The sequence below is a fragment of the Vibrio sp. KUL78 genome (genome assembly GCF_059725505.1).
This window is the reverse complement of record NZ_AP045837.1, coordinates 3,224,293-3,281,963: the sequence shown is the minus strand read 5'-3', so window position 1 is coordinate 3,281,963 and position 57,671 is coordinate 3,224,293. Positions and strand designations below refer to the sequence as shown.

The 57,671-nt window shown below is 48.3% G+C and carries 50 protein-coding genes, 1 tRNA gene and 3 pseudogenes (2 of these 54 only partly in view); 39 read left to right on the top strand and 15 right to left on the bottom strand.

Annotated features, from left to right (window positions below):
- On the top strand, window positions 1-507 hold the 3' portion of the coding sequence (gene metF / locus AC6I8Y_RS15260) for a methylenetetrahydrofolate reductase (RefSeq protein WP_042477154.1). Its footprint begins 384 nt before the window's first position; only the last 507 of its 891 coding nucleotides appear in the window; the start codon falls outside the window, past its left edge; it ends in the stop codon at window positions 505-507.
- A gap of 77 nt (window positions 508-584) precedes the next feature.
- Here metF and AC6I8Y_RS15255 read toward each other — a convergent pair whose 3' ends face one another.
- The 3 genes from AC6I8Y_RS15255 to argE all read right to left on the bottom strand — a co-directional run bounded on the left by AC6I8Y_RS15255 (window position 585) and on the right by argE (window position 5,558).
- Entirely contained in the window at window positions 585-1,124 is a 540-nt protein-coding gene (locus AC6I8Y_RS15255) for a PadR family transcriptional regulator (protein WP_042477158.1), read from the bottom strand.
- A 478-nt stretch (window positions 1,125-1,602) separates the two neighbouring features.
- Complete coding sequence (gene ppc, locus AC6I8Y_RS15250) at window positions 1,603-4,236, bottom strand: phosphoenolpyruvate carboxylase (RefSeq protein WP_446568970.1); 2,634 nt, start codon at window positions 4,234-4,236, stop codon at window positions 1,603-1,605.
- A 182-nt stretch (window positions 4,237-4,418) separates the two neighbouring features.
- Complete coding sequence (argE, locus tag AC6I8Y_RS15245; RefSeq protein ID WP_498020453.1) at window positions 4,419-5,558, bottom strand: acetylornithine deacetylase; 1,140 nt, start codon at window positions 5,556-5,558, stop codon at window positions 4,419-4,421.
- Window positions 5,559-5,726: 168 nt separating this feature from the next.
- On the opposite strand from argE, the gene argC reads away from it, so the two are divergent.
- From argC to AC6I8Y_RS15220, 5 genes and pseudogenes are all read left to right on the top strand, one after another.
- Window positions 5,727-6,731 carry an N-acetyl-gamma-glutamyl-phosphate reductase gene (gene argC, locus AC6I8Y_RS15240; RefSeq protein WP_498020452.1) on the top strand — a complete coding sequence of 335 codons (1,005 nt, stop codon included), beginning with the start codon at window positions 5,727-5,729 and terminating at the stop codon, window positions 6,729-6,731.
- 14 nt (window positions 6,732-6,745) lie between these two features.
- Entirely contained in the window at window positions 6,746-7,534 is a 789-nt protein-coding gene (gene argB, locus AC6I8Y_RS15235; protein WP_498020451.1) for an acetylglutamate kinase, read from the top strand.
- Window positions 7,535-7,631: 97 nt separating this feature from the next.
- On the top strand, window positions 7,632-8,849 hold the full coding sequence (locus tag AC6I8Y_RS15230) for an argininosuccinate synthase (RefSeq protein WP_042477170.1): 1,218 nt from the start codon (window positions 7,632-7,634) through the stop codon (window positions 8,847-8,849).
- A 289-nt stretch (window positions 8,850-9,138) separates the two neighbouring features.
- A pseudogene (gene argH, locus AC6I8Y_RS15225) lies at window positions 9,139-11,014 on the top strand (argininosuccinate lyase).
- A gap of 375 nt (window positions 11,015-11,389) precedes the next feature.
- Window positions 11,390-11,743: a RidA family protein gene (locus AC6I8Y_RS15220; protein ID WP_042477174.1), complete on the top strand. Its 354-nt coding sequence runs from the start codon at window positions 11,390-11,392 to the stop codon at window positions 11,741-11,743.
- A 65-nt stretch (window positions 11,744-11,808) separates the two neighbouring features.
- Here AC6I8Y_RS15220 and AC6I8Y_RS15215 read toward each other — a convergent pair whose 3' ends face one another.
- On the bottom strand, window positions 11,809-12,537 hold the full coding sequence (locus AC6I8Y_RS15215) for a redoxin family protein (RefSeq protein WP_498020450.1): 729 nt from the start codon (window positions 12,535-12,537) through the stop codon (window positions 11,809-11,811).
- Window positions 12,538-12,700: 163 nt separating this feature from the next.
- Here AC6I8Y_RS15215 and oxyR point away from each other — a divergent pair, with 163 nt between their 5' ends.
- Window positions 12,701-13,588 carry a DNA-binding transcriptional regulator OxyR gene (gene oxyR, locus AC6I8Y_RS15210; RefSeq protein WP_252012676.1) on the top strand — a complete coding sequence of 296 codons (888 nt, stop codon included), beginning with the start codon at window positions 12,701-12,703 and terminating at the stop codon, window positions 13,586-13,588.
- Between the two features lie 60 nt (window positions 13,589-13,648).
- Here the strand turns inward: oxyR and AC6I8Y_RS15205 are convergent, their stop codons facing one another.
- Window positions 13,649-16,297 carry a penicillin-binding protein 1A gene (locus AC6I8Y_RS15205; RefSeq protein WP_498020449.1) on the bottom strand — a complete coding sequence of 883 codons (2,649 nt, stop codon included), beginning with the start codon at window positions 16,295-16,297 and terminating at the stop codon, window positions 13,649-13,651.
- A gap of 146 nt (window positions 16,298-16,443) precedes the next feature.
- Between AC6I8Y_RS15205 and pilM the strand changes: the two genes are divergently transcribed.
- The 18 genes and pseudogenes from pilM (at window position 16,444) to AC6I8Y_RS15115 (ending at window position 36,597) form a co-directional block, all read left to right on the top strand.
- Window positions 16,444-17,421, top strand: coding sequence for a pilus assembly protein PilM (pilM, locus tag AC6I8Y_RS15200; RefSeq protein ID WP_498020448.1), 978 nt, complete (start codon window positions 16,444-16,446; stop codon window positions 17,419-17,421).
- Window position 17,422: 1 nt separating this feature from the next.
- Entirely contained in the window at window positions 17,423-18,064 is a 642-nt protein-coding gene (locus tag AC6I8Y_RS15195) for a PilN domain-containing protein (RefSeq protein ID WP_394153297.1), read from the top strand.
- The gene (locus AC6I8Y_RS15190; protein WP_234495067.1) at window positions 18,064-18,642 is read left to right on the top strand and encodes a type IV pilus inner membrane component PilO; all 579 of its coding nucleotides are present in this window, start codon (window positions 18,064-18,066) and stop codon (window positions 18,640-18,642) included. Before AC6I8Y_RS15195 ends, AC6I8Y_RS15190 begins: the two co-directional genes overlap by 1 nt.
- On the top strand, window positions 18,639-19,148 hold the full coding sequence (locus tag AC6I8Y_RS15185; protein ID WP_498020447.1) for a pilus assembly protein PilP: 510 nt from the start codon (window positions 18,639-18,641) through the stop codon (window positions 19,146-19,148). The genes AC6I8Y_RS15190 and AC6I8Y_RS15185 overlap by 4 nt, the downstream gene beginning before the upstream one ends.
- An 89-nt stretch (window positions 19,149-19,237) precedes the next feature.
- Window positions 19,238-20,887: a type IV pilus secretin PilQ gene (locus AC6I8Y_RS15180; protein ID WP_498021526.1), complete on the top strand. Its 1,650-nt coding sequence runs from the start codon at window positions 19,238-19,240 to the stop codon at window positions 20,885-20,887.
- A 185-nt stretch (window positions 20,888-21,072) separates the two neighbouring features.
- On the top strand, window positions 21,073-21,591 hold the full coding sequence (gene aroK / locus AC6I8Y_RS15175) for a shikimate kinase AroK (protein ID WP_042477283.1): 519 nt from the start codon (window positions 21,073-21,075) through the stop codon (window positions 21,589-21,591).
- A gap of 29 nt (window positions 21,592-21,620) precedes the next feature.
- Window positions 21,621-22,706, top strand: a complete 1,086-nt coding sequence (gene aroB, locus AC6I8Y_RS15170) for a 3-dehydroquinate synthase (RefSeq protein ID WP_042477191.1) — start codon at window positions 21,621-21,623, stop codon at window positions 22,704-22,706.
- Window positions 22,707-22,806: 100 nt separating this feature from the next.
- On the top strand, window positions 22,807-24,306 hold the full coding sequence (locus AC6I8Y_RS15165) for an SPOR domain-containing protein (protein ID WP_498020446.1): 1,500 nt from the start codon (window positions 22,807-22,809) through the stop codon (window positions 24,304-24,306).
- 158 nt (window positions 24,307-24,464) lie between these two features.
- A complete protein-coding gene (locus AC6I8Y_RS15160; RefSeq protein ID WP_234495071.1) occupies window positions 24,465-25,289 on the top strand; it encodes a Dam family site-specific DNA-(adenine-N6)-methyltransferase in 825 nt (274 codons plus the stop codon).
- Window positions 25,290-25,369: 80 nt separating this feature from the next.
- The gene (gene rpe / locus AC6I8Y_RS15155; protein WP_252012666.1) at window positions 25,370-26,047 is read left to right on the top strand and encodes a ribulose-phosphate 3-epimerase; all 678 of its coding nucleotides are present in this window, start codon (window positions 25,370-25,372) and stop codon (window positions 26,045-26,047) included.
- Window positions 26,048-26,059: 12 nt separating this feature from the next.
- The gene (locus AC6I8Y_RS15150; protein WP_394153347.1) at window positions 26,060-26,740 is read left to right on the top strand and encodes a phosphoglycolate phosphatase; all 681 of its coding nucleotides are present in this window, start codon (window positions 26,060-26,062) and stop codon (window positions 26,738-26,740) included.
- A gap of 158 nt (window positions 26,741-26,898) precedes the next feature.
- A complete protein-coding gene (trpS, locus tag AC6I8Y_RS15145) occupies window positions 26,899-27,915 on the top strand; it encodes a tryptophan--tRNA ligase (RefSeq protein ID WP_498020445.1) in 1,017 nt (338 codons plus the stop codon).
- Between the two features lie 274 nt (window positions 27,916-28,189).
- On the top strand, window positions 28,190-30,808 hold the full coding sequence (locus AC6I8Y_RS15140; RefSeq protein ID WP_498021525.1) for an ExeM/NucH family extracellular endonuclease: 2,619 nt from the start codon (window positions 28,190-28,192) through the stop codon (window positions 30,806-30,808).
- 141 nt (window positions 30,809-30,949) lie between these two features.
- Window positions 30,950-31,531, top strand: a complete 582-nt coding sequence (locus tag AC6I8Y_RS15135) for an aminodeoxychorismate/anthranilate synthase component II (RefSeq protein WP_394153349.1) — start codon at window positions 30,950-30,952, stop codon at window positions 31,529-31,531.
- A 380-nt stretch (window positions 31,532-31,911) separates the two neighbouring features.
- Window positions 31,912-33,124: pseudogene (locus AC6I8Y_RS15130) on the top strand (aspartate aminotransferase family protein).
- 81 nt (window positions 33,125-33,205) lie between these two features.
- A complete protein-coding gene (gene astA / locus AC6I8Y_RS15125; protein ID WP_394153311.1) occupies window positions 33,206-34,225 on the top strand; it encodes an arginine N-succinyltransferase in 1,020 nt (339 codons plus the stop codon).
- A gap of 102 nt (window positions 34,226-34,327) precedes the next feature.
- Window positions 34,328-35,795, top strand: a pseudogene (gene astD, locus AC6I8Y_RS15120) (succinylglutamate-semialdehyde dehydrogenase).
- Between the two features lie 10 nt (window positions 35,796-35,805).
- Window positions 35,806-36,597 (top strand): DUF1338 domain-containing protein, encoded by a 792-nt coding sequence (locus AC6I8Y_RS15115; protein WP_498020444.1) that lies wholly within the window; start codon window positions 35,806-35,808, stop codon window positions 36,595-36,597.
- A 73-nt stretch (window positions 36,598-36,670) separates the two neighbouring features.
- On the opposite strand, the gene crp is transcribed toward AC6I8Y_RS15115, so the two are convergent.
- The 5 genes from crp to AC6I8Y_RS15090 all read right to left on the bottom strand — a co-directional run bounded on the left by crp (window position 36,671) and on the right by AC6I8Y_RS15090 (window position 41,192).
- A complete protein-coding gene (gene crp / locus AC6I8Y_RS15110; RefSeq protein WP_004410522.1) occupies window positions 36,671-37,303 on the bottom strand; it encodes a cAMP-activated global transcriptional regulator CRP in 633 nt (210 codons plus the stop codon).
- Between the two features lie 243 nt (window positions 37,304-37,546).
- A complete protein-coding gene (locus tag AC6I8Y_RS15105; protein WP_252012661.1) occupies window positions 37,547-38,416 on the bottom strand; it encodes a phosphoribulokinase in 870 nt (289 codons plus the stop codon).
- 127 nt (window positions 38,417-38,543) lie between these two features.
- Complete coding sequence (locus AC6I8Y_RS15100; RefSeq protein ID WP_394153315.1) at window positions 38,544-38,756, bottom strand: YheU family protein; 213 nt, start codon at window positions 38,754-38,756, stop codon at window positions 38,544-38,546.
- Between the two features lie 73 nt (window positions 38,757-38,829).
- A complete protein-coding gene (locus AC6I8Y_RS15095; protein ID WP_498020443.1) occupies window positions 38,830-39,807 on the bottom strand; it encodes a hydrolase in 978 nt (325 codons plus the stop codon).
- A complete protein-coding gene (locus AC6I8Y_RS15090) occupies window positions 39,804-41,192 on the bottom strand; it encodes an aminotransferase-like domain-containing protein (protein ID WP_394153319.1) in 1,389 nt (462 codons plus the stop codon). Before AC6I8Y_RS15090 ends, AC6I8Y_RS15095 begins: the two co-directional genes overlap by 4 nt.
- 127 nt (window positions 41,193-41,319) lie before the next feature.
- On the opposite strand from AC6I8Y_RS15090, the gene AC6I8Y_RS15085 reads away from it, so the two are divergent.
- A complete protein-coding gene (locus AC6I8Y_RS15085) occupies window positions 41,320-41,916 on the top strand; it encodes a LysE family translocator (RefSeq protein ID WP_394153321.1) in 597 nt (198 codons plus the stop codon).
- Here the strand turns inward: AC6I8Y_RS15085 and AC6I8Y_RS15080 are convergent.
- A complete protein-coding gene (locus AC6I8Y_RS15080; RefSeq protein WP_394153323.1) occupies window positions 41,906-42,385 on the bottom strand; it encodes a TIGR02444 family protein in 480 nt (159 codons plus the stop codon). The genes AC6I8Y_RS15085 and AC6I8Y_RS15080 overlap by 11 nt on opposite strands.
- Window positions 42,382-44,304, bottom strand: a complete 1,923-nt coding sequence (locus AC6I8Y_RS15075) for an ABC transporter ATP-binding protein (RefSeq protein WP_234495082.1) — start codon at window positions 44,302-44,304, stop codon at window positions 42,382-42,384. The genes AC6I8Y_RS15080 and AC6I8Y_RS15075 overlap by 4 nt, the downstream gene beginning before the upstream one ends.
- Window positions 44,305-44,604: 300 nt before the next feature.
- On the opposite strand from AC6I8Y_RS15075, the gene kefG reads away from it, so the two are divergent.
- The 8 genes from kefG (at window position 44,605) to rplI (ending at window position 50,335) form a co-directional block, all read left to right on the top strand.
- Window positions 44,605-45,219 carry a glutathione-regulated potassium-efflux system ancillary protein KefG gene (kefG, locus tag AC6I8Y_RS15070; protein WP_252012653.1) on the top strand — a complete coding sequence of 205 codons (615 nt, stop codon included), beginning with the start codon at window positions 44,605-44,607 and terminating at the stop codon, window positions 45,217-45,219.
- The gene (gene kefB, locus AC6I8Y_RS15065) at window positions 45,203-46,999 is read left to right on the top strand and encodes a glutathione-regulated potassium-efflux system protein KefB (protein ID WP_252012651.1); all 1,797 of its coding nucleotides are present in this window, start codon (window positions 45,203-45,205) and stop codon (window positions 46,997-46,999) included. The genes kefG and kefB overlap by 17 nt, the downstream gene beginning before the upstream one ends.
- A gap of 33 nt (window positions 47,000-47,032) precedes the next feature.
- A complete protein-coding gene (locus tag AC6I8Y_RS15060) occupies window positions 47,033-47,236 on the top strand; it encodes a YheV family putative zinc ribbon protein (protein WP_042477233.1) in 204 nt (67 codons plus the stop codon).
- 118 nt (window positions 47,237-47,354) lie between these two features.
- Window positions 47,355-47,942 carry a peptidylprolyl isomerase gene (gene slyD, locus AC6I8Y_RS15055; protein WP_042477236.1) on the top strand — a complete coding sequence of 196 codons (588 nt, stop codon included), beginning with the start codon at window positions 47,355-47,357 and terminating at the stop codon, window positions 47,940-47,942.
- An 85-nt stretch (window positions 47,943-48,027) separates the two neighbouring features.
- Window positions 48,028-48,969 carry an isoaspartyl peptidase/L-asparaginase family protein gene (locus AC6I8Y_RS15050; RefSeq protein ID WP_394153328.1) on the top strand — a complete coding sequence of 314 codons (942 nt, stop codon included), beginning with the start codon at window positions 48,028-48,030 and terminating at the stop codon, window positions 48,967-48,969.
- Between the two features lie 188 nt (window positions 48,970-49,157).
- Complete coding sequence (gene rpsF, locus AC6I8Y_RS15045; protein WP_498020442.1) at window positions 49,158-49,547, top strand: 30S ribosomal protein S6; 390 nt, start codon at window positions 49,158-49,160, stop codon at window positions 49,545-49,547.
- Window positions 49,548-49,624: 77 nt separating this feature from the next.
- Window positions 49,625-49,852, top strand: coding sequence for a 30S ribosomal protein S18 (gene rpsR, locus AC6I8Y_RS15040; protein ID WP_000090472.1), 228 nt, complete (start codon window positions 49,625-49,627; stop codon window positions 49,850-49,852).
- 30 nt (window positions 49,853-49,882) lie between these two features.
- Window positions 49,883-50,335: a 50S ribosomal protein L9 gene (gene rplI / locus AC6I8Y_RS15035; protein ID WP_042477246.1), complete on the top strand. Its 453-nt coding sequence runs from the start codon at window positions 49,883-49,885 to the stop codon at window positions 50,333-50,335.
- Window positions 50,336-50,440: 105 nt separating this feature from the next.
- Here the strand turns inward: rplI and AC6I8Y_RS15030 are convergent, their stop codons facing one another.
- Window positions 50,441-51,211, bottom strand: a complete 771-nt coding sequence (locus tag AC6I8Y_RS15030) for a DUF481 domain-containing protein (protein ID WP_234495086.1) — start codon at window positions 51,209-51,211, stop codon at window positions 50,441-50,443.
- A gap of 178 nt (window positions 51,212-51,389) precedes the next feature.
- Here AC6I8Y_RS15030 and AC6I8Y_RS15025 point away from each other — a divergent pair, with 178 nt between their 5' ends.
- Together AC6I8Y_RS15025 and alr are read left to right on the top strand one after the other, a co-directional pair.
- Window positions 51,390-52,784 carry a replicative DNA helicase gene (locus AC6I8Y_RS15025; protein WP_156111084.1) on the top strand — a complete coding sequence of 465 codons (1,395 nt, stop codon included), beginning with the start codon at window positions 51,390-51,392 and terminating at the stop codon, window positions 52,782-52,784.
- Window positions 52,785-52,796: 12 nt separating this feature from the next.
- Window positions 52,797-53,888 carry an alanine racemase gene (gene alr, locus AC6I8Y_RS15020; protein ID WP_498020441.1) on the top strand — a complete coding sequence of 364 codons (1,092 nt, stop codon included), beginning with the start codon at window positions 52,797-52,799 and terminating at the stop codon, window positions 53,886-53,888.
- A 117-nt stretch (window positions 53,889-54,005) separates the two neighbouring features.
- On the opposite strand, the gene AC6I8Y_RS15015 is transcribed toward alr, so the two are convergent.
- Entirely contained in the window at window positions 54,006-54,428 is a 423-nt protein-coding gene (locus AC6I8Y_RS15015) for a secondary thiamine-phosphate synthase enzyme YjbQ (RefSeq protein WP_498020440.1), read from the bottom strand.
- Window positions 54,429-54,731: 303 nt separating this feature from the next.
- On the opposite strand from AC6I8Y_RS15015, the gene pgi reads away from it, so the two are divergent.
- A complete protein-coding gene (gene pgi / locus AC6I8Y_RS15010; protein ID WP_394153333.1) occupies window positions 54,732-56,384 on the top strand; it encodes a glucose-6-phosphate isomerase in 1,653 nt (550 codons plus the stop codon).
- Between the two features lie 81 nt (window positions 56,385-56,465).
- On the opposite strand, the gene AC6I8Y_RS15005 is transcribed toward pgi, so the two are convergent.
- The gene (locus AC6I8Y_RS15005) at window positions 56,466-56,939 is read right to left on the bottom strand and encodes an RDD family protein (protein ID WP_394153335.1); all 474 of its coding nucleotides are present in this window, start codon (window positions 56,937-56,939) and stop codon (window positions 56,466-56,468) included.
- Between the two features lie 192 nt (window positions 56,940-57,131).
- Between AC6I8Y_RS15005 and AC6I8Y_RS15000 the strand changes: the two genes are divergently transcribed.
- Window positions 57,132-57,216: transfer RNA gene (locus AC6I8Y_RS15000), tRNA-Leu, on the top strand.
- Window positions 57,217-57,387: 171 nt separating this feature from the next.
- A protein-coding gene (locus tag AC6I8Y_RS14995; RefSeq protein ID WP_234495089.1) for a hypothetical protein crosses the window boundary here: on the top strand, window positions 57,388-57,671 show its 5' portion. The gene runs 655 nt beyond the window's last position; only the first 284 of its 939 coding nucleotides appear in the window; the start codon lies at window positions 57,388-57,390; its stop codon lies off the right edge, out of view.

The following is a 57,671-nucleotide window of genomic DNA, read 5'->3' as shown; positions in this document are numbered from 1 at the left end:
GACATGTATGCATCTGACCTAGTTGAACTGCTAAAATCTCGCCACGACTTTGATATTTCGGTTGCCGCGTTCCCTGAGGTTCACCCAGAAGCGAAGAGTGCACAAGCGGATCTTCTTAACCTAAAGCGTAAAGTGGATGCGGGTGCGAATCGTGCGATCACTCAGTTCTTCTTTGATGTAGAGAGCTACTTGCGCTTTCGTGACCGCTGTGTGGCGGCTGGCATCGATGTAGAGATTGTTCCGGGTATTTTGCCTGTGACCAACTTTAAGCAAGCGTCACGCTTTGCCGCAATGAACAAGGTGAAAGTACCAGGTTGGATGCAAAAACAGTTTGAAGGTCTCGATGATGACCTAATGACTCGCCAATTGGTGGGCGCGAGCCAAGCAATCGACATGGTGCGTGTGCTTAGCCGTGAAGGTGTGAAAGATTTCCACTTCTATACCCTAAACCGCGCAGAAATGACTTACGCACTGTGTCACACACTTGGCGTTCGCCCTGAAGCATAACCGAGAGTTTCAGTCCCAAACAAAAAACGCCAGTCTTTGCAGACTGGCGTTTTGCTATGCGTTGAATCAGTGGTTGATTACGCGAGTGCTTCTAGCTCAGCAAGCGCTTCTTCTGCCCAGTCTAACCATGCTTGACGTGCAAGTAGGTTGCGACGAAGAGTTAGACGCTCAAGGCGTGCGTGCTTCTCTAGCGTGCTTGGTGTTGCGTAGTAGGCCGCTTCAATCTCACGGTAGTGTGCAACCAGCTTTTTAGACTCTTCGATAAGCTCTTCGAGCTGGATGCGGAACGCCGCTGAAGGCTGAACTGCACAAGCCGCTAGCTTCGCTGAGAACTCATCACGAACGGTTGGGTGTACGGTTGGTTGCTCAAACCACTCGCCAAGCGCCCCGCGGCCAGCGTCAGTGATTGAGTAAACCTTACGGTCTGGTTTGCCTTCTTGAGGCTCAAGTTTACAGGTAACGAGGGCTTTATCAGCCATCTTGTTTAGCTCACGGTAAACCTGCTGGTGGCTTGCCTTCCAGAAGTAACCGATGCTAGCAGAAAATTCCTTAGTAATGTCGTAGCCAGTCGCGTCACGAGTGCTTAGGACAGTAAGGATAACGTGTGGTAGTGACATGTCTTAAATCCAAATGGTCAAAATCTTAGTAATAGTTATATTGTTCTTATAAGTGCGTTTGCGGTTAAACGTGTGAGCACCGAGCAAGCGCCCTGGAATCTGCCGTGATTCCGGGAAACTCGCGCGAAGCGCTACTTGTCTCGCAAAGAGCTATGCGTGTTACAAAGAGCTGTGCATCTAACAAAGCACTGTGTATCGCACAAAAGAACAGCGCACCGCACAAATGTGGGCACTAATAACCGTGTTTAAAGCCTTTGTCACCTAGACAGCCACATGAACATGTGACCCGCGCTGCTGACGTCGTGTTTTTTTATTTATCGAACAGCGAAATGTAATTATATCTGAATTATATAAGCAAAAAGTGGAATAGAATGCGATACCACTTCAAAAAACTAACAAAACTCTCAGTAAGTATGCCAGTAAAAAGAAAAGGCCGCAATGTGCGACCTTTTGTCTCTTTTGTAAAATAATATATCGTTTAGCCAGTATTTCGCATACCAGCCGCGATGCCAGCGATGGTCACCATCAGTGCTTCTTCTAGCTCTGATTCGGTTTCTTCGCTTTGGCGAGTGCGATATAGCAGCTCTGCTTGCAGCATGTTGAGAGGCTCAACATAGATGTTACGCAGGCGAATAGATTCTTGACCCCATGGGTCGCTTTGCATCAGGTGGTTGTGGTTTTCTACGTTCAGTACCGCAACGATATCTTTCTGCAATTGACCACGCAGCTTGTCACCAAGAGGCAACAATTCTGGATCCGCCAGGCGCTTGTCGTAGTAGCGAGAGATTTCCATATTACACTTGGTGTAAACCATCTCTAGCATGCCTAGACGCGTTGAGAAGAATGGCCATTCGCGACACATCTCTTCAAGCAGTGCTTGGTGACCCTTGTCGATAGAGTATTGAATCGCTTCACCAGCACCAAGCCATGCAGGGAGTACCAGACGGTTTTGGCTCCATGAGAAGATCCATGGAATCGCACGCAGGCTTTCTACGCCGCCATTCGGGTTACGTTTCGCAGGGCGAGAGCCAAGAGGCAGTTTACCAAGCTCCAGCTCTGGCGTTGCTTGGCGGAAGTAAGGAACAAAGTCCGGCTCGCCGCGAACCACTTTACGATACGCATCGCATGATACTTCAGAGAGCACTTCCATTAGGTCGCGCCAATCTTGTTTCGGCTCTGGTGGCGGCATTAGGTTCGCCTCCAGAATTGCACTTGCGTATAGGTTGAAGCTGTTGACCGCAATTTCTGGTAGACCCAGCTTAAAGCGGATCATCTCGCCTTGCTCAGTCACACGTAGGCCGCCTTTTAGGCTCTTCGGTGGCTGAGATAGCAGTGCCGCGTGTGCTGGCGCACCGCCACGGCCAATTGTGCCGCCACGGCCGTGGAATAGGGTGATGTCGATACCCGCTTCTTCACCAACTTCAACCAGTTTTTCCATCGCGCTGTACTGAGCCCAGCCCGCAGCCATCACGCCGGCGTCTTTCGCTGAATCAGAGTAGCCAATCATGACCATTTGATGGTTTTGGATGTAGCCACGATACCAGTCGATATCGAACAGCTGCTTCATTACCGCTTCTGAGTTGTTCAGGTCATCAAGGGTTTCAAACAGTGGGCAAACGTCCATGCGGAACTTACAGCCACACTCTTGAAGAATAAGGTGTACAGCTAGCACGTCAGAAGCCGTGCGAGCCATAGAGATAACATAAGCACCAAACGCTTCACGTGATTGTGATGCAATCACTCGGCACGTATCGAGAACTTCTTGAACTGGCTCTGAAGGTTCCCAATCGCGTGGTAGCAATGGGCGCTTCGAGCTTAGCTCGTTGATTAGGAAAGAAACCTTGTCTTGTTCACTCCACTGATCGTAGTCGCCTAGGCCAAGGTGGCGCGTTAGCTCAGAGATAACATCTGAGTGACGTGTGCTTTCTTGACGGATATCGAGGCGTACTAGGTGAACACCGAATGCTTTTACGCGGCGAAGCGTGTCGAGCAGTGAGCCGTCGGCGATGATGGCCATACCACTCTCACGAAGTGACTTGTAGCAAGCCATGAGCGGCTCCCAAAGCTGGGAGATGTCTTCAAGGATTGGCTTGTTCGGTACGTCTTGTTGATTGATCTGTGCTTCTAGCACTTCCAATGTATCAATCAATAGCTTACGAACTGGTTTCAAAATGGCGCGGTACGGTTCGTGTTCGTCACCTGCAAGGTCGCGAACCTGATCGTTACACTTAACCATAGAAAGCTCAGTGATAAGCTCTTGGAAATCTTTTAGATAAAGCTCAGCCGCTTTCCAGCGAGACAGTAGCATCACTTCACGAGTGATTTTATGCGTCACGAACGGGTTACCATCGCGGTCACCGCCCATCCAAGATGAGAAGTGTACTGGGCGTGCATCAATTGGCAGCCCTTCGCCTAGGTAGCCTTTTAGGCGCTCGTCAAATTCACGTAAGAACTCAGGAACCGCATCCCATAGTGAGTTCTCAACTACGGCAAAGCCCCATTTTGCTTCATCGAGCGGCGTTGGGCGCTGCTGACGGATTACATCTGAGTGCCAGCTTTGTGAAATGAGCTGCTCGAGACGGCGCTCGGTTTTTTTGCGCTCTTTATCAGACAGCTCGTTAAGCTCGAGCTTAGAAAGACACTCGTTGATTTTGACCAGCTTGTTGATCATGGTACGGCGAGTGATTTCTGTTGGGTGAGCGGTCAGTACAAGCTCGATGTTGAGGTCGCGAACGGCCTGAACGGTGTCAAACTTGCTGACATCTTGCTGGCTAAGCTTAGAAAATAGGGTGTAGATTGGGTCTGGTTCACAGACATCGGCTTCGCAGCTGCGCGAGATCGTATGGTATTGATCGGCGATGTTGGTGAGGTTTAGGAACTGGTTAAATGCGCGAGCGACTGGGGTCAGTTGCTCATTTGGCAGGTTTTTAATCTCTTCAATGAGAATGTCACGATCGGCTTCATTGCCTGCGCGTACTACGGATTTAGAAAGCTTACGAATCTTCTCCACTTTCTCTAGGATCTCGTCTCCATGCGCTTCCCTGATGGTGTTACCCAACAGGTGCCCTAGCATCCTAACATTGCTCTTCAATGGGGCATATTTTTCGTTCATAGTCGTCCTGCCTTGTAATTTAACTACATCCGTTATTCCTTATCAGCCTCACAATCTAGCGAAAAATGTTAGTGCGAGTCAAATAAAGTAAACCAAGTTTGCATTTATCGTGCTGGCACGAAAAACGCACACTTGGTCGAGTTAAAAGGTTGAATTGTTGAAAATTTATTACAGAATATCGATCACTCGAAGCAATATTGGCGCATTGCCTTGGCTAAGATATCTATGGTCGGGTCAATAAAATCAAAGCTTAAGAACTCATCTGGCTGGTGAGCTTGGTCTATTGAGCCAGGGCCGAGCACCAAGGTTGGGCACAGCTGCTGCAAAAATGGTGCTTCAGTACAATAGTTAACCGTTTCTGATGGGGTTTCACACAATGTTTCCATTCCACCAACAAATGGGTGTTTATGGTCGCACTCATAACCAGGAATGGGCTCGTGAAGCGCGGTAATGGTTAAGCGCCCAGGCCATTTCGCTTCCACTTCTTTGAGTGCATCACGCAGTAGGTTATCCAAACCATCCAAGCTGATCCCCGGCAGCGGTCTGACATCGTAATGCAGCTCACAGCAGCCACAAATGCGGTTAGCGCTGTCGCCGCCATGAATATGACCAAGGTTAAGGGTAGGGCTAGGGATGGCGAAGCCAGGGTGGTGATACTCTTTCACTAGCTTGTCACGCAGTTTCATCATTGCGTACAACACCTCATGCATGATTTCGATGGCGTTAACGCCCAATGCCGGGTCTGAAGAGTGACCAGATTTACCCGTTACTCGTATCGCATTGGCCACATGACCTTTATGGCCACGAATAGGCACTAGGCTAGTGGGCTCGCCAATAATGCAGTAATCCGGCTTGAACGGCGCATTGTCGGTAAAGTGTCTTGCGCCCAGCATAGTGGTTTCTTCATCACAGGTTGCCAACACGTAAAGTGGTTTGGTTTGTTTGCTCCAGTCGATTTTCTTGACAGCTTCGTAGATAAACGCGAAGAAGCCTTTCATATCTGCAGTGCCCAAGCCGTAGAAGCGGTTGTTAGCTTCGGTCAGATCATGCGGGTTGAAACTCCAGCGACCTTCATCAAATGGCACGGTATCACTGTGACCTGCCAATAGTAGACCGCCTTCGCCTTGTCCCTTCTTGGCAATCATATTGAACTTGTTGGGTTCAACCTCGATAACCTCAACCTCAAAACCTAGGTCTTTCATCCATGTCGCCAGCTTCTCAATAACTTTCTCATTGCCATGATCCCAGCTTGGGTCCGTGGAGCTAATCGAAGGTGTGCTGATAAGGCCTTTGTAGACCTCTAAAAAACTAGGTAATTGCATATTATCTTCGCTTCTACTGTTGACAGATTAATCTTAAGACTGTAAAACACATATTAAATCATAATTAATGAATAAAAAATCAATTAATGGCATTTTTTCTATATTTATAATCATTAATTGCAAGTTTCACTAACAACGTTAAATCGACTTACTTACGGAATCAGAGTCATGCTAAATACCACTATTATTGGCGCATCAGGATACACAGGAGCAGAGCTGGCTCTCATGGTGACCAAACACCCAGAGCTCACGCTATCAGGTTTGTACGTGTCCGCCAATAGTGTCGATGCAGGCAAACCGATTTCTCAGTTGCACGGTAAGTTGGCAGGCTTAGTTGAAATGCCCGTGCAGCCGCTGGTCGATGTGCAAAAAGCAGCAAGCGAGTGTGACATTGTATTTTTGGCAACAGCCCACGAGGTGAGCCACGATTTGGCGCCGGTGTTTTTGGCGCAAGGTTGCCAAGTGTTTGACCTATCAGGCGCTTACCGCGTGAAAGCCGATGACTTTTATACCACCTTCTACGGCTTTGAGCATCAGCACGAAAACTGGTTGGACAAGGCGGTGTATGGTCTTGCCGAGTGGAACGCACAAGAGATTGAAAGCGCGCAGCTCGTGGCAGTACCAGGTTGTTACCCAACCGCTTCGCAGTTGGCGATTAAACCGCTACTTGAAGCTGGTCTTGTCGATAGCACTATGTGGCCAGTGATCAACGCAACCAGTGGTGTCTCTGGCGCAGGACGTAAAGCGTCGATGACCAACAGCTTTTGCGAGGTCAGCCTTCAGCCTTATGGCATTTTTAATCACAGGCACCAACCAGAGATTGCGACGCATTTGGGTTGTGATGTGATTTTTACTCCGCACCTAGGCAACTTTAAGCGCGGCATCTTGGCGACCATCACTATGAAGCTTAACGATGGCGTGACTGAGGAGCAAGTCGCATCAGCATTTGCATCGGCTTACGAAGGCAAGCCAGGTGTGCGTGTTAAAGGGGACACTATCCCAAGAATTCAAGATGTTGAGAACACGCCGTTCTGCGATATCGGTTATAAGGTTCAAGGCCAACACATCATCGTGGTGTCGGCGATTGATAACCTGCTAAAAGGCGCATCGAGTCAAGCGATGCAGTGTTTGAATATCAAAAATCAGTTTGCACAGCTAACCGCGTTGGTTTAGTCGAGGAGAGCAGCATGAGTCAGCAAAATACACCACTAGTGATCAAGTTAGGCGGCGCGGCACTGTCGTGCTCAGATACGCTTGGACAACTATTTAAGGCTATCTCTGATTACAGTCAGCAAGCGCAGCGAAGCATCGTCATTGTTCACGGTGGCGGTTATCTGGTAGATGACCTAATGAAGAAGCTCGACCTTCCAACCGTTAAGAAGCAAGGTTTACGCGTGACACCTTATGATCAAATCCCTTTGATTGCGGGTGCGCTAGCGGGTACTGCAAACAAGCTACTGCAAGGTGATGCGATTAAAGCGGGTCTTAATGCGGTAGGTTTGAGCCTTGCTGACGGTGGTCTTTGTGAAGTGACTGAACTCGATCCTGAACTTGGCGCGGTAGGTGATGCTAAGCCAGGTAACCCAGCGGTTCTGCAAGCGATTTTAGCAGCAGGCGCATTGCCAATCATTAGCTCAATCGGTCTCGATAGCCAAGGTCAGCTGATGAACGTTAATGCCGACCAAGCGGCCGTGGCAGTGGCTGGCGCATTGGATGCAGAACTAGTGCTGCTATCTGATGTGAGCGGTGTGCTGGATGGCAAAGGTCATCTGCTACCAAGTCTGACTAAGCAAGAAGCAGATGCGCTGATTGAAGGCAAAGTGATTACCGATGGCATGATTGTTAAGGTACAAGCTGCACTGGAAGCGGCTAACGACCTAGGTCGCCCAATTGAAGTGGCGACATGGCGATACCCAGAAAAATTAGTCGAATTGTTTGCAGGTAAGAGTATCGGCACACAGTTCGTCCCAAACTGAATTATCAGAAAGTAAACCAAATTTACGATTAACGAATTTAAAGTGAAGTAACCCGAGAAGCTGACCGCCAAAATCAGGCTCGGACAAGGAGAGAGACATGAGTAAACCATCTGTAAAAAAAGTTGTTGTTGCCTACTCTGGCGGTCTAGATACGTCAGTGATCATCCCATGGCTAAAAGAGAACTATGACTGTGAAGTTGTGGCGTTCGTCGCCGATGTAGGCCAGGGCGAAGAAGAGCTTGTAGGTATCGAAGAAAAAGCGAAAGCATCTGGCGCATCTGAGTGCTACATCGCTGACCTGAAAGAAGAAATGGTCGCTGACTACATCTTCCCAACACTCAAAACAGGCGCGTACTACGAAGGTAAATACCTACTAGGTACATCAATGGCGCGTCCGATTATTGCGAAGGCTCAGGTTGAAGTAGCGCGTAAAGTGGGTGCTGACGCACTGTGTCACGGCTGTACAGGTAAAGGTAATGACCAAGTACGTTTTGAGGGTGCGTTTGCAGCCCTAGCCCCAGACCTAACCGTGATTGCGCCTTGGCGTGAGTGGGATCTAGTGAGCCGTGAAGAGTGTCTAGATTACCTAGCGGAGCGCAACATCCCTTGTACCGCTTCACTAACTAAGATCTATTCACGTGATGCAAACGCATGGCACATCTCTACAGAGGGTGGCGTTCTGGAAGATACATGGAATGCGCCAAACGATGATTGCTGGGCGTGGACAGTGGATCCTGAGCAAGCACCGGATCAAGCAGAATACGTAACGCTAGAAGTAGCAAAAGGCGAAGTGGTTGCCGTTGACGGTGAGAAAATGACGCCATACAACGCTCTGGTTTACCTAAACGAGAAAGGCGTGAAGCACGGCGTTGGTCGTATCGACATTGTTGAAAACCGTCTTGTCGGTATGAAGTCTCGTGGCTGCTACGAAACTCCAGGGGGCACAATCATGATGGAAGCACTGCGTGCGGTTGAGCAGCTAGTGCTAGACAAAACATCGTTTGAGTTCCGTGAAGAGCTAGGCGTGAAAGCATCACACCTTGTTTATGACGGTCGTTGGTTCACACCTCTTTGTAAGTCCATCTTGGCAGCGTCGGAAGAGCTGGCACAAGACGTGAACGGCGAAGTTGTGGTTAAGCTATATAAAGGTCAGGCAATTGTGACTCAGAAACGCAGCGTAAACAGCCTGTACTCTGAAGAGTTTGCTACGTTTGGTGAAGATGAAGTGTACGACCAAAGCCATGCTGAAGGCTTCATCCGCCTTTACTCGCTATCAAGCCGTATCAGAGCATTGAACGAAGCAAAGAAAAAATAATTTCGCTCCATCATACTGATTGAAATCTAGAAACCCATTTGTTATCAAATGGGTTTCTTTTTATCTGGACGATAAAAATGGGCGACAAAAACCTGAAATTGCATTGATTTGAATATTTATGTGAAATAAGTGAATTTTTACTTTATTTTTAATTCGGATTGTCGTACCTTGAACCCTATCAACAAAGACACTGAGTTGCATTTAATTCACTCAGCGAGATTAGCGGTTTATTCTTACAATAAGTAACCACAGAAGCAGCGACGCAGACTGAGCAGTTAGGAGAGACACGATGGCATTATGGGGCGGAAGATTTACCCAAGCAGCAGATACGAGATTCAAAGACTTTAATGATTCATTGCGCTTTGACTACCGACTTGCTGAGCAAGACATTGTTGGCTCAATTGCTTGGTCAAAGGCGTTGGTTTCGGTCGGCGTTCTGACTGAAGATGAACAGCAGAAGCTAGAGCTAGCACTGAACGAGCTTAAACTCGAAGTGATGGAAAATCCAAAGCAGATCCTAAGATCGGATGCGGAAGATATCCACAGCTGGGTTGAGCAACAACTGATTGGCAAAGTGGGCGACCTAGGTAAGAAGCTGCACACTGGCCGTTCTCGTAACGACCAAGTGGCGACCGACCTGAAACTTTGGTGTCGTCAGCAAGGTCAGCAACTTTTGCTGGGTCTCGACAGACTGCAATCGCAGATGGTTGAGGTTGCAAGAGCACACCAAGATACCGTTCTTCCTGGTTATACCCACCTGCAGCGTGCTCAGCCTGTGACGTTTGCTCACTGGTGCTTAGCGTACGTTGAGATGTTTGAGCGTGATTACTCGCGCTTGGATGATGCCATTAAGCGTTTAGATACCTGCCCACTGGGTTCAGGTGCGCTAGCGGGTACGGCTTACCCAATGGATCGTGAGCAGCTTGCTCATAACCTGGGCTTCAGAAGAGCAACTCGCAACAGCTTGGACTCGGTATCTGACCGTGACCATGTGATGGAGCTGATGTCTATCGCCTCTATCTCGATGCTGCACCTATCGCGTCTGGCTGAAGATATGATCTTCTACAACTCAGGTGAGTCGAACTTTATTGAACTTGCGGATACCGTGACATCTGGCTCTTCTCTGATGCCTCAGAAAAAGAACCCAGATGCTCTAGAGCTTATCCGTGGTAAAACCGGTCGTGTCTACGGCTCGCTAGCTGGCATGATGATGACAGTAAAAGCTCTGCCACTTGCGTACAACAAAGATATGCAAGAAGACAAAGAAGGTCTGTTTGATGCACTCGACACTTGGAGTGACTGCATGGAAATGGCCGCGCTGTGTTTCGATGGTATCAAGGTAAACGGTGAGCGTACGCTCGAAGCGGCGAAGCAAGGTTATGCAAACTCTACCGAGCTTGCGGATTACCTAGTTGCTAAAGGTATTCCATTCCGTGAAGCGCACCATATCGTAGGTGTTGCAGTAGTCAGTGCGATTGCTAAAGGCTGTGCACTCGAAGAGCTCTCTATTGAAGAGCTCAAAGAGTTCTCGCCAGTGATTGAGAACGATGTTTACGACATCCTGACCATTGAAAGCTGCCTAGAGAAACGTAATGCCCTTGGTGGTGTAGCGCCGCAAGCAAGTTGCTTACGCGGTAGACCAAGCAGAGAAACGTCTCACAGCGCGTGATAACTCAGCGGTGAAAGTTCGCTCTGCTCGCCTGACGGACATTGATGCGCTAGAGAGCATGGTAGCTTACTGGGCGAACCTGGGTGAAAACCTACCTCGTAGCCGCAACGAACTGGTGCGTGACATTGGCTCGTTCGCCGTCGCAGAGCATCATGGTGAGGTTACTGGTTGTGCGTCGCTCTATGTGTATGACTCAGGGCTTGCAGAGATCCGCTCTCTAGGTGTTGAAGCGGGCTGGCAAGGTCAAGGGCAGGGAACGGCGATTGTTCAGCACTTGGTAGAGAAAGCACGTAAGATGGCGATTAAGAAAGTGTTCGTTCTGACTCGTACGCCAGAGTTCTTTATGAAGCACGACTTCATCCCAACATCGAAGACGCTGCTGCCTGAGAAAGTTCTAAAAGACTGTGACCAATGTCCACGACAGCATGCTTGTGATGAGGTAGCGTTGGAAGTGAACTTGGTAGAGCAAATTATTGCCAAGATGAACGTTGCGTAACTTGTTGAAAAATAGGCGAGTAACGAAAAGATCGGAAAAATTTTAAAAAAAGATCATTTTTCTGGGAACAAACAAGAAAAGGCATGGTCTATTAAAGTACCACTGCTTTTTCTTAGAAGAATCTAAGAAGGCCCCGAGTCAAGGTTGACTACGGGGCTTTTTTCTTTTTAGTGCTTTTCAAATCTCTTCCCCTTTCAATCTAAACTTCTCACTGTCGATGAATCTAAACATTTGCTTTTACCAGTAGCGGAGAAAAATTGCGGTTCGCCAAGCATGTCACAATGTTCACGTGTTGCTTGCGCTTGGTATCCGATAGAATAGGCCTCCCTGTTTCAGCCCTATCGTTCGGATAGCCTAAAAAAGAGCAATAACATTATGATTGAACGCCTTCATACTAAAGAGCGCATGAGCCGCATCGTTAAGCACAATGGCACTATCTACCTTTGTGGTCAGGTGTGTGCAGATGCTACTAAAGATATTACTGAACAGACGCAAACCATGCTCGATAAGGTCGAGGCTCTGCTACTTGAAGCGGGCAGCGACAAAGAGCACATGCTGTCTGCGACCATCTATCTTAAAGACATGCAAGATTTCCAAGCAATGAACGCGGTATGGGACGCATGGGTACCCGCAGGCCATGCGCCAGCACGCGCTTGTGTGACTGGAGATATGGCTCGTGAAGCACTGCTGGTGGAGATCTCAGTGATTGCTGCTGAGATTGCTAGCTAGCCATTAGCTTTCAGAAAAACAAAAATGCGAGCCCATTTGGCCCGCATTTTTTATGGATAAGAAGTTTAGCCTAGGTAAGCTTCTAGTTCTTCGCTGCCACCAATGTGTTTACCACCGATAAACACCTGCGGTACAGTCGTGCGGCCGCTTACTGCACGTAGAGTCACTGTCGTTGCGTCTTTACCTAGTACGATTTCTTCATACTGAAGGTTGTGGTCAATCAGGTTTTGCTTCGCTTTCATGCAGAATGGGCAACCTGGCTTAGAGAATACTGTGATGGATTCTTGAGTCTTGTAGCTTGGCGCGATGTAGTTCAGCATTGTATCTGCATCAGACACCTTGAACGGGTCGCCTGGCTCGTTTGGCTCGATGAACATCTTCTCTACCACGCCGTTTTTCACCAGCATGCTGTAGCGCCATGAGCGTTTGCCAAAGCCAAGGTCGTTTTTCTCAACCAGCATACCCATGCCATCTGTGAATTCGCCGTTACCATCAGGAATGAAGGTGATGTTTTCTGCTTCTTGATCTGATTTCCACGCATTCATAACGAAGGTGTCGTTTACTGATACACATAGGATTTCATCGACACCGTGGTCCTTGAACACAGGAAATAGCTCGTTGTAGCGCGGCAAGTGGCTTGATGAACATGTCGGCGTGAAAGCACCTGGTAGGCTGAACACAATCACGGTCTTGTCTTTAAACAGCTCATCTGTTGTTACGTTGACCCACGCATCACCCTGACGAGTTGGGAATGTCACTTGAGGTACTGCTTGGCCTTCTTTAGATGCAAACATACTTATGTCCTTCTGGATAATTAAATTCTTGTGAGTCTAGCGTTGCTAACAGAGAGTAGCGTCTATCGCTCTATTTCGTTGGGACCATTATCAAAAAAATGGTTTGATAGTTCTAATCGTTTATTGTTATGGTATCGATAGTCAATTTCTATCGGAGTAAGCGATGAACATTCGTGATTTTGAATACCTAGTGGCACTGGCTGAGCACAAGCACTTCCGTAAAGCCGCAGAGGCATGCTTTGTGAGTCAGCCAACACTGAGTGGTCAGATCCGTAAACTGGAAGATGAGATAGGTACCTCTTTGTTGGAGCGTAGCAGCCGTCGCGTGTTGTTTACCGATGCAGGCTTGCAATTGGTTGAGCAAGCAAAGCGTGTGCTCAAAGAGGTGAAAACGTTTCGCGAAATGGCTGCGGGTCAAAGTGGTGAGATGATGGGCCCTATGCATATTGGGTTTATTCCGACGGTGGGACCTTACCTTTTGCCGCGCATTGTGCCTCAGCTTAAAGAGTCGTTTCCTGATCTTGAGCTATTCCTGCATGAGGCTCAAACGCATCAATTGGTCAGACAGCTTGAAGAGGGTAAGCTTGATTGCCTAGTTCTCGCCTCTGTGCCAGAGACCGCACCGTTTAAAGAGATTGAAGTCTTTAACGAGCCAATGAGCATTGCCGTGCCATGCGACCATGCTTGGGCGAAGCGCGATCATGTAGAGATGGATGAGCTAAAAGGGCAAACAGTACTGTCATTAGGTGATGGACATTGTCTGCGAGACCAAGCGCTAGGTTTCTGTTTTGCTGCTGGCGCGAGAGATGACGAGCGCTTTAAAGCAACCAGCTTAGAGACGCTGCGTAACATGGTCGCCGCAGGAGCAGGCATCACTTTGCTGCCTGAACTGTCTCTTCCGAAAGAGAAAGAAAAGGATGGTGTGTGCTATGTGACTGCTGTGAATCCGACGCCGTCTCGTAGTATTGTGTTGGCGTACAGACCTGGCTCACCGCTGCGTGCGCGTTTTGAGAAGTTGGCGGAATCGATTAGCAGTTATCTTGGCGAATAGCGCTGAAATTTAGATGTTAAAAAAGGGGCTTAGCGCCCCTTTTTACTTGTTAAGTCCAATCTAGAACAGACTCTCACCGCCAGACTCATCATTCGAGTACAAGGTGTCCGTTAGACTCTCCTGCACGTACTCTTTTGGCTCGGTGCCAATCTTGAAGTATTCAAACATGGTCGAACCATCGGTCTTGTTGGTGAGAAGACCAGAGTCACGGTCGATACGCACGCGAGTGATGTCATTCGGCACCTGTCTTGCGACCACTTCATGACCCTCGAGCGCCATACCCATAAAGTCTACCCATGCAGGCTGAGCGGTTTTCGCCCCAGCTTCGGCACCAGTGATCTGATCTTTACCTAAGTTAGGATTCGCCGTTGTACGTCCAAGCTTTCTCTGGTGGTCATCAAAACCAACCCACGCGGTTGCAACGATACCCGGGCCATAGCCGTTATACCATGCATCTTTAGAGTCGTTTGTGGTACCCGTTTTACCGCCCACATCACGACGTTCAAGCTTTTGAGCACGCCAGCCAGTACCATTCCAACCAGTACCTTCACGCCAGTTACCGCCGCCCCAAACGTTGCTGTAGAGCATTTCACGCGTCAGGAACGCGGTTTGCTCTGAGATAACTTTTGGCGCGTAGCGCGGCTCGTTGGTTTCCGTTAGGTCTTCTTCGTTAAACTGAGCCATATCCAGTGGTTCGATTTCAGATGCATTAGTGGCTTCTTCAATGCTTGGCGCTGCCTCATCGGTAGCCGCTGTAGCGAACTCAGGAGCTTGCATATCCGGACAGTTTTGATGACAAACGACTTTTGGATTGGCTTCAAATTCAACCTTACCAAATGGGTCTTCTACCTTGCTGATGTAGAACGGCTCTACATAGTAGCCACCGTTAGCAAACACAGAGAAACCCTGTGCCATTTGAACCGGCGTCAAGCTACCAGCACCGAGTGCAATGGTCTCAGAGCGAGGAAGCTTAGACTTATCAAAACCGAATCGAGTCAGGTAATCACGAGTCTCATCCAGGCCGACTTCACGCAGTACACGAACCGCCATGACGTTCTTAGACTGTGCCAGACCGATGCGAAGACGCGTTGGACCTGTGTACGTCGGTGGCGAGTTTTTAGGGCGCCAAGCAGTGCCAGCACTCTTATCCCACTTGTTGATTGGTGCATCGTTAACTAGGCTCGCCAGCGTCATGCCTTTATCTAGTGCGGCTGCATAGATAAACGGCTTGATACTAGAACCCACCTGTCTAACAGATTGTGTTGCACGGTTAAACTTACTGTGTACGAAGTTAAAACCGCCCACGAGCGATAGCACCGCACCGTTCTCGGGATTAATGGCAACGAAGGCCGTGTTTGCATTTGGTACCTGGCTCAAACGCCACGTGATGGCAATCGACTCAGCAACTTGATCGTCTTCAGTCTGCGCCTCTTTTTCTTCTGGAGACACATCTGGCGTGATATCAAGATCAGCGGCACGCACCCAAACCTGTTCACCCACTGCAACGACGTCGCTCGGCGCTTTCGGTGCAGCACCTTGGCGATCATCGGTTCGGAACTTACGTGCCCAGTTCATGTTCTCCCAGCTGATGGTCTGCTCACCATAGCTCTTCACATAAACCGTCGCGGATTGGTCGGCAATGCCAGTTACAACCGCTGGACGAAGTTCACCATAGGTAGGCTCACGCCTCAGGTGCTTAGCAATCTCTTCGTTGGTCATCGCTGTTTGACCAGCCTTCCACAATACTTTTTCAGCGCCGCGGTAACCGTGTCGCTCGTCGTAGTCTAGAAGGTTTTTAATCGCAGCTACGTGACCCGCTTTTTGCAGCTTAGAGTCAATGGTGGTGGTGATACGCATGCCAGATTCGTAAGCTTCTTCACCATAACGACTCACCATCCAAGCGCGCGCAATCTCTGCGACATAAGGAGCGCTTAGCTCAATCTCTGCGCCATGGTATTGAGAAATAATTGGCTCAGCACGCGCCTCATCAAACTCAGCCTGCGTGATGTATTTTTCAGACAGCATACGTGATAGCACCACGTTACGGCGCTGAGTAGCACGCTCAATAGAGTAGATAGGGTTCATGGTTGATGGTGCTTTAGGAAGACCTGCAAGTACCGCAATCTCACTGAGCGTGAGCTGGTCAAGGTTACGACCGAAATACGCCTGTGCTGCTGCGCCAAAACCGTATGAGCGGTAGCCCAAGAAGATCTTGTTAACGTACAGCTCCATGATCTCTTGCTTTGTAAGCAACTGCTCAATGTGAACGGCGATAAAGATCTCTTTCACTTTACGCATGATCTTCTTCTCATTAGATAAGAAGAAGTTACGAGCTAGCTGCTGCGTGATGGTACTCGCACCCTGTGAGGCACTACCTGACGCGATAACGGCGACCGCAGCACGGGTAATACCGATAGGGTCGAAACCAAAGTGGTCGTAGTAGCGGCTGTCTTCCGTCGCAATGAGGGCGTCGATTAGATCTTGTGGGATCTCGTCGTAAGATATTGGGATTCTGCGCTTTTCGCCAAATTGTGCGATCAGCTTCCCATCTTGGCTAAACACCTGCATTGGTGTCTGGAGTTGGACATCTTTTAAGGTCGCGACGTCAGGCAATTCTGGTTTTACGTAGTAGTAAAACCCAAAAATTGTTCCGACTCCAAAGAGTATGCAAATCAATGCAAAAACCAACAGTCTCTTTATGAACTTCACCGAGATTTCCCTGATTAATTAAGGTTACGAGTAGGTAATTACTTGTAGGCTAGGACAAAAATATACCTATAGGGTTAATTAACGCTTATTTGAGCGTCAATCTCAACCTTTTCGCGTTGTTTATGTATTTGTTGAGGTTATTTTTCATGGCAAGAAAATGGATTACGGGGATTGATATAGGTCACCACAGCGCCAAGGCTGTTGTCTTGGTTCGCGATGGGGTGAGCCTCACCCTAGTAAACCATCTGGAGCTCAACGGATGTGGTGCTATTTTCTCCGATCCTCACACCCTTAAACATCAGGATAGTGTTAAGAAACTTAAAATTCTCCGAAAGATTGCCCCGTTAATGCGCAGTAACGCCGCAATAGTTGTGCCTGAAAGTGCCGTGATAAGTAAGGTTGTGAGCTTAGAGGCCGGGCTTGAAGGGCAAGAGCAGGTTTTTGCCATCGAACAGGCGATGAATCATCAAACGCCGTTTCCTAATGATGATATCGCTCTGGATTTTGTCCAAGAGGCGCCAGAGCAAGGTGCGAGCAGCGACGCCTATCGAGTTCATGTGACTAAGCAATCAATGGTATCCAACTGGAGTCAAATCATTGCTAAGTTGGGGTTTAAACCCAAGCTGATGGATACCACTAATGGCGCCATACGTGGTGCTCAGAGTTGGTTGGTCACTCAAGCGTCATCCCTATCCAATTTTGCTGTCTTAGAGCTTGGTCATCAACATGTTACTTTACTTCCTCCCACAGGCGTATCGCCTGACCTTGCTAAGTCTTGGTCGATAGATACACAAGATACCTTGCTATCTAACCCATCCGCGCGTTTTAAATCCAATTCTGAAGTGGTGTTTGAGTCAGTAGCAAGCCGAGTTGTCTCTCAGCTTCAGCTTTATCGGTCTGTTGCAGGCATAGACTCGATATCAGGCGTTCTGCTCATGGGTGGGCATGCGATGGAAGAGGGGTTAGCTGGAACTGTCGCTCAACACTTATCGTGCGAGGTAAAGGTTGCTGATTATTCGACCTTGAGTTGCCACAAGGGTATACGCAGTGAGCGGTTGCCTGCGAGTTTTTCGGCAGCATTTGGCGTTGCGATTAACGGCCTTGACTGGTTAGCGAGTCATTAACATGGCGCTAATCAACCTACTGCCGTGGCGAGAAGAGCAGCGCAATCAACGTCGCCAGAGACTCATGCTGATGTTCATCACAGCAACATTCGTTGGCTATGTTAGTGCTTACTTCGCCATGGTTAGGACGGAAGGAGAGGTGAGCGCTCAGCGAGATCGAGTCGATTATCTGCAAACGGCAATCCAAGGTTATCGAGATGAGATCAAAGCGCTCTCGACTGCTACCAAGGAGCTCGAGACACTGGAAGCAAGACTGGATTATGTAGAGAAGCTTCAACGTCAGCGGCATCAAACCATTGCCGTCATGAACCTGCTCCCCACCTTGATTCCTGAGCAAGTTTATGTCGATAAGCTTCGTATGGAAGGGGGGAGTTTTAAGCTCAGCGGGATCGGTGAGAGTACGGCTGTACTCGCGCAAATGCTTGACCGGTTTGAGCAATCGAAGGTGATCAACAGTGTGGAGATGCACTCTATTGTTCACAACCGAGAACGATTTGGAAACAAGTTCCAATCCTTTCAGCTCTCTTTTCACCTTGATAGTGAGGCTCTTTTGCTATCGGTTTCGAAAGGGCGGGTATTGAAAGAGCGGGTTTCGCAAGAGCGGGTATCGAAAGAGCAACAACGACTAGATGGTGAGCATTAATGTCATTGGATTTCGATTTAGACGACATTATCGATTGGTCATTAGGTCCGCAGCTACTCTTGGCCGCGTTCATCTTGCTGGTATCCACAATGTTGAGTACGTGGTTTTTGGTCAAGCCTAGCTATGAAGATTTGAATTATTACAAGCAACAAGAGAGCCAGCTAAAGCAAGAACTGGAGGTGGTCGCACGCAGAGCAGCAATGTTACCGATTGCAGCTAAGCAGATTGAGGATTTAACCATTCACTACGAGCGATTAATGAAGCAGCTACCTGCTCAGCAAGAGCTGGCAAGCGTATTGGCGGCGATGAATGAGCAAGGCTTGAATAACCATTTGACCTTCACACGTATCAACTGGGGCAAGCGAAAACCTCAGCAATTTTTGCTCAAACTACCTATCGATATCGAACTGACTGGGAGTTATGACGATATCGGTCGATACACACAAGCCATTGCCGAACTTCCAAGAATAGTATTGATTGAGAACGCCGAGTGGCAGCGAGTGAGCCTTGAGAGTAGTACGTTGCACTTTCGTGTGAATGCGTCGACTTATCAATACGTTCAGGAGCGCTTGGAATGAGAAACCCTAAGTGGACATTATGGCTTATCACGACGCTACTCGGTGGTTGCAATGCCCATCAAGACTCATTGGAGAGTTTTATTGTCATGACGGAAGCGAAAACCGAGCAACAGCACGTCTCAGAGCGCTTACTAAAACCCGCTGAACTCGTTGAATTCAAGAGTTTTCACTCTCGCTCGCCATTTGATTTACCCAAAACGGCGCTTGTTCAAACGCCAGACCGAAATAAAAGTTGCTGGCAACCTAGAGCAAGAACTAAGCAAGGTTTGGAGCGGTTTCGACTCGATGAATTGCAAGTAAAAGGCGTGATGAGTAAAGGTGGAAAGATGAGTGGCCTGGTGATGTTGCCTAATCGTCGAGTGGTTCAAGTTGAGGTTGGGCAGTATCTAGGAGAGAACAACGGCAAGATTGCAAAAATCACCGATAGTGGGCTGATCATCGGGGAAACCTTATCCGATGGGTTAGGTTGTTGGTATCAGCGTCAGATTAAGTTGGCGATGAAGTAGTGGAGAAGGCAGTGCAGTATCACGTTAATTTTGGGGCTCGATATCTAATCATTGCTCTGGCGTTAGTTTTGTTTGGCTTGGTATCTAGTATGGCAAATGCCAACAATCTAGAGCGCGTATCCTTTGAGGTGGATGACAAGCGTCAGGGCGTCATTGTTATTGAGTTATCTGATAACGCTATTGCGGTGGATGTCGCTGGGGTTGAGTATGGTCTCGATATCATGCTGCAACAAACCTCGGTGGGCGCTGAGCAGCTGTCGATTTATGATGTAACCGATTTTGCCACATTGGTGAACATGATAGAGGTATTCGATGAAGCGCCACACGCTCGCCTTCAAGTCTCCACTACCCAAACTGTCGACTACCAAACGATCGTAAGAGGGAATCAACTTCGAGTGACCGTTATTCCACTTACTCAAGAGAAAGCCGATGAGAAAGCGCTCGGAACCATCAACAAAGGGCAACTAACCTCGATTAATTTTCAAGATATGCCTGTGCGCAACGTGCTTCAGCTTCTTGCCGATTACAACGATTTCAATCTAGTCGTATCCGATACGGTGCAAGGCAATCTCACATTGCGATTAGATAGCGTGCCGTGGACAGACGTTCTGGACATTATCTTAAGAGTGAAGGGTCTTGATAAGCGAGTGAAAGGGGACGTAGTGCTAGTTGCTCCCAAGGCTGAGCTGGACAGACAGGAGAAGCAAGCGCTTGAAAAGAATCGACTGACCGAGCAAATAGGGCAGCTCGAGTCGCAGGTCGTCAAGATTCACTACGCTAATGCCTCGGATGTCGCAGCCATGATCGGTGGCGAAGGGGCGGTGAGTATGCTCTCGGAAAGAGGCTCTGTCGCGATTGATGAGCGGACCAACTCCCTACTGTTACGTGAGTTACCGAGCAACATTAACGTGATTAAATCGATCATTGCAGAGCTCGATGTACCAGTTAAACAGGTACAGATAGAAGCGCGTGTTGTGACGATCAAAGAAGGTAATGTTGAAGAGCTTGGTATTCGTTGGGGTGTCAGCTCGACCAATGGTAATACGACAATTGGTGGCTCGATTGAGAGTAACCTGGCCGCCGCGGGCATTGGTGACGGGAGCCTTGAGATCGATGATATTCTGAATGTAAACCTGCCAGCCATTTCCGACAATGCATCGAGTATCGCCTTTCAAGTGGCGAGTCTGGGTTCAAACACCTTACTCGACTTAGAACTCTCGGCACTGCAAAACGAGTCAAAAGCAGAGATCATTTCAAGCCCGAGACTTATCACCACCAACAAGAAATCTGCCTACATTGAGCAAGGGACTGAGATCCCATACCTCAAATCCACTTCAAGTGGAGCAACCGCGGTAGAGTTTAAAAAGGCGGTGCTCTCGCTTACCGTCACCCCACAAATTACGCCAGACAATCGACTCATTCTGGATTTGGACGTTACCCAAGACCGTGTTGGTGAAGTGCTGAAAACCCTCGAAGGAGAAACGGTCGCTATCGATACTCAACGAATTGGCACCCAAGTGTTAGTCAACAATGGCGAAACGGTGGTTTTGGGAGGAATTTATCAACATTCCTTTTCAAATAAGATAGATAAAGTGCCGCTTCTCGGTGATATTCCGGGTTTAGGTGCATTATTTAGACGAACCTACGAGAATATCGGCAAGAATGAGTTATTAATCTTTGTCACGCCACAGATCATTACCCCTACACCCATCGTGGCTGAGCTTGGTAACTCATTGTAATTTAGCCAGTAATTGAAAATGACTAAAAATAAAGTTGCATTCAAGTCACCTTACCTTGATAATTTCGGGTCTTATCACGACTTATCTGTGAGGAATCGGTGCCACAAGCCCTTTTTTCCGAGGCTCCTTATCGGTCTTTTCTTGTGGCGATGTCATTGAATTAACGTTGTAAATTAATGCTGAACATGGCTGAGAAACGTAATATTTTTCTTGTTGGCCCTATGGGTGCCGGCAAAAGTACAATCGGTAGACACCTAGCTCAACAACTTCATATGGAGTTTGTTGATTCTGATACCGTAATTGAAGAGCGCACAGGCGCAGACATCGCATGGGTGTTTGACGTTGAAGGCGAGGAAGGTTTCCGTAAGCGCGAAGAAACCGTTATTAATGATCTAACCGAGCAGCAAGGTATTGTACTTGCTACTGGTGGTGGTTCTGTAAAGAGCAAAGACAACCGTAACCGTCTGTCTGCTCGCGGTATCGTTGTTTATCTAGAGACTACTATTGAAAAACAACTAGCTCGCACAAACCGCGACAAAAAACGTCCACTACTTCAAACGGATAACCCACGCGAAGTACTAGAGAACCTAGCGGACGAGCGCAATGATCTATACAAAGAAGTGGCGGACTATGTTGTTCGTACTGACGATCAAAGTGCAAAAGTGGTAGCCAACCAAATCGTAAAAATGCTAGAAGAAGGTTAATCAAACCTTTTTTATTAGGAGAGCAAACCATGGAACGGATTACGGTCGATCTTGGTGAGCGCAGCTACCCAATTTCAATTGGTGCCGGGTTATTCAAAGACTCGGCTCAATTTGCCCAAATTCCAGACGGAAAATCGGTGGTGGTGATTACCAACACCACAGTTTCCCCTCTATATGCTCAAACCATTCTTGAACAGCTTGATAGCAAAGGGTGTAAGACCTCACTGCTAGAATTGCCGGATGGTGAGCAATACAAATCGTTAGACACCTTCAACACCGTGATGACCCATTTGCTTTCCGGCAACTATGGTCGTGACGTGGTGGTCGTTGCTCTTGGTGGCGGCGTGATTGGTGACCTAGTCGGCTTCTCTGCCGCTTGTTATCAGCGCGGTGTTGATTTTATTCAGATCCCAACGACTCTGTTGTCTCAAGTCGACTCGTCTGTTGGCGGCAAGACTGCAGTTAACCATGAGCTGGGTAAGAACATGATTGGCGCCTTTTATCAGCCTCAATCTGTCATTATCGATATCGAGTGTTTGAAAACCCTTCCAGAGCGAGAGTTCGCTGCTGGCATTGCAGAGGTTATCAAGTACGGCATTATCTACGATCCGTCTTTCTTTGAGTGGCTTGAAGAGAATCTCGACAAGCTGTATGAACTCGATCAGCAAGCGCTGACCTACGCGATTGCACGCTGCTGTCAGATCAAAGCTGAGGTGGTCGCGCAAGACGAGAAAGAATCGGGTATTCGTGCGTTATTGAATCTAGGTCATACATTTGGTCATGCGATTGAAGCAGAACTAGGGTATGGTAAATGGTTACATGGAGAAGCGGTCTCTTCAGGTACGGCAATGGCGGCGCATACTGCACAACTGCTTGGTGACATTACACCAGAGCAGGTGACTCGTATCATTAGCCTGCTTGAGCGTGCCAAGTTGCCGGTGCACACACCAGAATCAATGAGCTTCGATGATTTTATGAAGCACATGATGCGCGATAAGAAGGTGCTTTCGGGCAAGCTTCGTTTGGTGTTGCCAACGTCTATCGGTACCGCTCAGGTCGTCTCTGACGTACCAAGTGACTTGATCAAGCAAGCAATCGATTTGTGTCGACAGTAATGTCGTCGCATTAAGCCTTAGTTAGGCTGATGACGCTTATATGAGAAGAGGCTCCATTGTGGGGCCTCTTTTAGTTTGGATGGGTGTAAATAGGGAACGAATGAGTTTGTCCTACGAATTGCGAGTGCTTGAACTCGACTCGCAGACACAATTACTTGAGCGAATGCAGCTGTTAACTCAGTTTGCATCGAACTTTGTTGTTGTCAAAGGAGAAGCCGGTGCCGGTAAAACGTGGTTGGCACATCGCTTTTTAGAAGCGTGGTCGCACGACAAAAACCAATCGCTGGTCACCTGTCTTGCGAATCAAGAAGACGAGGTGAATCGCGGCAACATCTTAAGGCAGTTGTTTCCTCAATCGATGTACAGCACAACAGACTCTCTCAACGACAGTGTTGAGCGTATCTTAGAGGGGGAGTCCTGTAACATCGTGATTGTGGTAGATAACGCTCATCATGCCTCGCAAGCACTACTGGCTGAACTGTGGTTGTTGTTCACCGCGGCCCTGCACACCCCGAAGCAAAACATTAGTATTGTACTGTTTACCGCTAGCGACTCCGTGTCGAGCAAGCTTTCCCGGCTAAGCCATGGCATGGAAGCGAAGCCCGTTGAGCTGGATGTGGATGAGCTGTCTGATGCGGAAGCAGAGCAGTTTTTTGACAGTTTAGTGCTTCGCTATCTTGATGAAAGCGTTGAAAAAAGAACCAAAAGCGCGTTTACTAATACCAGACCACTTCCCGGAGAGATTTTGGCGCTAGGAGAGCACAAGGTGGAAAAGAAAGTGATTATTCGTTCTTTAGTCGGTTCGCCGGCTAAGATTGCAGCCACAATCGCAGTGATTCTCTTACTGCTGTTTTTGGGCTACCGTTGGCTCCTGCAGTCACCAAAACCAAGTGTTGAGCCGCTAGAGCCAGCATCGAGCGAGCAAACGGTCATCCCGACCCTAGATCAGCCACAAGATGCGGCGACGCTCGAGCAAGCAGAAAAGGCCAATCGAGAGATGCCTGATGATCTAACAGCAACGGATGATTCGTTGGCACTGCCTCCGACAGTAACGTCAGAAACCGCGAGTGTGGGCGAAGCGGAGTCAGGTGAGCGTGTTGTTATTACCTCCGATGTCGTTGATGCCCTGCTTGAGGATAAAACGGACATTGCTGCCGAGAAAGCCACGGAAATACAACAAGCGGTAGATAGTGCCAGTACTAGCGCTCAGCAAGCGACTCGCTCACCACAAACGCCACCAGAAGAGACTGTGGTCGAGATAGAAGAGACCGAAGCGTTGCAAACGCCAATTACCTTCTCTTTTGCGAGAGACCAGCTCAATGCACTGCCATCGAATAGTTACACGTTGCAAATCGCGGCAATGACCGAGATGGAAGACGTGCAGCTGTTCCTAAATCAGCACACCTTCGATAAGCCAATTCGTGTTTACCCGACGCTGCGCGGTGAGGAAAAGTGGTATATCGTTACCTACGATAACTTCCCAAGCATTCAATCGGCTCGAGATGCGGCAGATAATCTGCCTAGTGAGATTAAGTCGCTGGGTCCTTGGCCGAAAGCGATGAGCCAAGTGAAACGAGAAATCGAACGCTGGGCTGAATAAGCTTTCGACCTAGTCGCCTGTGAGCGAGTTAACGGCGACTCAGTCAACATTTACACCAAGCGCTGTTGACCTTTCTACCAGAAAGGTCAACATAACAATTTGAATTATGATATATTCCCCAGCCTTAATTTTTGGGGTGGCAGTAAATAGAGCAAGTAATGAAGAAGCAACGTGCCTTTCTTAAGTGGGCTGGTGGAAAATATGGCTTGGTTGAAGACATTGAAAAGCATCTGCCAGACGCTAGAAAGTTGGTAGAACCCTTCGTTGGTGCAGGCTCTGTTTTTCTGAATACGGATTATGAGCAATACCTGCTCGCCGATATTAACCCTGATCTTATCAATCTTTACAATCTGCTTAAGACGCAGCCAGAGCAATACATTGCGGAGGCAAAACGTCTGTTTACTCCAGAGCATAATCGTAAAGAAGTCTATCTCGATATTCGCGCTCAGTTTAATCAAACCGACGATGTTATGTTTCGCTCGGTGGCATTCCTGTACATGAACCGCTTTGGGTTTAACGGCTTGTGTCGTTACAACAAAAAGGGTGGCTTTAACGTACCGTTTGGTTCTTACAAAAAGCCATACTTCCCAGAAAATGAGATGGAGTTTTTTGCGGAGAAGGCGAAGAAAGCGACCTTTGTGTGCGAGGGTTACCATGAGACCTTTAAACGCGCTCGTAAAGGCAGCGTGATTTACTGCGATCCACCGTACGCACCGCTCTCTAATACGGCCAACTTTACCTCTTATGCAGGTAATGGTTTTACCTTAGATGACCAAGCTGCGCTGGCAGATGTGGCGGAGCACGCGGCATTTGACCGTGGCATTCCAGTGCTGATCTCCAATCATGACACGACATTAACGCGTCGCTTGTATCATGGTGCTCAACTCAATGTGGTCAAAGTGAAACGTACCATTAGTCGTAATGGTGCCGGGCGCAATAAGGTCGATGAATTATTGGCGTTATTTGAGCCGCGAGATCAATAACTCCTCCTTAGGGACTAGGATTTAATCAACCGCTTCGGTAGAATTGCGCACGCTTGCAATCCATTTCACTGAGGTTAGGTATGAAAGACTTTCTTATTGCTCCATCCATTCTCTCTGCAGACTTTGCTCGTCTGGGTGAGGATGTCGAAAAAGTACTCGCTGCGGGTGCTGACGTCGTTCACTTCGATGTGATGGATAATCACTATGTGCCTAACCTAACGTTCGGTGCGCCAATCTGTAAAGCGCTGCGCGACTACGGCATCACGGCTCCTATTGATGTTCACCTAATGGTGAAACCTGTAGACAGCATAGTGCCTGACTTTGCTAAAGCTGGCGCAAGCATGATCACTTTCCACGTCGAAGCGTCTGAGCACGTTGACCGTACGCTTCAGCTCATCAAAGAGCACGGCTGTCAGGCGGGCGTGGTACTTAACCCAGCAACGCCGCTTTCTTGCCTAGATTACATCATGGACAAGGTAGACCTGATTCTACTGATGTCAGTAAACCCAGGCTTTGGTGGTCAGTCGTTCATCCCATCCACGCTAGATAAGCTGCGTGAAGTTCGTAAGCGTATCGATGCATCGGGTCGTAACATTCGTCTAGAGATTGATGGCGGCGTTAAGGTGGATAACATCCGCGAAATCGCTGAAGCGGGTGCAGACATGTTTGTTGCGGGTAGCGCTATCTTCAATCGTCCTGATTACAAAGAGGTCATTGACGAGATGCGCGCTGAACTTGCGAAAGTAGAAAGCAAGTAACGGGCAGTCATGATGAGCACAATTAAACTCGTTGTATTCGATCTCGATGGTACGCTTCTCGACAGCGTGCCTGACCTTGCCCTAGCGGCTGACCAAGCGGTTCAAGAGCTTGGTTACCCTGCGGTAACAGAAGAGCAAGTTCGTGACTATGTTGGCAATGGCGCTGACATCTTGATTGGTCGCTCGCTGAGCCAAAGCATCGAGGTTGACTCAAGCTTGTCTCCAGAGCTACTCACGAAAGCGCGTGTTCTGTTCGATGATTTTTATAAAGCGAGTGGTCATAAACTTAGCCACCTTTATCCAGCAGTGCATCAAACGCTGGATACCTTGGTTGCAAACGGTATCACTGTCGCTCTGCTAACCAACAAACCATCAAAGTTTGTTCCAGAGCTATTAGAGCAGCACAAGCTGGATAAATACTTTAAGCATGTGTTGGGTGGCGACGCGTTTGAGAAGCGCAAGCCAGATCCTATTGCTCTTAACTGGTTGATGGAGCAAGAACAAGTCTCTGCCGACCAAGTACTGATGGTTGGCGATTCAAAGAATGACATTCTTGCGGCGCGCAACGCGGGCTGTCATGCATTTGGTTTGACCTATGGTTACAACCATGGTGAGCCAATTGCCAATGCCAAGCCTGATTTTGTCGCTGACATTGTGTCGGACGTGCTAAAAGCGGTCGGTATCGACGCTTAACTTCCTCAAAATGCCGCGAAGCCAGTGTCTTTGGGTATCCTCGTTATAAAACACTGGCAAAATACTCGCCAATGAGTACACTGCTAAAACCGCGTTAAAATAACGCGGTTTTTCATTCTCCTAAATTATCTCGTCAAGAAGTCGAAGGAATCATAATCATGAGCAAACCCATTGTATTAAGTGGTGTTCAGCCGTCAGGTGAACTAAGTATCGGTAACTACTTGGGTGCTCTACGTCAATGGCAACAAATGCAAGACGACTATGACTGCCAGTACTGCGTTGTTGACCTTCATGCCATCACGGTTCGCCAAGATCCGAAAGCGCTGCATGAAGCAACTCTAGACGCACTAGCAATCTGTCTTGCGGTTGGTGTTGATCCAAAGAAGAGCACGCTATTTGTTCAGTCACACGTACCAGAGCATGCTCAACTTGGTTGGCTTCTTAACTGCTACACCCAAATGGGTGAACTGAATCGTATGACTCAGTTTAAAGACAAATCTCAGCGTTATGCGAACGATGTTAACGTCGGTCTATACGATTACCCAGTGCTGATGGCTGCGGATATCCTGCTTTACGGTGCGCACCAAGTACCAGTCGGTAGTGACCAGAAGCAGCACCTAGAGCTAGCACGTGATATCGCGACTCGCTTTAACAACATCTACAGCCCTGAATCGCCGATCTTTGAAGTGCCAGAGCCGTACATTCCAACGGTGAATGCACGCGTAATGAGCCTGCAAGATGCGACTAAGAAGATGTCTAAGTCGGACGATAACCGTAAAAACGTGATCACGTTGCTAGAAGAACCAAAGTCGATTCTTAAGAAGATCAACAAGGCGCAAACAGACACAGAGACGCCACCACGCATTGCTCACGATTGGGACAACAAAGCGGGTATCTCTAACCTAATGGGTCTGTACTCTGCTGCGACTGGTAAATCATTTGAAGAGATTGAAGCGCAATACGCTGGCGTTGAAATGTACGGTCCATTTAAGAAAGATGTCGGTGAAGCACTCGTTGCTATGCTTGAGCCAATCCAATCTGAGTATCGTCGTATTCGTGAAGATCGTGTTTACATGGATGAAGTGATGCGCCAAGGCGCAGAGAAGGCATCTGCTCGCGCGGCAGAGATGCTAGCGAAAGCGTACAAAGCGGTGGGTTTTGTCGCTCGCCCATAGGTGTAACGCACTTAACTATTGATAATTAAATCATTGAATTTAAAGCTCCTTGGTTCGCCAAGGGGCTTTTTTTGTGCGTATTCACTTATCCTGTTGATAGTTTGGCACAGGTGGCAAACTTGGTACTTTAAATTTGATCGATATCTCAGTTAACTGAATGTTCATTATTCATTTGCAATAAAAATGACAACACTCGTCTCGAAAATAGCAAGCTTATATACAACAAAGTGCAATCATGGCAACGGACAGATTGCCATTCAATTCGAGGTGAATGATGACACGCACAAACAAAAAGCAGTGGTTGGCGTTGGCTGTCTCATCCGCATTAGCGGCTGGGGCGCACGCCGAAATTTTTATTTCTCAGTATGTTGAAGGTGGTGGCTATAACAAAGCCGTAGAGATAGCGAACTCAGGTGACAGTGATGTCACTTTGACTGACTATCAACTAGCAAAGTCACCTAATGGCAATGGTTCTTGGGATTCGCTCGACCTGTCGAGTTACACCATTCCCGCGCATTCGGTATTGGTGTTTGCAAACTCCAAGGCTGATGAGGCAGTGCTGGCGCTAACGTCGGTTGCAACAACTCATCAAGCGCTGAACTTCAATGGTGATGACCCTATTGCATTGTTGGATAGCAATGGGCAGGTTCTGGACATGGTTGGTGCGATGGGTGAGACCTTCGGCAAAGATAAAACCCTAGTTCGCTACCAAAATGCCTATCAGCCATCAAGTGTCTACATTGCGCAGCAATGGGCAACGTTAGCAAAAGATGACCTTACCGGACTGGGGGAGCTCGAAGCTCTTGAGCCTCCGCAAGCCTTCCAGTGTCTCGATAATGGTAATGACCCGGTATTTACCGCGATTCAGGCGATTCAAGGAGAGGGGAGTCGCTCGCCATACATCAATGGCTACCCTTATATCACGGACGAGCAGTTCTTTGTTCAAGGCGTGGTATCCGCAGTCAGTACGGGCATTAATCAAGGCTTCTATTTGCAGGCTCTAGAAGATGATCATAACCCGCTGACATCAAATGGCTTGTATGTTTACACCCAGTCTAATCCAAGCCTTACGGCTGGAGATGTAGTGTGTGTTCGCGGGCAAATCCAAGAGTTTTACGGTCAAACACAGCTAAAACTTAATGAGCAAGATTGGATAAAACAGGGCGAGCAGACAGCGCCTGTAGCGACACAGATTGAGGTGTTGGCATCCGATGAGAACTTTGAGCAGACCCTTGAGCGCTACGAGGGAATGTTGGTGAATCTGCCGCAAGCCCTAGATATGCGCGTCAGCCGTACCTTTGGTTATGACTATTCTGCTCGTCGCAATAACATGGTGCTGGCTCACGAGAGGGTGAATCTGCATCCGAACCAAAAATACGCGGCCGGATCGGATGAGGCTAAAGCGCAGAGTGAAGATAACTCACTACGCCGTCTATTCGTCGAGTCACCGACGCCAGCCGCCAATGGCGTGGTGCCTTACTACCCTGAGTTTGGTCGCAGCGATGTCGACCAAGATGGCAGCACCGAAGACTACATTCGTATCAACGATACCCTATTTGGCATCGAGGGTGTGATTGGCTACAGCTATGGCGACTATCGCTTGTATGTGACCAGCACCATCTCTAAGGATAATTTTGTTCGTAATACGCCGCGTACCGAACAGCCTAACCTAGCGGAGCAACCTTGGAATAAAAAAGATCTGCGCGTTGCGACCTTTAATGTACTCAACTATTTCACTTCACCATTTGGTGGTGATGAGAACCGTTTCGGAAGTAATCGCGGGGCAAGTAACCTAGGCGAGTTTGAGGTACAACAAGAGAAAATCTTACAAGCTCTGCTGCGTTTAGATGCCGACATCATTGGGTTGATGGAAATTGAGAACAATGGTTTTGGTGATAACGGTGCCATCGCTCAGTTGGTGAACGAGCTAAACGCGCGAGTGGATAATCGCAAACAGCGCTATGAGTTTGTGTCTGTCGATAGTAACCAAGATGGTGTGATTGATGCGTTAGATGCTGTGGGTACCGATGCGATTACGACAGGTGTTATCTATCGCCCAAGCAAGGTAAAACTCAAGCAGGTCAACGTGATAGAAATGCCGCGCCAGATCGCCCCTGAGGTGTTGGATGATGATGGCAAAGTGATCGAAGATGGTAAGAACTATCAGCGTAATACCCTAGCACCAACCTTCAAGGTGAAGGGGGGCAAAGAGAAGCTGACCGTGGCAGTGAATCACTTTAAGTCAAAGGGCTCCAAATGTTGGGAAGATGCGGCTCCCGAGTCTGAGGGTGGGCAAGGTGGTAAAGATGTCGATCAGCAAGGCTCATGTGAGGCATTTCGCGTAGCGGCAGCAGTGGCATTGGGTGATGCGCTTGCTCAAATTAAGGGGCATAAGGTGGTGTTAGGTGATTTCAATGCCTACGGCAAAGAAGACCCAATGCTGGTACTGACAGACTATACGGCTGAGCAATATGGCAAAGTCATTCGCGCTGCCCGCAATACCTTCATTGGTGAAGATGAGCAGTTTGGAGATCAGGGCGCTGTTATCGACCACAACTATGGCTTTATTAACGTGCTGGGTGAGATGCACCCTGACGGTTGGAGCTATTCTTACAATGATGAAGTAGGTGCGCTAGACCATATCCTCATTAGCCCGAGCTTATCAAAGCGCGTGGTTGATGCGACCGAATGGCACATCAATGCGGCGGAATCGACCTTGTTTGATTATAACGATGAGTACAAAGGTGATCTGCCTAAGTATCAAGATCATTACCGCTCGTCAGATCATGATCCTGCTGTCATTGATCTCAATATAAATGGCGGCTCCGTTGGTTTTTTTGCTCTGTCTGTACTTGGTCTTATGGGATGGCGTCGTCGACAGCTAAGTCGCTAATACATTCTGATCAAATCTAACGCATACGCGGTGGGACCTTAGGTCTCGCCGCGGTTTTCTTCTTATTTTTTCTTGCCTTTCTGCCACCATGTTGCAAAATACCGCCTTATTTTTTGCAAACTCAATGTGACCGCGAGCGCTATGCTACTCATCATCGATAACTACGACTCCTTTACCTTTAACCTGTTTCAGTACTTCTCTGAACTGGGCGCTGAGGTGAAAGTGGTACGCAATGATGAGATTGATATTGCAGGCATTGAGGCTCTAAACCCTTCCCACTTGGTCATTTCCCCTGGCCCTTGTACACCCAATGAAGCAGGGATTTCGCTCGAGGTGATCAAACACTTTGCTGGCAAATTACCACTGCTTGGCGTCTGCTTAGGTCATCAGGCGATTGCACAGGTGTTTGGTGGCGAGGTGGTACGTGCAAGACAAGTCATGCACGGTAAGACATCACCGATTCGACACACGGATCAGAGTGTGTTCTCAGGACTCAACAATCCCCTCACCGTGACGCGTTACCACTCGCTCATTGTTGATCGTGACAGTCTACCTGACTGCTTTGAAGTGACCGCTTGGACCGAGCTTGAGAGTGGTGAATTTGATGAAATCATGGGGTATCGTCATAAGAGCCTCAACATCCACGCAGTGCAATTCCACCCAGAATCCATCAAGACTGAGCAAGGGCACGAGCTTTTGCGTAACTTCTTGTTGCAGAAATAGTCGATCTAGATCACTTTTTTTTGTTTTCTTATCTCTCATAAGTTTAACTTATGGGATTGCAAAATTATTCGCATTTACTGATGTATGGCGAGTGGAAACCTTGCGTGAGAACTTTCTTTGCCCCCTTGTCAAAAAACACTTCATTCAAATTCATTTATGGTGCATAAATAGTCATAAGGCGATATTGAATTCGGCGCAAAGTGCGCCTAAAAAGTATTTTTCACTATTGCTATGGTTAAATAATTGTAAATACAATGCTGCATCTGTGGAACGGCGATAGAAAATGTTCTTCCGCTATTGGAAAGAGAAGGTTCCCCTTAGTCGCCTTTTTGAAGGCAAACCTCTTTTCACCCACACGCAGTAATAAGAAGGAATGTGTTATGACAACGGAAAAAGCGGTAACTCGTGAGTGGTTCGATGAGGTAATGGTACCTTGTTATAACCCGATGGAGATGATTCCAGTTAAGGGCGAGGGTGCACGTGTTTGGGATCAGCAAGGTAACGAGTATATCGATTTTGCTGGTGGTATTGCGGTGAGCTGTCTGGGTCATTGCCACCCAGCTATGGTCAACGCCGTGACTGAGCAAGCCAACAAAATTTGGCACCTAAGTAACGTAATGACTAATGAGCCAGCGCTGCGCCTTGCGAAGAAACTCACTGAAGTAAGCTTTGCTGAACGTGTGTTCTTTTGCCAACTCTGGTGCAGAAGCAAATGAGGCAGCGCTTAAGCTTGCTCGTCGCTGGGCAGCGGATGTACATGGTGCTGAAAAGTCAGAAATTATCGCCTTTAACCAAGGCTTCCACGGTCGTACCTTCTTTACGGTAACAGTGGGCGGCCAAGCAGCCTACTCAGATGGCTTTGGTCCTAAGCCAGGTGATGTAACACACATTCCTTATAACGATATCGCCGCGCTTGAAGCGCAAATGTCGGATAAAACCTGTGCGGTCATGATGGAGCCGCTACAAGGTGAGGGCGGTATTGTTTCTCCGCAACCTGAATTTGTGCAGGCCGTTCGTGAGCTTTGTGATAAGTACAATGCGCTGCTTATTTTTGATGAAGTTCAGACGGGTAACGGTCGTACCGGTAACTTCTACGCTTACCAAGGTCTTGGTATTACGCCTGACATTCTAAGCACGGCTAAATCACTGGGCGGCGGTTTCCCTATCGGTGCCATGCTAACGACAGAGAAGCTGGCAGCCCACATGAAGGTAGGAACTCACGGTTCGACCTATGGTGGTAACCCGCTAGCATGTGCGGTAGCAGAAGCGGTCGTTGATGTAGTATCTCGCAAAGATGTACTTGAAGGTGTTGCGGAGCGTGAGGCATGGTTCCGTGAAGGTCTTGAGAAGATTAACGCTAAATACGGCATCTTTGGTGAGATCCGTGGTAAAGGCTTGCTACTTGGCGCTGCCCTCAATGAAGAGTGGCAAGGCCGCGCTCGCGATGTTCTGGTGGCTGCAGGTCAACAAGGCTTGATGGTGCTGGTCGCCGGTGCCAACGTGGTGCGTTTCACGCCATCACTGGTTATCACTCAGCAAGAAGTTGAAGAAGGATTAGCTAAGCTAGACAAGGCCATTGGCACGCTAGTTTAAGCAGACAGCCGAGAAAACGGCTATTTGATGCTCTCTCGGATTTGGATGTTCCGAGAGAGTTTGCGTCAGGAGGGATTATTGATGCTTGTTGTTCGTCCTATCTCTATGTCTGACTACGATGCACTGCATACTTGTGCCGTAGAATCAGGTCACGGTTTTACTTCTCTTCCCGTTAATGAAGAGCTACTGACAAACCGAATTACCCACTCTGAATACAGCTTTGCTAAGCAAGATGTCACGTCGCCTACCGATGAAGGCTACCTGATGGTTGGTTTCGATACTGAAACCGGCGAAGTCGCAGGGACAACGGGTATTGAAGGTGCGATTGGTTGGGATGTTCCTTTCTACTCTTATCACATCAGTACCGTGGTGCATTCATCACCGAAGCTGAACGTGAATAACGTGGTGAAGCTACTGACGTTTGGTAATAACTACACGGGCTGCAGCGAGATTTGTACCTTGTTCTTGCGTCCGGAGTTTCGTGGTGGTTTGAATGGCCGCCTGATGTCTAAGTGCCGCTTCTTGATGATGGCAGAGCACCCAGAGCGTTTCTCACAAACTATTTTTGCTGAGATGCGTGGTGTGTCCGATGCCGAAGGTAACTCACCGTTTTGGAAGTGGCTTCAAGAGCACTTCTTCTCTATCGACTTTACCTTAGCCGACTATCTAACTGGTATTGGTAAGAAGGGCTTTATTGCCGATTTAATGCCAAAACTACCGATTTACATCAACCTACTGAGCAAAGAGGCTCAAGAGGTTATCGGTCAGGTGCATGAGAACACGCGCCCGGCGTTAAAACTGCTTGAGAACGAAGGGTTTACCTGTCGCAACTATGTCGACATTTTCGATGCGGGTCCAACCGTGGAATGTGACCTTCGCAACATCCAAGCGGTGCGCGATTCATTCCGTGCCAAGGTATCGGTATCTGAGCATACCAGCTCGCAAGACTACCTGATTGCTAACACCTCATTTGAGCACTTCCGCGCAACTGCAGCCAAAGCAGCGTTTGATGCGGAATCTGGCACCGTATTGCTGTCTCCTGAAGCGGCCGATGCACTCAATGTTGCTGAGGGCGACATGGTTCGCATGTTGGCGCAATAGGCATTTAGCGTGTCGCTACATCAGTAGCAATAAGACAAACCGCAATAAGCATAAGATGGCCGCCAATAGCGGCCACATTTCAAAGACCAAAGGAATTTCACTATGTCTCAACAAACTCAATGGATCTCGGGTAACTGGGTGGCAGGTCTCGGTGATGCGTTTCAGTCACTGTCGCCATACGACAATAACATCATCTGGGAAGGTCAATCGGCGACACCAGAGCAGGTAGAGCAGGCAGTATCTTCCGCTCGCAAAGCCTTTGTTGAGTGGAAAAAAAGACCGTTCGCTGAGCGTGAGGCTATTGTGCTGGCGTTTGCCGACAAGGTTAAAGAGCGTAGTGAAGAGATCGCCATTGCGATTGCCAAAGAAACCGGCAAGCCGCTATGGGAAACGCGCACTGAAGCGGGGGCAATGGCCGGTAAGATTGCCATTTCGATTCGTGCCTACCACCAACGTACAGGCGAGAGCCAACGCGAAGCTGCTGGAAACCAAATTGTCCTCCGTCACAGGCCCCTTGGTGTTATGGCAGTGTTTGGCCCTTATAACTTCCCTGGTCACTTACCGAATGGTCATATCGTACCGGCCTTATTGGCAGGGAACACGGTAGTCTTTAAGCCTTCAGAGCAAACGCCACTGGTGGGTGAAATAGCGATGAAAATGTGGGAAGAGGTAGGACTGCCTGCCGGTGTCATTAACCTGGTTCAAGGTGGTAAAGAAACCGGTATTGCTCTTGCTGATTCAAAGGGCATCGATGGCGTGTTGTTTACGGGTAGTGCTAATACAGGTCATATTCTTCATCGTCAATTTGCTGGTCAACCTGGAAAGATGCTGGCGCTTGAGATGGGCGGTAACAACCCACTTGTTGTCAGTGAAGCGTTTGGTGATATTGATGCAGCGGTGTACACCATTTTGCAATCAGCCTACATCAGTGCCGGACAGCGTTGTACCTGCGCACGACGCCTTTATGTGCCATTTGGTGAAAAAGGTGATCAATTAGTAGAAAGCTTAGTGTCAGCCATTAAGAAGATTCGCATTGATGAGCCGTTTGCAGAGCCAGCGCCATTTATGGGACCGCAGATCTCAGAGCAGGCCGCTGACCATATTATTGCAGCGCAAGCTGAACTGGTGAAGCTGGGCGGTAAGAGCTTAGTCGAAGCAAAACGCTTGAATGCGGCGTTCGTAACCCCCAGCACTACTAGATGCGACAGATATCGCTGAGCTTCCTGATGAAGAGTACTTTGGGCCGCTGCTACAACTGGTGCGCTACGAGACCCTAGAGCAAGCGGTAGAACTGGCTAACGACACTCGATTTGGTCTATCGGCAGGTCTTATCTCAGAGCGCGATGAGGAGTGGCAATACTTCACAGACCACATCCGAGCAGGCATTGTAAACCGTAACCGTCAGCTCACGGGCGCGAGCGGTGATGCGCCATTTGGTGGCCCAGGTGCTTCTGGTAACCTTCGCCCAAGTGCGTTCTACGCAGCGGATTACTGTGCTTACCCTATGGCATCAATGGAAGGCGATAACACCGTTCTTCCTGCGACCTTGAGCCCTGGCATCGAACTATAAGGAGTGGGTTATGACTGTTGACGCGTTATTTGACCATTTGTGGCAAGACTACATTACTCGCTTATGTCCTTCAGCTCACAAGGTTCATGACTTGCTGAGAGAAGATGAGTCTCTCATCAATGACCATATTGCTCTGCGAACCTTTAATGTCGCACCGCTCGGTATCGACACGCTGGCTAAGCCGTTTCTAGACCTTGGTTACGAGGTGAGTGGCCATTACGATTTTGAATCCAAAAAGCTGACCGCGATTCACCTAGAACATAGCAATGCTCTGCTTCCTAAGGTGTTTATCAGCGAATTGCGAGTGGAAGAGTGCTCTCAATCGCTACAAGATATCGTGGCTAAGCTAGTGGCGCAGGTGGACAGTGCTAAGCTAACTTCTGCTGAGTTCTTATATGGTGGCCGCTTGTGGGATCTAAGCTATCAAGACTTCCAAACACTGGCGCAAGAAAGTGAGTACGCTTCATGGCTTGCCGCTCATGGTTATGGCGCGAATCACTTTACGGTGAGCGTGAACCAGCTTGATCGCTTTGCAGAGGTTGTTGGCGTAAACCAGCACCTTCGTGATGCAGGATTTGCGATAAATGAATCGGGTGGCGAGGTAAAAGGCTCACCAGAGGTTCTTTTGGAGCAATCCTCGACGATGGCAGACAAAGTGTCCGTGGCATTTACTGATGGTGACCAGGTGATTCCTGGTGGCTTCTATGAGTTTGCCAAGCGTTACCAGCTAGCCGATGGCAGTTACTATCAAGGTTTTGTTGCTGCATCGGCGGACAAAATTTTTGAGAGTACGCATCAGTAGTCTCCAAAAATAACAAACCCCAAAAATAAAAAAAGCCACCTGAAGGTGGCTTTTTAAATCTTGCGACGCGCTCTTAACGAGTACCGTAAACCACGATAGTCTTACCGTGTGCAGAAATCAGGTTCTGCTCTTCTAGCATCTTAAGAATACGACCTACTGTCTCACGAGAACAACCAACGATTTGGCCAATCTCTTGACGAGTGATCTTGATTTGCATGCCGTCTGGGTGAGTCATTGCATCTGGTTGCTTCGCTAGGTTTAGTAGCGTCTGTGCAATACGACCCGTTACGTCTAGGAACGCTAGGTCACCTACTTTTTGGCTAGTCACTTGTAGACGACTTGCCATCTGAGCAGATAAGCGCATTAGAATGTCTGGGTTAACTTGGATAAGCTGACGGAACTTCTTGAATGAGATTTCCGCAACTTCACAAGGTGATTTTGCTCGTACCCATGCTGTACGTTCTTGGTCTTCTTCGAACAGGCCTAGTTCACCAATGAAGTCACCTTGGTTAAGGTAAGACAAGATCATCTCTTTGCCTTCTTCATCTTTGATAAGTACCGCTACAGAACCTTTTACGATGTAGTAAAGCGTCTCTGCTTTCTCGCCCGCGTGGATAAGCGTGCTCTTCGATGGATACTTGTGAATGTGGCAGTGTGAAAGGAACCACTCTAACGTTGGGTCGGTTTGAGGTTTACCTAGAACCATATATCTTACTTCCTCTGCAGGGTATGCTTGCTGCTTTCCATATTTGTTAGCAAGCCCGTTTGTTAAGACTTACTAGCATAAAAGCACTTTGAAGATGGCGCAAGCGATCTTCTGTTTCAAAGAAATAGTATCCTTTTTTGCGCCACTTTTCTTGATTTTAATCGTGTCATAAGCCCATTTATCTATACAAAACTGTGCACATGATCACGGTATAAAAAATCATCGAGATTCGGCTCACAAAACCTAACCTATTTTGCCGGTTTCTATGAGCTGTTGAAGTATTGGTCTGACGATTAATTCCATCGCAAAACTCATCTTACCCCCTGGGACCACTATGGTGTTGTGGCGAGACATAAATGAGCCATCAATCATGGCGAGCAGGTAAGGGAAATCGACGTTCTTGATACCACGCAGGCGAATCACCACAAAACTCTCATCCAAACTCGGAATGCCTTTGGCGTTGAGCGGGTTGGAGGTATCGACGGTTGGCACGCGCTGGAAGTTAATGTGAGTGCGCGAAAACTGTGGCGTGATATAGCTTAAGTAGTCATCCATTGAGCGAACAATCGAATCGGTGACCGCCTCTCTTGAGTGGCCGCGATCGCGGGTATCTCGGACAAACTTTTGAATCCACTCAAGGTTAACGATAGGCACCATGCCAATGAGTAGGTCAACGTGCTGAGCGGCATTCACATCACCGTCGACGACGCCGCCATGCAGGCCTTCGTAAAACAGTACATCGCTATTTTCTGGCAGGTCTTGCCATGGGGTAAAGGTGCCTGGCATTTGGTTGTAGGGTACGGCTTCATCAAAGGTATGCAGGTAGCGGCGAAACTGACCTGTACCATTTTGCCCATAGTTGCGAAAAAACTCTTCTAGGGCGGGGAAGTCGTTGGCTTGAGGCCCAAAGTAACTGATGTGTTTACCTTGCTCTTTCGCCTTGCGGATCTCGATATCCATCTCTGGACGCGTAAAGCGGTGAAAACTGTCACCTTCAATAAACGCAGGCTTGACGCTCATCATGTTGAACATCTTGCGGAATGCTTCTGACGTTGTTGTCGTTCCAGCTCCAGAGGAGCCCGTTACAGCAATGATCGGGTGTTTTGCTGACATAACACTTCCTGTGTATTTGTAATTGTCGTTATAAATTTGCTAACTCACATAAGGAGTTAGACCTTGTGGGCCAATTTCAGTTCAATAGCCTTTCAATATAGCAGCTACTTACGTCGCTACCGAAAAATTACAGCGAGCGACGAGATTTAATGTCGACGGTCTCGTGCAGCTCAGAGAACACGATGACGGCTTCACCGCTTTCGAGTTGGTTGCGAACATGGCGAACCTTGTCGTCTAGCGACACTTCCGACTCACCATAGTCGGTGCCTTCTCGCAGCACGAACTCTTTAATAAGGTTATCCAGCGTATCTGCGTCAATTTGTTGCCATGGGATGATCATAAATACCTCTCAATTCTATGACCGCACGATTATACCACTGCTGATTCACAAAGGGAGTGGTTGCTCTTTTTGGCTAGTCAATCAGATGCTGGTAATAACTTGGCAGGGTCTCTTCTAACCAAAAACGCGGGCGCCTGAGACTGCCAGTCATAAAACCGACATGACCACCACGTTCAAGCAATTGGTAGTCGATATGGTTTGGAAGTGTAAAGTTTGGAATGACCTCGTGTGTCATAAAGGGGTCATCCTTGGCATGAATAAACTGAGTCGGTACCGTGATTTCTCGTAGGCGAGGTAGACCAGAGCAGCGCTGATAATAGTCATCGGCATCTTTGAATCCATGCAGAGGTGCTGTGATCAAATCATCGAACTCGTAGAGTTTTTTCATGTTCTTGATGCGCTCTTCGGTCAGCCCGAGGACTTCGCTCAGTAGATGGAGTTTGTTAAGCGCATTCTTTTTCATTGAGCTGAGCAGGTAAGAGCGATAGACCTTAGAGAAGCCTTGCTCTATACGTCTTGCGCACGCTGCGAGGTCGAGCGGGGCAGAGATGACGGTTGCGCCATTCAGCTTAGTATCATCACCATAGTGCGCAAGATAGTTGGTGAGCATATTGCCGCCAAGGGAAATGCCTATGGCAACCTTTTTACTATTTGGGTAACGATGATCCAAAAGCTCAATGAACTGTCTTGCGTCACCAATCTCACCGGAATGATAAGCCCTGGCAAGTCGATTCGGATTCGGCCCACAGCCGCGAAAATGCATCATGACGGACAGCCAGCCCTGCTTAGCAAAGGCGTGCATCAGTCCATTTGCATAGGGGCTGTAAAAGCACCCTTCTAAGCCATGGAATAAAATGAACACAGGCTTGCCTTGGGCACTTTTTCCATGGGGATCTTCACTCCATGCCAACTCGACAAAATCTCCATCTGGGGTGTCGAGCGTTTCCCAAATTGGCTCAAACAGCGCTTTGCGACGCACAAAGCGTGGGATAAGCGTTTGGATGTGTGGATTGGCTAGCCCCTTGGCGGCGATAAAGTGTTTGCTGCTCATAACGTAAATTCACTTACGGGATTGGATTGTAGTAATGTTTTTAAAGTATCTACGCCTAATTGTAGCTGCTCGATCGTTTGAGGTGAGCTCAGCGACAAGCGCACCGCAGGCGCGACTGAACTGCCAGGAGGTGCGAATAGCTCGCCCGATTTGACGATAACCCCTTGCTCTGCTGCTCTGCTGACAAACTCACTCAGTCGCCAGTGCTCAGGTAGAGTTAGCCAAACATGAAACCCACCTTGCTGGTAACGAAGGTCAAACTCGCTCAGTGCGTCTACTGCAACAGCGATGCGCTTTTTCATCTCATTGTGAATGATGGTGAGGTTACGCTCAGCATCACCTGAGGTCAGCATCTCACAGGTGAGTGCTGTGAGCAGCGGGCTTATCATCCAGCTGTGGTTTTGCAGTGTCATCACTAGGTGCTGATGAAGTTTTTCTGGAGCGCTCACATAACCCACTCGCAAACCCGGTGCGAGACATTTAGAGAAAGCACCAATATGGATAACCCGCTCAGGCGCGAAGTTCACCATAGGTGCTGGCGCTTGTTCTAGCAGCAGACTGTTGATCTCATCTTCAATCACGTAGACATCATAGGACTCACAGATACGCAAGATATCGCGGCGGCGCTCTTCAGGCATAATGGCGGTGGTTGGGTTCTGCAGCGTGGGCGTTAAGTAGATAAAACGCGGAGAGTAGCGCTGGCAGCATACCTCTAGAGACTCTGGCGTGATGCCGAACTCATCCATATCTACGCCCTTGAGCGTCAACTGATTCTGACGTGCCAAGCTAATCACGCCAGGGTAGGTGTACTTTTCCACTAAGACGGTATCGCCTGCGCGAGTGAAGGTGTCGAGCACCATCTGAATCGCATGCTGAGCGCCTGAACTAAACAGCATCCTATGGGCGGCGAGCTTGATGCCTTTTTCATTGAGCCATTTGGCAACGATGCTGCGGTGTGCATCGAGTCCAGCGGGCGGCTGATAGAGCATTAGTTGGTTGAGGTGCGAGTTCGAGCTTGAGATGCGCTGCATGGCTTGTTTCAGCATATCGCCTCTGTCGAGCAGAGGCGGAATGTTATAGCCGAAATTCATTTCGCCTTGTGCCACCGTACTTTGCTCGAATACCCAGCTAGGTCTATTAGTATCGGAGACATAGGTGCCAGCCCCCACCTTTGCTTCTACTAAGCCTCTTCGCTCTACCTCCGCATACGCTCGAGTAATCGTGCCTACCGTGACACCGAGCTTGTCTGCAAGCCAGCGGTGGGTAGGCAACTTACTGTTTGCTTCAAGATCGCCCTCTTCGATCATTGTGGCGATCTGATCGGCGATCTGCTTGTAGATCGGCGCTGGATCTTGCTTGAATACGGTAATTGTCTCGATTGTCATGGTGACAATAAATCCTTTGCGTCTATTTTATGGCTTTGTTAGGGTTATTCTGAGCTCTCATTAACAATAAATCAACGTATTTGTGAAAATTGTACCGATACAATTTTATGGCAACAGGAGAAAAAGGATGGATTGGTCATTTTTGCTATCAGTGGCATTGTTTGCTGTGGTCATGACGGGGACGCCGGGTCCTAACAATGTCATGTTAACGGCGTCGGGCGCTAATTTTGGCTATGTTAGATCGATCCCGCACTTTCTTGGAATTGGCCTCGGTCTGATCAGCTTGATCCTATTGAATGGTGCAGGTCTCGGCATGATCTTCCAAACCTACCCTATGGTTCAGGAAGTTCTCAAATGGCTGGGCAGCGCCTATTTGCTGTATTTGGCTTGGCGAATTCTGACCGCTGGGATCAATAAGGGAGAGTCCGATAGCAAAGCCAAACCTATGACCTGCTTTGAAGCCATGACATTCCAATATTTGAACCCAAAAGCTTGGGTGATGTCCGTAACCGCCGTGAGTTCGTTTGCATTGAGCGGTGACTACTATTGGTGGTCGCTGGTTGGGATCTCAGTGATCTTTTTGCTGGTTCAGATACAAACGTCATCGGTATGGGTTGGCTTTGGCACCTTTATTCGCCGCTGGCTGGCAACACCCACGGCATGGCGTCGCTTTAATTCCAGTATGGCACTGCTTACTGCGTCATGTGTGGTGTTTATTTGGTAGCGAGTTCGCTGACGGGTTTGGCAAAGATAAGCCCGAGATGCTCAGCGCCAAGTTGGCGACAGTAGCCGAGTACGAGTGCTTCACCTTGTTTCGGGCTGAGCGTTAACGCATTAATGCAATCAACAAGGTCGGATTGCTGCTGCTTCTCAAGGCTAAGTTCAAACTCAAGCGCTTCACGATAGAGACTATCAACCACACTGTGCTTGAGTTGGCGGCGAATATCACGAAATTGATGCAGCAGTTTTTCCGTGCGGCCAAGACTGGATTGTACGTGATGCCAATCCTCGGCATTTAAGCGAAGTGCCTGTTCGTCCAGACACTTCAGTAGCAACAGCAGATTGACGTTGCCGTGGTAGTGATTTTGCAGATTTAAGCACGCCTCTTTTACCTCACGCACCCCATAGTATTGCAGGCTGAACTGCCATAGGTGATCAAAAGTGAGGTTTGAAGATGCGTGCTCGCGGGTCATGACTGATTGAATTCCTGTTCCATCTGCTCAAGAACTTCTTGCTGCGCCATCCAGTCCATTTCGACTTCTTCAAGTTCGGATTTGCTGGAGGCTTGCTTGGCAAGTACTTCATTAAGTTTAGCTTTATTTTCCGCATCATACAGAGAAGTATCAGACAATTGCTCCTCTGCCTCAGCGATGAGGGCGGATAACTTATCCATTTTTTCCTCAAGCTTTGTCAGTGTTTTGCGAATTGGCGCGGTTTGCTTACGAAACTCAGCGTCTTTACGTTTTTGCTCTTTCTTTGCTGCTGCACTGTTATTGGAGGTTTTGTCTGGCTCATTGGCTTGAGCCTCTTTACGCTCGATCTTTTGCTGCTCGGTCAGCCACTTATAGTAGTCCACCAAGTCACCATTAAATGGTGCTACCTGACGGTCGTGCACTAGGTACAAGTCATCCGTGGTGGCGCGTAGTAGGTAGCGATCGTGGCTGACGATGACCATGGCACCCTCAAAGGTTTGCAGTGCAAGCGTTAAGGCTTGGCGCATATCCAGATCAAGGTGGTTGGTCGGTTCATCGAGCAGCAATAGGTTTGGCTTTTGCCACACGACAAGCGCTAACACCAGCCTGGCTTTCTCGCCACCAGAGAACGGCGCGACTTTTTCAAGCGCTTTGTCACCTTGAAAGCCAAAGCTACCCAAATAGTCACGAAGCTGCTGCTCGGTATGTTGCGGTGCGATTTGCATCATATGTTGCAGCGGTGTCTCTTCTGGGTGCAGGGTTTCAAGTTGGTGCTGGGCAAAGTAACCAATCTTCACGCCTTGAGAGTAATTAAGATCGCCCCCTTTCGCCCCAAGCTCGCCTGACAGCAGTTTGATCAGCGTGGATTTACCAGCGCCGTTACGACCCAATAGACCAATTCGGCTACCTGGAACCAGATTTAGACGGATCTTCTCAAGAATGATGTTGTCGTCGTAACCCGCCGAAACGTCATCCATCATGATGATTGGATTTGGCAGTGCCGCAGGCTCTCTGAACTCGAAGCTAAATGGGTTATCAAATTGAGCTGGGAGCACTTTCTCCATACGCTCTAGCGCTTTAATACGGCTTTGCGCTTGGCGTGCTTTCGATGCTTTGTAGCGGAAGCGGTCGATGTACTTCTGCATGTGCGACATCTGCTTTTGCTGCTTCTGGTATTGAGCCTGTTGCAAGATGAGTTTTTGCGCGCGCTGCTCTTCAAATGAGGAGTAGTTACCCGTGTACTCATTTAGCAGTTGATTCTCGATATGGATAATGCGGCCGACAATTGGGTCAAGGAAGTCTCGGTCGTGCGAGATCAAAACCAGTGTACCAGGGTAGCTTTGTAGCCAGCGCTCAAGCCACATGACGGCGTCTAAGTCCAAGTGGTTGGTAGGCTCATCGAGCAGCAGTAGGTCTGAGCGGCACAATAGCGCTTGCGCGAGGTTAAGGCGCATACGCCAACCACCCGAAAACTGGGTCAGATTCCACGTCATCTGCTCTTGGCTAAAACCAAGACCATCTAGAAGCTCTGCTGCGCGAGCACGGATACTGTAGCCGCCAATGACCTCGATTTTGCCATGCAGCTCAGCAACCAGAGTGCCGTTGTCTTGCTGCTCGGCGTCGACTAGCTTTTGTTCCAGTGCACGGTACTCACGATCGCCATCAATTACGTATTCAATCGCGGTGCGCTCAAGTGCTGGGGTTTCCTGTGCAACCCAAGCTAGCTCCCAATGGGCTGGCTGACTAAAAGAGCCTGCATCAATGGAGAGTTCGTCTTTGAGCAGCGCAAAAAGAGTGGATTTACCACAACCGTTTTTGCCGACTAGACCCACTTTGTCACCAGGGTGAATGGTGGCAGAGGCTTGGTCGAGCAGTGGTTTACCGCCGCGAAGCAATTGAATATCAGAGAAGGTGATCATAAGGAAACAACTAGCTAGTGATTGAATTTTCGACCCACGAATACTATGGGGAAAGCAGCGAAATGTCGATCATTATCCCTTGTGAGAAGTCATAAATAGCAAGGCAATCAGGGGCAAACTAACCTGCACGAACGGTGAAGTTTGGTATATGATGGAACAAACTGATAACAAAAACAGAATGATTTCAATAACAATCATCACTGTCTACCCTTAAAGATTAGGGTAAACAAGAGTGACTGACTCTCGATGTTACGAGAGAGCAGTTTACGAAGCCGTAAGTATGGAGATGGTTTTCAAGGAATGACGTCAGAATTACAACACTCAAACCAATCCCCAAAAGTTCTGGTGATCTATGCGCACCCAGAGCCGCAAAACTCTATCGCCAATCAGGTGATGCTCAAAAAAATCCAATCCTTGGATAATGTCACCCTGCGCGATTTATATGCCCTGTACCCTGATTTCTTTATTGACGTCAATGCTGAGCATCAATTGCTACTTGAGCACGATGTGATTGTGTTTCAGCATCCACTTTATATGTATTCCTGCCCATCGCTGCTCAAAGAGTGGATTGACCGAGTTCTGGGCAAAGGCTTTGCGTTTGGAGATGATTGTGCCTTAGAAGGTAAGTATTGGCGCAGCGTGATCACGACAGGCGGTAAAGAGTCGGCCTTTAGCCAGTCTGGCTACAACAAGTACCCACTTGAGCAGATATTGCAGCCGTTTGAGCTCAGCGCAGCCTTGTGCAAAATGCACTGGATGGAGCCTTTGGTTCTCTACTGGTCTCGCCGTGTGGATGACATGGATCGCTATCAGCATGCTGAGCTTTACAGGCAGTGGCTGATGCACCCCTTCGATGAGTCTTTAATGATGTCGTCGCTTGCGGTAAAGGAGGCGGCTGATGGCAATGGCGAATGATTTTCTACAGAGCAGCGTGATATTTCTTTCGGCGGCGGTGGTGGCTGTGCCGATTGCCCAGCGTTTTGGGTTAGGAAGTGTGCTGGGTTACCTGCTGGCGGGTGTGGCGATTGGTCCATGGGGGCTCGGTCTCATTAGTGATGTGGATGAGATCCTTCACTTTGCTGAATTTGGCGTGGTGCTGCTGCTGTTTCTAATTGGTCTCGAGCTAAACCCCAAGAAACTGTGGCAGATGCGGGTACCGATACTGGGCCTTGGTGGTGCGCAGGTCTTAGTCACCACCTTAGTCTTGTCCGCCATCGCCTCGCTGTTTGGGCTCACATGGCAGACAAGCCTAGCCATAGGGATGGCGTTAGCCCTGTCCTCCACTGCGATTGCACTGCGGGTGATAGAAGAGCAGGGTTTGGCGGGCGGCGAAACGGGTCAGTCTGGTTTTGCAGTACTGCTATTTCAAGATATCGCCGTGATCCCTATGTTGGCGCTGCTTCCGGTACTGGCAGGTAACACAGCAGGTAACTGGGATGACATATTATGGATGCTCGCCGGCGTACTTGCGCTGCTCATTGGTGGTCATTACCTCATTCGACCATTATTTCGCTATGTGGTGATGAGCGGCGTACGTGAATTGTTTACCGTGGCGGCGCTGCTGCTGGTGGTGGGTATTGCCGCCTTCATGCAAAAGCTGGGTCTATCGATGGCACTTGGCACCTTCTTAGCTGGGGTGCTACTTGCAGAGAGTGAGTATCGCCACGAGCTAGAGATAGCTATTGAGCCCTTCAAAGGTCTGTTGCTCGGTCTGTTTTTTATCGCTGTGGGCATGGCAGTCAATTTAGGGCTACTGGTCTCTGAACCACTTAAGGTTCTACTTGCGGTTGTTTCTCTAGTGGTTATCAAAGGCTTGCTGCTTTATGTGTTGGCGCGTCTATTTGGTATTCGCCCGAAAGCGCGCAGTAAGATGGCGGCTATTTTGAGTCAAGGTGGTGAGTTTGCATTCGTTATTTTCACTGCTGCCAGCGCTCAGGGTCTGTTGCCTGCTGAAGAGTCGGCTTTCTTGTTGGTCGTAGTGAGCTTATCCATGGTGACCACGCCACTGCTTTTGATGGGACAGAAAAAGTGGTTTGAGAGATCACTCAATCAAGAGCAAGAAACCACCATTAAAACCGATGTTGAAGATAGGCAGCCACGAGTCATCATTGCGGGCTTCGGTCGCTTCGGACAAATTGTTGGTCGCTTGATGTACGCCAATAAGGTCAAAATCACTGTACTAGAGAGTGACGCGAGCCAAATTCATCTGCTGAGAAAGTACGGCTATAAGGTGTTTTATGGTGATGCTACACAGCTAGACCTATTAAGGGCAGCAGGTGCCCATAAAGCGGAAGCCATTATCGTCTGCACGGATTCTCCAGAAGAGATTATGGAAGTGGTGGATATGTGTCATCAGCACTTCCCGTCGCTTAAGGTGCTGGCGCGAGCTCGCAGCCGAGTAGAAGCGTATCAGTTAATGAACCACGGGGTAGATCGCTATTCTCGAGAGACCTTCTTAGGGGCGCTTGACTTAGGGCGTCAGGCGCTGATTGAGCTAGGATTTCACCCTTATGAGGCCAAACGCGCAGAAGCGCACTTTAAAAAACTGGATAATGCCATGCTCAAGGAGTTGTTGCCGCAACACAGTGAAGACAAAGAACTGGCGCAGCGCTCAAAAGAAGCTCGTAAAGAGCTCGAAGAGATCTTTGGCCGTGAAATGGAAAACGACCGCCAGTCCCGAAACTTTTGGGATTAGGTGACGAGAGTCGTCTGGATAGTAGGAAGTAACATGAGCAGTATTAAGAAACGATTTATCGCAGGGGCAAGCTGCCCGAAATGTTCCACGCAAGACAGCCTACGCTGGTGGATCGAAAATAATGTTGAGTGGGTAGAGTGCGTGGATTGCGAGTTCACTGAGCAGCGAACCCCTAAAGCTGTAGAAAAATCTGAACGAAGTGATGAAGAATTAATCGGCATTTTTAAGCCGGAATGATTGAGTTTCTATTTTCTATCCCCATAATATGCTCACACGCCGCCTAACGGCGGCATTGTTTTTATAAGATTAGGCGAAGTTAAATGTCTAGTCTTAGTGCCAATCCTTTGGAGTATCCATGAAAATTGCTAACAACGCAGTAGTAAGCCTAGCGTACCAAGTAAAAACTGAAGACGGTGTGGTTGTTGACCAAGCAACTGTAGAAGCACCTCTAGATTACCTACACGGCCATAACAACCTAATCACTGGCCTAGAGAAGGAACTTGAAGGCAAAGAAGCAGGCGACAAGTTCACTGCAACTGTTTCTCCAGAAGAAGCGTACGGCGAGCACAATGACGCGCTAGTTCAGCGTGTTCCAGCTAACGTATTCCAAGGCGTTGACACAATTGAAGTAGGTATGCGTTTTCTAGCGGATACTGACCAAGGTCCAATCCCTGTAGAAGTTACAGAGGTAGACGGCGATGAAGTTGTGGTTGATGGTAACCACATGCTAGCGGGCCAAACGCTAACGTTTGACGTTGAAGTGGTTGCACTTCGCGAAGCAACAGCAGAAGAGATCGAGCACGGTCACATTCATAAAGCTGAGCACGGCGGCTGCTGTGGCGGCGAAGGTCACGGTGAAGAAGGTGGCTGTTGTGGTGGCGAAGGCCACGGTGAGAAGAAAGAAGACGGTTGCTGCGGTGGCGGCGGTTGTGGTTCTCACTAATCACACGCTTTTCAAAGGCCTCCCATTGGGAGGCCTTTGTCGTTTATAGTACTTGGAAACAGAACGAATAATAAGGAAGTGATGTATGACTCAGCCTTTTGCTATCGCTATTCATGGTGGTGCCGGTACGATTTTAAAAACGCAGATGAGTGATGAGCTCAAACAAGAGATACTGGATGCATTGAGTAAATCGGTACAGGCGGGCGCTGCGGTTCTTGAAGCAGGAGGTGATGCTCTCGATGCCACGGTTGCAGCGGTAAAGGTGATGGAAGATTCGCCCCATTTTAACGCGGGTAAAGGCTCGGTATTGACGCACGACGAGATGGTGGAGATGGACGCATCTGTGATGCACGGCGCGCAGCAAGATGCGGGTGCTGTGGCGGGTGTTAGGCATATCAAAAACCCGATTGCGCTTGCTCGTGATGTGATGCGCGATAGTGATCACGTGCTCTTAATTGGCGAAGGCGCGGAAAAGTTTGCTTTTGAGCAAGGTCATGACTACACCGAACAAGATTACTTCTTTACTGAGAGGCGCTATGAACAGCTTCAATCGATGAAAGAAAAAGGGCTGTTTGCGCTATCAGAATCCAAATACCCCGATGATAAGAAATACGGCACAGTCGGTGCGGTCGCGCTTGATAAGCAGGGCAACCTCGCCGCAGCGACCAGTACCGGCGGTGTAACCAATAAGAAATATGGTCGTGTGGGTGATACCGCCATCATAGGTGCGGGTACCTACGCTGAGAACAATAATGTCGCGGTTTCAACCACAGGTATGGGCGAGTACTTTATTCGCAAAACGGTGGCGGGAGAGGTGGCAGCACGCATGCGTTATCTCGATGAAGATGTACACACGGCGTCTGAGACCATTATTCAAGGTGAACTGAAAACGATGGGCGGAGAGGGCGGCTTGATCGCCATTGATGCCAACGGCGATGTCCACTTTGCGATGAACAGTTCTGGTATGTATCGAGCCGCTGTTGGCGTGGACGGGGCATTAACGGTGAAGATTTATGCTGATGAATAGCAAGGCTTTTTGCGCCTAAACAGCACTGGACAATTTCCGCGGTTGTTTCACCTCTAAAATTGCTTGCTTATTGTCCGCCCTTTCTGTAACATTCGCGGTCCTTAATTCTCGGTCTTTTTTATTAGTTCCTTGCTTCCTCTGGACGACCGAGCCAAACGTGGAAGCTAATAATCCGTAAGGAGCAACCAATGCGTCATTACGAAATCGTATTCATGGTGCACCCTGATCAAAGCGAGCAAGTTGCTGGCATGATCGAGCGTTACACTGGTTCTATCACTGAAGCTAACGGTACTATCCACCGTCTAGAAGACTGGGGTCGTCGTCAACTGGCTTACCCAATCAACAAGCTTCACAAAGCTCACTACGTTCTAATGAACGTTGAAGCGCCACAAGAAGCTATTGATGAGCTAGAAACTGCTTTCCGTTTCAACGATGCAGTTCTACGTAACATGATCATGCGTACTAAAAAAGCGATCACTGAGCCTTCTATCATGCTTAAGCAGAAAGAAGAGCGTTCTGAGCGCGCTCCACGTCGTGAAGAGCGTACAGAAGCTAAGCCAGAAGCATCTGCAGAGTAATTCGTTACTCACTTAGTACTTGGTAGTGGTTATCCATTACCGACATCAAGACTTTAATTTAGATCAGGAGATAGCCCATGGCTCGTTTCTTCCGTCGTCGTAAATTCTGCCGTTTCACTGCAGAAGGCGTTCAAGAGATTGATTACAAAGACGTAGCAACTCTTAAAAACTACATCACTGAAGCTGGTAAAATCGTACCTAGCCGTATCACTGGTACAAGCGCTAAATATCAGCGTCAGCTAGCGCGCGCTATCAAGCGTTCACGCTACCTAGCTCTACTTCCGTACACTGATAAGCATCAGTAATCGGCACCGTTTAGAAAAGAGGATTAAACAATGCAAGTTATTCTACTTGATAAAATCGGTAACCTAGGTGGTCTTGGCGATACAGTTAATGTTAAATCTGGTTACGCTCGTAACTTCCTTATCCCACAAGGTAAGGCTGTAATGGCAACTAAATCTAACGTTGAAATGTTCGAAGCTCGTCGCGCTGAACTAGAAGCTAAAGTTGCTGAGCAACTAACTGCTGCTGAAGCTCGTGCTGAAAAAGTTAACGCTCTAGAAGCTGTTGTTATCGCTTCTAAAGCTGGTGACGAAGGCAAACTATTCGGTTCTATCGGTACTCGTGACATCGCTGACGCAATCACTGCTGCAGGCGTTGAAGTTGCTAAGAGCGAAGTTCGCCTTCCTGAAGGTGCTCTACGTACAACTGGTGAGTTCGAGATCAGCGTTCAACTTCACTCTGAAGTTTTCGCGCAAATCGCACTACAAGTTGTTGCTGCTGAGTAATTTCAGTTACAAGAACACGAAAAACACCAGCCTCGGCTGGTGTTTTTTTTTGCTCATTTTCTATTAGATTAAGACCAAGTTTGTCTTTGATAGAAAGCTAGAAAGCTAGAAAGCGAAAAGTAGATTAACCGTAAAGATTGAATCGCGTTTGCTTAAGGTAGGGCTAGGTACCTTGGTATGGTATTTACTGTCATAAGCAAGCTTAAGGGCGATGGTCTCGGTAATGTCGTTGGTGACGTTTAACTCCGTATCCATACGCGTGTTGCTTTGACCTGCAGTGACAGTAAGTTTGGTGGCGACCGTTAGGTTATCCAGTGGGTTCCAAGAGAAATTAATGTTACCGCGCACAATGGCTTCTTTCACAATATCCTTGAAGATGATCTCATCATCATCGATTTCATCAACGTTAGGCTCTTGATAACGAAAGCCTGGGCCAAATTCGGCTTCAAGCAAAACTGAATCTGTATTAAATAACTGGTAACCAAAACCGCCTGAAACGGTATGGTCTTCAAAGTAAGAGCTGTAGCGAGACGTAAAACCGTTATAGTTTCCGTATAGATAGGTCCTCGGACCCAACTTATAGTCGCTCTGCAGCAAGTAGTTTTGTTGGTTCTTGTCCTCTTCCCCATTTTTGTACAATTGATAGTACTTCCACTCACCATTGGTACGGTGTCTACCCTCAGTATATTCAGCGCCAACACGAGCGTTTAGCGATTGAGAGTCGGTATTACCTGAGTGCGCCTGATAGCCAAACTCGACTTCAGTTTTTAGAGGTGAGGGTGGTGTGTCTTCGTTGTCACCAGAAGGCGTGAACTCTTCAGCATAGATCGCCGGCGAAGCAAGCAGCACTAAACTAAATATCAACTTCTTGGACACGAAAACCTCATGGCATGGGGAAATGGGCAGGGGATTATATGTGTCGCATATTCGTTCATCGTCAGCGATAGGTCAAATTTTGATTCATGATTCATCGTTTTAGTCGCGTTTTCTTTGCTTTAGCCCACACTTACTTGAGTATATAATGGTGGGTCTTAGTGTGTTATCGAGTAAGGTCATGGCGGATATCCGAAATCAAAAAAGTAAAGATGCTCAAGTGGACTCAGTGAAGGTTCCTCCTCACTCCTTAGAGGCGGAGCAATCGGTCTTAGGTGGTTTGCTGCTGGACAACCAGCGTTGGGATACCGTGGCAGAAAAAGTCATCAGTAGCGATTTTTATAGTCGACCACACCGTTTGATATTTGAAGGTATCCAAGCGATCCTCGAAGAGAATCACCCTCTTGACTTGATTACTCTCTCTGAGCATCTAGAGCTTCGAGAGCAGCTTGATGATGTGGGTGGCTTTGCTTACCTAGCGGATTTGGCGAAGAACACGCCAAGTGCAGCCAATATCAATGCCTACGCGGATATCGTGGCTGAGCGTGCTTTGGTGCGCAACTTGATTGGTGTGGCGAATGAGATTGCTGATGCTGGCTATGACCCTCAAGGTCGCTCATCAGAAGACCTTCTCGACATGGCGGAGAGTAAAGTCTTTAAGATTGCTGAAGACCGCACCAATGAAAACGAAGGCCCTCAAAACGTCGATAACATTCTAGAAAAAACCTTAGAGCGTATTGAGATCCTCTACAAAACACCGCAAGACGGTGTGACAGGCGTGACCACGGGCTTTAATGACCTAAACAAGAAGACTGCAGGTCTACAAGGCTCTGACTTGATTATCGTTGCGGCGCGTCCTTCGATGGGTAAAACCACGTTCGCAATGAACCTGTGTGAGAATGCGGCGATGTCGAGCGACAAGCCTGTCCTTATCTTCTCACTCGAGATGCCTTCAGAACAGATCATGATGCGTATGCTCGCCTCGCTTTCTCGTGTTGACCAAACCAAGATCCGTACCGGTCAGCTTGATGATGAGGATTGGGCAAAAATCTCCACCACCATGGGCATGCTCATGGAAAAGAAGAACATGTATATTGATGACAGTTCAGGTTTGACTCCGACAGAAGTTCGCTCGCGTGCTCGTCGAATTGCCCGTGATCATGGCGGTCTTAGCCTCATCATGGTCGACTACCTTCAGTTGATGCGTGTCCCCTCTTTATCTGACAACCGTACCCTAGAGATCGCTGAGATCTCTCGCTCTCTTAAAGCGTTGGCGAAAGAGTTGAATGTGCCTGTTGTGGCGCTGTCTCAGCTTAACCGTTCCTTGGAGCAGCGTGCTGATAAGCGCCCGGTAAACTCGGACCTTCGTGAGTCGGGCTCTATCGAGCAGGATGCCGACCTTATCATGTTCATCTACCGCGATGAGGTATATCACCCAGACAGTGCACTCAAGGGGATTGCGGAAATCATCATAGGTAAGCAGCGTAACGGTCCTATCGGTTCGGTGCGCTTGACGTTCCAAGGTCAATTCTCTCGCTTTGATAACTACTCCGGTCCTGCGTTTGATGAAGAATAGTAAGGGTTCGGCATGAGTTACATGAAAGCAGCGACAGCGCATATCAACCTAGATGCGTTGGCTCATAATCTAGCGCGCATTAAGCAAAAAGCGCCAAACAGCAAAGTGATGGCTGTGGTTAAGGCAAATGGCTATGGTCATGGCTTAAGGCACATTGCTAAGAATGCTGAGGGTGCGGATGCCTTTGGTGTGGCGCGTATTGAGGAAGCACTGCAGCTAAGAGCGAGCGGCGTTGTAAAGCCTATCTTGTTGTTAGAAGGGTTTTATTCGGCGAACGATTTACCAGTATTGGTTACCAACAATATTCAAACTGTGGTTCATTGTTACGAGCAACTGGATGCGTTGGAGCAGGCTGAGTTAGAAGGACCGGTTGTTGTCTGGCTTAAAGTCGACAGTGGCATGCATCGCCTTGGCGTTCGTGAAGAGCAATATCAAGAGTTTGTCGAGCGTCTACATCGCTGCGATAACGTAGCGAAACCGCTTCGTTATATGAGCCACTTTGGCTGTGCCGATGAGCTTGATAACCCAATGACGAAACAGCAGATTGAGCTGTTTCTCTCGCTTACCGAAGGCTGCAATGGTGAACGCTCAATGGCAGCATCTGCTGGCCTGCTAGAGTGGCAATCAAGCCAGCTCGATTGGGTTCGCCCAGGCATCATTATGTATGGTGTGTCTCCATTTGGTGATAAAACAGCGGCCGATATGGGCTTTAAGCCTGTGATGACCCTAAAGTCTCATCTGATTGCCGTCCGTGACGTGAAAAAAGGTGAGAGTGTTGGTTATGGTGCTACCTGGACCAGCGAGCGAGACACCAAAGTGGGTGTGATTGCGATCGGTTATGGTGATGGCTATCCACGCACGGCCCCTAATGGAACCCCGGTATTGGTGAATGGTAGAAAAGTGCCTATCGCGGGGCGCGTATCGATGGATATGCTTACCGTGGACCTAGGACCAGATGCTTTAGACCGAGTAGGTGATGAAGCCATCTTGTGGGGCGAAGAACTACCTTCTGAAGAAGTTGCAGACCACATCGGTACTATCGCTTATGAACTAGTGACCAAATTGACTTCACGTGTCGAAATGAGCTACAGCGATAAAAGTTAGCCTCTAGTCTCCTAAACACACGAGCCCACATTTATTATGTCGTCATCCCACTAGCCGAGCGCCTGCGCAGGCAGGGATCTTCTCACCGCGATTTCAAGACCCAACATGGGTCTTGTCTCAAGCCTGCCCCTGCAACGTCGCAATCACTCGGCGCTCACCACCAAAATCTCGATGCTCTCCTAAGTAAATGCCCTGCCATGTTCCCAAAGCTAATCGGCCATGACTAATGGGAATTGACACACTCGCACCAAGCAATGAGCTTTTAATATGTGCAGGCATATCATCACTCCCTTCATAGGTATGTCGGTAGTAAGGAGCGTTTTCAGGTACGTAGCGGTTAAAGTGGCTCTCCATGTCCGTGCGCACCGTTGGGTCAGCGTTTTCATTCAGGGTTAAACTTGCTGAGGTATGTTGAATGAAAAGATGTAGCAAACCTACAGAGTAGTCGCTCAGTTGTGGTAATTGTTGTTCAATTTCATCAGTGATTAGGTGAAAACCGCGTTTTTTCGCGCTGAGGTAAAGGGTCTTTTGTTGCCACATAATCACTCCTCTGTATTATAGTGCTATGCATATATAAGGTGTTTACTAAATTTGTTTACATTGTGAACCGATACGTGACCTAACTCAAGGAGCGTACAGGCGCTCTGGTTCATAATTACGCCTGAAAATTTATTACTAAACAAAGCCACGGCTTTGTGAACAACATACAAGATTGTAACGACGAGTGATCATCAAAGGCACTCGTCTGTATTTAGAATATACTGTTTATTATTCGCTAAACTGGGGGTTCCTTTTCCTTGGGGGGATTGGGAATAAAACCGACTAAAAATTGGGATAGAGACCATGTTGAAAAACATCAATCCAACGCAAACTGAAGCTTGGAAAGCACTGACAGCGCACTTTGAATCTGCGCAAGATATGGATTTAGCAGAGCTATTTGCACAAGACGCTGACCGCTTTGGCAAATTCTCTACACGCTTCGGCTCTGACATTCTTGTTGATTACTCAAAAAACCTAATCAACGAAGAAACAATGAAGAACCTTTTTGCTCTAGCGAACGAGACTGAGCTTAAAGGCGCAATCAAAGCGATGTTTGCAGGCGATACCATCAACCAAACGGAAGGTCGTTCTGTTCTTCACGTTGCACTGCGTAACCGCAGCAACACGCCAATCATGGTGAATGGCGAAGACGTAATGCCAGCGGTAAACGCGGTTCTAGAGAAGATGAAAGGCTTCTCTGAGCGCATCATCTCTGGTGATTGGAAAGGTTACACTGGCAAAGCCATTACTGACGTTGTAAACATCGGTATCGGTGGTTCTGACCTTGGTCCTTACATGGTGACTGAAGCGCTAGCGCCATACACAAACCACCTAAACATGCACTTCGTGTCTAACGTTGATGGTACTCACATCGCCGAGACTCTGAAGAAAGTTGATCCTGAAACAACGCTATTCTTGGTCGCTTCTAAGACATTCACGACTCAAGAAACCATGACAAACGCGCACTCTGCACGTGACTGGTTCCTAGCGTCTGCATCAGATGAAGCACACGTTGCTAAGCACTTCGCTGCGCTATCGACTAACGCAACGGCTGTTGCTGAGTTTGGTATAGACACAGACAACATGTTTGAGTTCTGGGACTGGGTCGGCGGTCGTTACTCACTTTGGTCTGCAATCGGTCTTTCTATCATCCTAGCGGTTGGCTACGACAACTTTGTTGAGCTACTAGCAGGTGCTCACGAGATGGATAAGCACTTTGCTGAGACTGATCTAGAAAGCAACATCCCAGTACTGCTTGCTCTTATCGGTATTTGGTACAACAACTTCCACGGCGCTGAATCAGAAGCGATTCTACCGTACGACCAATACATGCACCGCTTTGCTGCGTACTTCCAGCAAGGCAACATGGAGTCTAACGGTAAGTTTACTGACCGTAACGGTGACGCAGTAGACTACCAAACGGGTCCAATCATCTGGGGTGAGCCCGGTACTAACGGTCAGCACGCGTTCTACCAGCTAATCCACCAAGGCACTAAGCTTATCCCTTGTGACTTTATCGCACCTGCGATCTCTCACAACCAAGTAAGCGACCACCACCAGAAGCTAATGTCTAACTTCTTCGCACAAACTGAAGCGCTCGCGTTCGGTAAGTCTAAAGAGACAGTAGAAGCAGAATTTGCAAAAGCAGGTAAGAGTGCGGAAGAAGTGAAAGATCTCGTACCATTTAAGATCTTTGAAGGTAACCGCCCAACTAACTCAATCCTAGTGAAGCAAATCACACCTCGTACTCTGGGTAACCTAATCGCGATGTACGAGCACAAGATCTTCACTCAAGGTGTTATCTGGAACATCTTCAGCTTTGACCAATGGGGTGTAGAGCTTGGTAAGCAACTGGCTAACCAAATCCTACCTGAGCTAGCAGACGACAGCGAAATCTCGTCTCACGACAGCTCAACCAACGGTCTAATCAATGCATTTAAAGCGTTCAAAGCGTAATCATTGAAAGCCATAACTAAAAAAGGTGCCTATCGGCACCTTTTTTGTTTCTTTCTCTATAAACTTTTTTCGGTAAAAGCGCTATTTCACTTTTGGTAACACCACGACTTTAGTTTTTGCCCAAATATCGTGAAAGCCACGCTTTTGCGGGTCGATAGGAACGGCAAGGTTTGATAGTCCAAAAGCAGACGTCGCGAGTCTAATAAGCGCTTGAGTCACAGTGATTCTACCGCCTTCAAGGTTCTGCACTTCAATCTTCCAGGCTCTCATGCCAAGCGTCTGACCTGCTCGGGTCCAAAAGAATACGATAAAGTAGATCCAAACAAACGCGAGATAAGCGGTGTACACAGGACTCCAAAACGGGTGATTTCCTAGAAGATCACTGGCATCAGCATAAGGAGCGTAGGAGATAAGCCCGGCAGCAACCAGAGCTTCCATTACCGCAACAACAACACCGCCAGCCATCATGACCACAGCAAGAATAATTAGGCTATCGTAGAACAGCGCACCAAGCCTGCGAAAGAATCCTGCAGGTGGGAGAGATTGGGTTTCCATTGAGACAAACTTCCATAACTTAAACTTGCCACAGCATAGCGATTTCAATGCCAGGGGGAAAGCCTTGCTCATCGCATTGCTTCACATTGTGGTGAAAATAGCAGCAAACAATAGAAGATTCAGCGTTTTGCTCTTGCGCGATCTAAATGCTTACGTATAATGCCAAACATCAAAGGACGTTAGTCCAAAGATGCCGGTGTGGTGAAATTGGTATACACGACGGATTCAAAATCCGTTGCCTTCGGGCGTGGCGGTTCAAGTCCGCCCACCGGTACCATATTTAAACGATAAAGCCTCGACGAAAGTCGGGGCTTTGTTGTATCTGGACCTATCACAAATCCTTTTCATTCTTATGAGAGTGTTTCTCTCATGTCTTATTCTTAGCGGTCTTCGTTTGTCTCAACCACGGCTAAGCGCTAGAATCTAGCTATCAGAGAGGAGAATTACTGTGAGCGCAAAATTTACCTATCTCGCTTGGCAACAAACTAATCTAGAAGCGAGCCATAAGTTAGTGTTGTTGAAGTTGGCTGACTTGTGTGGACAGGACGGCTCTGTGGCTGTTGCGCTTGCGGATGTCGCAAAAGAGTGTTTGCTCGGAGAGTTTGGTTTTGCCGATGTGCTCACTGCATTGTCGCAAAAAGGATTGCTTGAGAAAGGGCGAGTGGAGTCAATTGGTTCTCGTCAGATTCATCACCTAACGCTTTCTTTGTCTGAGCCGAATAGCTTACCTGT

What these genes read in the sequence shown, in the direction of transcription:
- AC6I8Y_RS15255 (WP_042477158.1), bottom strand. Translation starts at nt 1,124, where the DNA reads ATGTCACTACCACACGTTATCCTTACTGTCCTAAGCACTCGTGACGCG.
- ppc (WP_446568970.1), bottom strand. Translation starts at nt 4,236, where the DNA reads ATGAACGAAAAATATGCCCCATTGAAGAGCAATGTTAGGATGCTAGGG.
- argE (WP_498020453.1), bottom strand. Translation starts at nt 5,558, where the DNA reads ATGCAATTACCTAGTTTTTTAGAGGTCTACAAAGGCCTTATCAGCACA.
- argC (WP_498020452.1), top strand. Translation starts at nt 5,727, where the DNA reads ATGCTAAATACCACTATTATTGGCGCATCAGGATACACAGGAGCAGAG.
- argB (WP_498020451.1), top strand. Translation starts at nt 6,746, where the DNA reads ATGAGTCAGCAAAATACACCACTAGTGATCAAGTTAGGCGGCGCGGCA.
- AC6I8Y_RS15230 (WP_042477170.1), top strand. Translation starts at nt 7,632, where the DNA reads ATGAGTAAACCATCTGTAAAAAAAGTTGTTGTTGCCTACTCTGGCGGT.
- AC6I8Y_RS15220 (WP_042477174.1), top strand. Translation starts at nt 11,390, where the DNA reads ATGATTGAACGCCTTCATACTAAAGAGCGCATGAGCCGCATCGTTAAG.
- AC6I8Y_RS15215 (WP_498020450.1), bottom strand. Translation starts at nt 12,537, where the DNA reads ATGTTTGCATCTAAAGAAGGCCAAGCAGTACCTCAAGTGACATTCCCA.
- oxyR (WP_252012676.1), top strand. Translation starts at nt 12,701, where the DNA reads ATGAACATTCGTGATTTTGAATACCTAGTGGCACTGGCTGAGCACAAG.
- pilM (WP_498020448.1), top strand. Translation starts at nt 16,444, where the DNA reads ATGGCAAGAAAATGGATTACGGGGATTGATATAGGTCACCACAGCGCC.
- AC6I8Y_RS15195 (WP_394153297.1), top strand. Translation starts at nt 17,423, where the DNA reads ATGGCGCTAATCAACCTACTGCCGTGGCGAGAAGAGCAGCGCAATCAA.
- AC6I8Y_RS15190 (WP_234495067.1), top strand. Translation starts at nt 18,064, where the DNA reads ATGTCATTGGATTTCGATTTAGACGACATTATCGATTGGTCATTAGGT.
- AC6I8Y_RS15185 (WP_498020447.1), top strand. Translation starts at nt 18,639, where the DNA reads ATGAGAAACCCTAAGTGGACATTATGGCTTATCACGACGCTACTCGGT.
- AC6I8Y_RS15180 (WP_498021526.1), top strand. Translation starts at nt 19,238, where the DNA reads ATGGCAAATGCCAACAATCTAGAGCGCGTATCCTTTGAGGTGGATGAC.
- aroK (WP_042477283.1), top strand. Translation starts at nt 21,073, where the DNA reads ATGGCTGAGAAACGTAATATTTTTCTTGTTGGCCCTATGGGTGCCGGC.
- aroB (WP_042477191.1), top strand. Translation starts at nt 21,621, where the DNA reads ATGGAACGGATTACGGTCGATCTTGGTGAGCGCAGCTACCCAATTTCA.
- AC6I8Y_RS15165 (WP_498020446.1), top strand. Translation starts at nt 22,807, where the DNA reads ATGAGTTTGTCCTACGAATTGCGAGTGCTTGAACTCGACTCGCAGACA.
- AC6I8Y_RS15160 (WP_234495071.1), top strand. Translation starts at nt 24,465, where the DNA reads ATGAAGAAGCAACGTGCCTTTCTTAAGTGGGCTGGTGGAAAATATGGC.
- rpe (WP_252012666.1), top strand. Translation starts at nt 25,370, where the DNA reads ATGAAAGACTTTCTTATTGCTCCATCCATTCTCTCTGCAGACTTTGCT.
- AC6I8Y_RS15150 (WP_394153347.1), top strand. Translation starts at nt 26,060, where the DNA reads ATGAGCACAATTAAACTCGTTGTATTCGATCTCGATGGTACGCTTCTC.
- trpS (WP_498020445.1), top strand. Translation starts at nt 26,899, where the DNA reads ATGAGCAAACCCATTGTATTAAGTGGTGTTCAGCCGTCAGGTGAACTA.
- AC6I8Y_RS15140 (WP_498021525.1), top strand. Translation starts at nt 28,190, where the DNA reads ATGACACGCACAAACAAAAAGCAGTGGTTGGCGTTGGCTGTCTCATCC.
- AC6I8Y_RS15135 (WP_394153349.1), top strand. Translation starts at nt 30,950, where the DNA reads ATGCTACTCATCATCGATAACTACGACTCCTTTACCTTTAACCTGTTT.
- astA (WP_394153311.1), top strand. Translation starts at nt 33,206, where the DNA reads ATGCTTGTTGTTCGTCCTATCTCTATGTCTGACTACGATGCACTGCAT.
- AC6I8Y_RS15115 (WP_498020444.1), top strand. Translation starts at nt 35,806, where the DNA reads ATGACTGTTGACGCGTTATTTGACCATTTGTGGCAAGACTACATTACT.
- crp (WP_004410522.1), bottom strand. Translation starts at nt 37,303, where the DNA reads ATGGTTCTAGGTAAACCTCAAACCGACCCAACGTTAGAGTGGTTCCTT.
- AC6I8Y_RS15105 (WP_252012661.1), bottom strand. Translation starts at nt 38,416, where the DNA reads ATGTCAGCAAAACACCCGATCATTGCTGTAACGGGCTCCTCTGGAGCT.
- AC6I8Y_RS15100 (WP_394153315.1), bottom strand. Translation starts at nt 38,756, where the DNA reads ATGATCATCCCATGGCAACAAATTGACGCAGATACGCTGGATAACCTT.
- AC6I8Y_RS15095 (WP_498020443.1), bottom strand. Translation starts at nt 39,807, where the DNA reads ATGAGCAGCAAACACTTTATCGCCGCCAAGGGGCTAGCCAATCCACAC.
- AC6I8Y_RS15090 (WP_394153319.1), bottom strand. Translation starts at nt 41,192, where the DNA reads ATGACAATCGAGACAATTACCGTATTCAAGCAAGATCCAGCGCCGATC.
- AC6I8Y_RS15085 (WP_394153321.1), top strand. Translation starts at nt 41,320, where the DNA reads ATGGATTGGTCATTTTTGCTATCAGTGGCATTGTTTGCTGTGGTCATG.
- AC6I8Y_RS15080 (WP_394153323.1), bottom strand. Translation starts at nt 42,385, where the DNA reads ATGACCCGCGAGCACGCATCTTCAAACCTCACTTTTGATCACCTATGG.
- AC6I8Y_RS15075 (WP_234495082.1), bottom strand. Translation starts at nt 44,304, where the DNA reads ATGATCACCTTCTCTGATATTCAATTGCTTCGCGGCGGTAAACCACTG.
- kefG (WP_252012653.1), top strand. Translation starts at nt 44,605, where the DNA reads ATGACGTCAGAATTACAACACTCAAACCAATCCCCAAAAGTTCTGGTG.
- kefB (WP_252012651.1), top strand. Translation starts at nt 45,203, where the DNA reads ATGGCAATGGCGAATGATTTTCTACAGAGCAGCGTGATATTTCTTTCG.
- AC6I8Y_RS15060 (WP_042477233.1), top strand. Translation starts at nt 47,033, where the DNA reads ATGAGCAGTATTAAGAAACGATTTATCGCAGGGGCAAGCTGCCCGAAA.
- slyD (WP_042477236.1), top strand. Translation starts at nt 47,355, where the DNA reads ATGAAAATTGCTAACAACGCAGTAGTAAGCCTAGCGTACCAAGTAAAA.
- AC6I8Y_RS15050 (WP_394153328.1), top strand. Translation starts at nt 48,028, where the DNA reads ATGACTCAGCCTTTTGCTATCGCTATTCATGGTGGTGCCGGTACGATT.
- rpsF (WP_498020442.1), top strand. Translation starts at nt 49,158, where the DNA reads ATGCGTCATTACGAAATCGTATTCATGGTGCACCCTGATCAAAGCGAG.
- rpsR (WP_000090472.1), top strand. Translation starts at nt 49,625, where the DNA reads ATGGCTCGTTTCTTCCGTCGTCGTAAATTCTGCCGTTTCACTGCAGAA.
- rplI (WP_042477246.1), top strand. Translation starts at nt 49,883, where the DNA reads ATGCAAGTTATTCTACTTGATAAAATCGGTAACCTAGGTGGTCTTGGC.
- AC6I8Y_RS15025 (WP_156111084.1), top strand. Translation starts at nt 51,390, where the DNA reads ATGGCGGATATCCGAAATCAAAAAAGTAAAGATGCTCAAGTGGACTCA.
- alr (WP_498020441.1), top strand. Translation starts at nt 52,797, where the DNA reads ATGAGTTACATGAAAGCAGCGACAGCGCATATCAACCTAGATGCGTTG.
- AC6I8Y_RS15015 (WP_498020440.1), bottom strand. Translation starts at nt 54,428, where the DNA reads ATGTGGCAACAAAAGACCCTTTACCTCAGCGCGAAAAAACGCGGTTTT.
- pgi (WP_394153333.1), top strand. Translation starts at nt 54,732, where the DNA reads ATGTTGAAAAACATCAATCCAACGCAAACTGAAGCTTGGAAAGCACTG.
- AC6I8Y_RS15005 (WP_394153335.1), bottom strand. Translation starts at nt 56,939, where the DNA reads ATGGAAACCCAATCTCTCCCACCTGCAGGATTCTTTCGCAGGCTTGGT.